Source organism: Thalassotalea montiporae (assembly GCF_053485855.1).
In genome coordinates, this window is record NZ_JBQRUO010000002.1 from 1 (window position 1) to 57,671 (window position 57,671).

The following is a 57,671-nucleotide window of genomic DNA, read 5'->3' on the forward strand; positions in this document are numbered from 1 at the left end:
TTGAAAAAATCTTTAATTCATTTTTCTAAGTTATCTGACCCGTTTACTTAGCAAACTTGCTAACTAAACTTATCAAAACACTTCGTTGGGCTGCCCCGTTGAAGTGGATGCGCATTTTAGAGATTTTTAGCTGGGCGTCAACACCTTTTTGAAAGTTTTTTGATATTTTTATTCATTCGATTAATTTACATACAAACCACGTAATTATTGAACAAAATAGATAGTCAACGCTTAGCTAGAAGACTAATTCATAGTTATATAGAAGAAAAATAGGTATCTGAGTATTTAATATAAAGTCACTAAAATACGTGAAAAAAAGTAAATTTGTCACTCAAAAACACACAAAAAGCTGCTTAGACTATAAGTCTTCGTTTAATTTATGACAAAACAACAGCAAAGCTATACTCAACTTAGCTACAATCAAGGAATTAACCTACATAACCCAAAAGCATTTTCTTACTGTTTAATGGGGAATTGACAGAATTAACGACTAATAAACTCAGCAGCTAGGAACTTATCCTAATATATGAACTCTATTTAATTCATATATTAGGTAATGAAGTATATGCATTGAAACAAGGATGTCTAAAGCCGCTATTGGCTTCAATTACAATACATGCAGTCTTATTTGTGGTGATAGCAAGTTTAGCTCCAAGTCATCTTTCGACGCATCAAGCAAATGAGATTAAAAAGCCACTCAACAGTTACCTTTATATACCTATCAAGCAAGATATAGCTAGCCAAGAGCAGGAAACGGAGCAGAGCAACGCCCCTAATATAGCTCAGAGAGAAAATACGCTTCCTATTACTGAAGAAACTTCACTAGAGGCCCATAAAAAATCGGAAAATCAATCTTCAAATAGAAGCCTCCCCACTGAACAACAATCGAGTACTCAGACTATAAAGCAAGTACAAGAAAAGGTGGAATCACAATTAAAGAAAAGCCCCCGAGTATTAACATCAGCCCAAAGCAACCAGTCGATTTCAATTAACCCTATGAAGCAGCTTGAAAATATGCGCAAGAGCATAGATGCAGCCATTGTCGAAACCACGATGGCTGAACACTTTCAACACCGATCAGTTTCAAGCATGCACCCGAACCCGGCATCAGTTCCTAAATCTGCGGTGCCACTTACTCAAGAGCAAATTCGAGCAATAAACACGCAACAACTTGATAGTTCACTTTCAATTACAAAAACAGACGATGGTGCATGTATCATCACTGAGGATCTCAGCAAAGTCGGCATTGAAGGCGTAACAGCAACCTCATGGGCACGTTGCGGTACCACTAAAATGGAGCGAATGTTTAGCGAGCATATGAAGAAAGTCAGAGAAAAGCACTTCCCTGCGTCACGTTAAGACTTTTAATGTAATCAGTGACTTTGGCGTCAAGCAAAATTTAATCATTTGAAAACATAAGGTTTTACTGCTAGCTTTTATTGCATCATGGATTAGATTAGAAGCTGTTGTGCACGATAACAATAAGGCTGCTCTATTTATTCTGGACGACAATGAGCAGTATGCAGAATTGTTAAAAGAGTTTGCCGAACAAGCCAATTGGCAAGCCGATTTTGAAACTAACGTTGTCAGTTTCCTCACGCAAGAGTTCCCTGCATGTGACGCGCTTGTGCTTGATTTATTTATGCCCGATTTCGATGGCATAGAGGTGATTCGCATGCTCGCCGATCGCGGGCACCACTGTCCGTTGATCTTAGTGAGCGGCTTTGATAAAAAAGTGCTGCACTCTGCCGAGCAATTAGCCAAAGCACATGATATTGAAGTATTAGCAACATTAACTAAACCGATTGAAATGGAAAGCTTTATCGAGCTTCTCAATCGAGTGTCTGTTAGCCTTAACCAACCCAAATATCCTAAAACCGTAAAACAGCAATACTCACCTGAAGAGATAGAAGCAGGGCTTAGAAATCATGAGTTTGTGTTGCATTACCAGCCACAAATATGCCTAACGACAAACAAAATCAACAGCGTTGAAGCGCTAGTAAGGTGGCAACACCCAGAAGATGGACTAGTTTACCCAGATCAGTTTATTAGCGTTGTAGAAAAGCACAATTTAATTGAGCTGATGACGCAAGAAATTCTAAACATTTCGGTTAAAGAAAGTAGCGCCGTTATTCAATCGAGCTTGGAAGTGTCTTTGTCTATCAATGTTTCAGCAGACAACATCATCGCGTTGAGCTTACCAGAGCAATTAAAGGCGCTCACCGACAAAAACCATCTAGCGCCTCACAATTTAACGCTGGAACTCACTGAAAGTGCAGTTATGGGCGAGTTAACGTCGTCGTTGGATGTGCTAAATCGTCTGCGAATGAAGGGCTTTCACCTATCGATTGATGATTTTGGTACAGGGTATTCATCACTTCAGCAACTTTATCAAGCGCCATTTACTGAGCTGAAAATTGATCGTCAATTCGTTTCTAGCATGCTGTTTGACGAAGAGGCGATGATCATTGTTAAGATTTGCATCATGCTAGGTAAAATGTTGAATATGAATATTGTTGCTGAAGGTGTCGAAAACCTAGAAACACTTCATGAACTTCAACATTTAGGCTGTAACTTTGCACAAGGCTATGCCATCGCAAAACCGATGGCTGTTGACGATCTTATCCGCTGGGCAGAGCAGTGGTAGAACTAACGTTTCTATTCAAGTAGCCGTTACTTCCATTGAAACCCATGAAACACATTAATATACATTTCTTCAACCTTGGCTCGCGCCCAAGGCGTTTTGCGTAAAAACTTCAAGCTAGATTTAACAGACGGATCATTAGTAAAACAGCGAATATCTACATTTTGCCCCATTGCTTCCCAACCAATTTCATCGACTAGCTCGTTGATGATGCTTTCCAGTTTTTTACCATGCAATGGGTTGTTAGGTTGATGATTCATACGTTACTGCCAAAGTTTTGTGCTGCTAAAAGTAGCAACCGAAAGTAGAGTGTCGAAAGTAAAGCGATATCATACCATGTTAGCCTTCGGTTGCTGGCCTGAATTTATCGATCGTATTCAAGCTCTTGACTGCGCACATTTGGCGTTACTCGCCCTTTTTCCATCGCAGCTAGCATGTGCCTTAAGGCAGGGCTGGTTTTACCATTAACGGCAAGAAAATAAGAATGCCCTTTGGGTTTATCAAAGGTGTTATTAAAGTCGTCGCAATCTACCTCGAAAACGTTTTTCGGCAATACCTCCATATTTTCCGGACCTGTCATGCCAAGCCGCCGTGATACCGTTTTATTTTTCAAATTGGCCAGCTTGCTCGCCGGCATTGCTAAATCGTCGTTGGCGTAATAAACCACTAGGTTTCGGCAGGCATAGGGCACCAATTCAGCCGCCTCACCCGGCTCCAAGCAATGATTTATAACATCAGCCGCCACCATAAAAATATTGCGAAAGGTCTGCGGTACTTGCCCCGTATGATCATGCTTCCCCCAAGTTGCGATAGCGTTACGCAGCACTCTATTCCCCATTGAATGCGCCAAGATGTTGATTCGTCGAGTACAAGGATTAGGCTTGGTAGCTTCGGCTTTACGCCAGTTATCGAATTTAGTCAGCATGCGAGCAAATGCTATACCACTGGCATCAGCGGCCTTTTGATCATCCCAGTAATCATCAATAAACGCTGCAGGAGAATCGTCGTCACACGGCCACATTAGTGGTACCACATGCGCAAAATTAGAACCTCTTTCCTGATCAATAAGCCGTTGCAACTCCTCGGCATTAGGAAAGATGTCTGGCTCAGCAGTATTATTAAAGCCGTGGATATAAAGCAACACTTGTGTATTACTTGGCAAGTTTTTCAGGCGTTCGAAAAATGCAGGACTGCCAATTTCTGTATAATCATCAACGCAATTTCGCTCGCAGAAATACATATCAAGACTGGCTCTAGTTTTCTGCACTGGAAACGATATTTTTCGGTTGCGCTTGCTACGTTGTGATTCTTTCGGTGTGCGGTTTGTTGCAAATAGCATATTAGTCACCTTGTGCTCAATTTACAGTGAAGTCGCAGAATGTGAAAATAAGCTAATTACTGCTAGATACGTCAGGAAGAATCAACTTCCCTTTCTAAATTAGACTATCCCTAATTTTCTTATTCTTGATGTACTACACTTCAAAGCCTAGAAAGTGCTGCTGATTTGTCAAACCAAGCCCTAATGCTGCCCAAAAGCCCACAGACCAAGCTCGCAACTTATCTATAGTGACCAAATCCAATTTACCCCAACTCAGCCCTAAACATTGGAATCAGTGAAGCAACCAGCAGACTAGCCATTACGCGATTAAACCAAGCAACAAGCGTTGGCTTTTGTAGCGCATGTTTCAAGCCCGCACCAGCGGCCATCCAAGTAAAAGAATAAGGTAATCCGAACAAAAAGTAAATTAAGGCAATAACCGTGAGGTTATCAATGGTAGAGCTTTCCACCGACGAGAAAGTCACTATCGCTGATACCGCCATTATCCAAGCTTTAGGATTCACCCATTGAAAAGCCGCAGCTTGTATAAAAGATAAGGGCTTGGCTTGTAGGTGGCTTTGCGACTGTGCTTCGGCAGTCACTGGCGTCGTTGCAATTTTATAAGCCAAATAAATAAGGTAACTTGCCCCTAGCAACTTCATCGCCAAAAATAGTGAAGGCAAGGCCTGAAATAGTGAAAGCAAGCCAATACCGACGCCGACAATCATTAGTGGAAAGCCTAAATTGATGCCTAGCATATGCGGCACCGTTTTTTTGATGCCAAAATTCAGCCCAGAACTTAGCAGCATGATATTGTTTGGACCGGGTGTTCCTGACGTAGATAAAACAAAGAGTATCAGTGCAAAAATTTCCATATGATTAGCCCTGTTCGCTGAATATACCGAATAGAGCTATCTTTACTTAAAACAGTGAAACCTTACATACACAAATAAAATAAAATCCAACCTACACAGTTGTTATTAGAATTAATCAGAAACTAGCATCAACCCAGCTATCTATGCCGTTACTTGCAAAATAACCGACTGTGCTTTTTCCGTGTAGCGCTCCATCTGATGAAAGTTTAAGTAACGGTAGGTGTCTGCTGCCGTGGCGTCTATTTGCCTAGCATATTCAAAGTACTCAGCAGCCGTTGGCAATTTACCCAAAATCGCACCAACCGCAGCAAGCTCTGCAGAAGTAAGGTAAACATTGGCGCCGGTGCCTAAACGGTTGGGAAAGTTACGGGTAGAAGTTGATAATACAGTAGCGTTATCAGCAACACGTGCTTGGTTTCCCATGCATAATGAGCAACCCGGCGTTTCAATGCGAACACCTGCTTTACCATAAATAGAATAGTAACCTTCTTCGCTCAGTTGATCGCGATCCATCTTTGTCGGCGGTGCGACCCACATTCTGGTACTTAAAACGCCCCCCGCAGAATTCATATAGCTGTCAAGCAGCTTACCTGCTGCACGAAAATGGCCAATATTGGTCATACAAGAGCCAATAAATACTTCATCAACACTATCGCCTGCGACTTCTGATAAAAGCTTGGCATCGTCAGGATCATTCGGGCAACAAACAATCGGCTCGATGATTTCAGCTAAATCTATCTCTAATATATGGGCGTATTCAGCATCAGCGTCAGCCGACATGAGTGATGGATTGGCTAACCAGTTTTCCATCGCCTGAATACGGCGTTCAATGGTGCGAACATCACCATAGCCCTCGCTAATCATCCATTTGAGCATCACGATATTAGAGCTTAGATACTCTTTTACCGCTGCTTCTTCCAGCTTAATAGTGCAGCCTGCCGCCGAGCGCTCAGCAGAGGCGTCGGAAAGCTCAAAGGCCTGCTCGACAGTTAATCCAGTTAAGCCCTCAATCTCCAAAATACGGCCTGAAAATTCGTTGATTTTGCCGGCTTTGTCTACCGTTAGCAGACCCGCTTTAATACCGAAATAAGGAATAGCATGTACTAAGTCGCGCAGGGTAATACCCGGTTGCATTTTACCTTTAAAACGCACTAATACTGACTCTGGCATATCCAGTGGCATTACCCCTGTAGCTGCGGCAAAAGCCACTAAACCAGAGCCTGCAGGAAAGGAAATGCCAAGCGGAAAACGCGTATGAGAGTCACCACCTGTGCCAACGGTATCGGGCAACAGCATACGATTTAGCCAAGAATGGATCACGCCATCACCTGGACGTAGCGACACACCACCGCGATTCATCATAAAATCTGGCAGCGTATGATGCGTATGCACATCAACAGGTTTAGGATAAGCAGACGTATGGCAAAACGACTGCATGGTGAGATCTGCCGAAAAGCCCAAACAGGCGAGATCCTTTAACTCGTCGCGCGTCATTGGCCCTGTAGTATCTTGCGAGCCAACGGTTGTCATTCTTGGCTCGCAATATTGGCCAGCTCTTACCCCATTTACACCACAGGCTTTGCCCACCATTTTCTGTGCTAATGTAAAACCTTTGCTTGATGTTGCAGCGTCTATCGGTTTTGCGAACAAGTCAATGTCACCCAAAGCCAGTGCTTCGCGAGCGCGATTGGTTAACCCTCGTCCAATAATCAGCGGAATGCGGCCGCCTGCCCGCACTTCATCAAGCAATACGGGACTGAGTTCAAACTCCGCGATAATCTCGCCTGTGCTATTTTTGACAACGCCTTCGTAGGGGTAAATATCAATCACATTACCCATATGCATTTTCTGAACATCTAACTCGATTGGCAATGCGCCAGAATCTTCCATGGTGTTGTAAAAAATTGGCGCAATTTTACCGCCTAAACACACGCCACCCGTGCGCTTGTTCGGCACATAAGGAATATCTTCTCCCATAAACCAAAGCACAGAGTTTGTGGCAGATTTGCGCGATGAACCCGTACCGACGACATCACCGACATAGGCTAACGGTATGCCATCTTTTTGCATGGCTTCAATTTGTGAAATTGGGCCAATAACGCCCGGCTCGTCGGGGGTAATACCATCACGAGCCATTTTCAGCATGGCCTTGGCATGAACAGGAATATCAGGGCGTGACCAAGCATCTGGTGCAGGGGAAAGATCGTCGGTATTGGTTTCACCCGTCACTTTAAACACTTTTACTGTGATTTTTTCTGCAACCGCAGGCTTTGAGGTAAACCACTCGCCTGCGGCCCATGATTGCATCACCGCTTGTGCGGCTTGATTGCCAGCTTCCGCTTTATCTTTCACGTCAAAAAAAGCATCAAACATTAGTAGGGTTTTCTTCAACCCAGCAGCGGCTATCTCTGACAGTTTATGATCGTCAAGCAAGTCAATCATCGGCTGAATGTTGTAACCACCTAGCATAGTGCCCAATAATTCAGTGGCATGCTCTGCGGAAATGATTGGTGAGTGTGTTTCGCCTTTCGCTACCGCTGCCAGAAAGCTCGCTTTCACATAAGCGGCTTCATCAACACCTGGAGGTATACGATTAGACAAGAGGTCGACTAAAAAAGCTTCTTCGCCCTCAGGAGGTGCTTTAGCTAACTCAATTAATGCTGCCGTTTGTTCTGCATCTAATGGTTTCGGAGTAACCCCTTGTGCAGAGCGTTCTGCCACGTGATTGCGATATTCTTCAAGCACAATATTCCCCCTTTCGCTTGGCGCAACCTAGTTATAATAAATACGCCAATTGACGAGGCGTTTGAGTACTAGGTATCTTTTACGATTTATCTCTGCTGAGTTTAGTTGATAGCTACTTAAACGCTAAAATCAGAAGACAAATTATCAACACCCTATAAACCTAAAATATAACCAAGCTCCAATGAATTAGACTTTGGTATAAGTAATTGTAAGTAAGCGAATGAACTCTGCGACAATTGACTAATTGACGTCATTTACTACTTGACCTTGTCTACTTGGCAAACACTTAAAGCCATATTTAGCAGCCCTCATAACTACTATAATTAAAATTTCTAACTCTCATAAATCATATAAATGCCACTTATTTCAGCAAATGATTACTCGTCGCCAAAAAATCAGGTAAAATACCGCCCGAAATAATCATACTAATACCCGTCAATTAGCATTTTTTAATCAAAGTGAGTATCACATGAGCTTGTATTCAGAATATTTAGCGGAAATCAAAAGCCGTAAAGAAGAGCTTGGTCTTGCACCTAAGCCAATTGATAGCGCTGAGCTATTAGCGGAAATTATCGAACAGATTAAAGATCAAGATAATGCACACCGTGAAGAATCATTAAACTTCTTCATCTACAACACGCTACCGGGCACAACCAGTGCTGCTGGTACCAAAGCGAAATTCCTAAAAGAAATCATCCTAGGTCAAGTAACCGTTGCCGAGATCGCACCTGAGTTCGCATTCGAACTACTTTCACACATGAAAGGTGGTCCTTCAATTGAAGTACTTCTTGACCTTGCATTGGGTGACGATGCTTCAGTTTCTGCGCCTGCGGCAGACGTATTAAAAACACAAGTATTCTTATACGACGCTGACACTGCGCGCCTTGAAGCAGCATACAAAGCAGGTAACGCAGTAGCTAAAGAGATTTTAGAAAGCTACGCAAAAGCTGAATTCTTCACAAAATTACCTGAAGTTGCTGAGAAAATTGACGTAGTAACTTACGTTGCTGGTGTTGGTGATATCTCAACTGACTTACTATCGCCAGGTCACCAATCTCACTCACGCGCTGACCGTGAATTACACGGTCAATGTATGATTACGCCTGAAGCACAACAAGAAATCGTTGCACTTCAAAAAGAGCACCCTGGTAAAAAAGTCATGCTAGTTGCTGAAAAAGGCACTATGGGTGTTGGCTCATCACGTATGTCTGGTGTGAACAACGTAGCACTTTGGGCTGGTGAGCAAGCTTCTCCATACGTACCGTTTATCAACATTGCACCAGTAGTTGCAGGTACTAACGGTATTGCACCAATTTTCTTAACAACAGTTGATGTAACTGGTGGTATTGGTCTTGACCTTAAGAACTGGGTGAAGAAAGTAGACGCTGACGGTAACACGGTTACTGACGCGAATGGCGACCCAGTTTTAGAAGAAGCCTACTCTGTAGCTACAGGTACAGTGCTGACTATCGATACTAAAGCGAAGAAATTATTCAGCGGTAGCGAAGAAGTTGCTGACGTTGCTTCTGCATTCACACCACAAAAGCAAGAGTTCATGAAAGCGGGTGGTTCTTACGCGGTGACTTTTGGTAAGAAGTTACAAACGTTCGCTGCCCAAGCGTTAGGTGTAGATGCACCTGTTGTATACGCAGCGGCAAAAGAAATCTCTCACGAAGGTCAAGGCTTAACGGCTGTAGAGAAAATCTTCAACCGTAACGCGGTAGGTGTTGCATCTGATGCGCCATTACACGCAGGTTCTAACGTACGTGTTAAAGTAAACATCGTTGGTTCACAAGATACAACAGGTCCTATGACATGTCAGGAATTAGAAGCGATGGCTGCTTCTACAATTTCTCCACTTGTTGACGGTGCATTCCAATCAGGTTGTCACACGGCATCAGTATGGGACAGCAAAGCAAAAGCTAATACGCCTAAGCTAATGGCATTTATGAATGCATTCGGTGTAATCACAGCACGTGACCCGAAAGGCGTTTACCACTCAATGACTGACGTAATTCACAAAGTATTGAACGACATTACTGTTGACGATCGTGCAATCATCATCGGTGGTGACTCACATACTCGTATGTCTAAAGGTGTAGCGTTCGGTGCTGACTCTGGTACGGTAGCAATTGCACTTGCAACTGGTGAGTCTGCAATGCCAATTCCAGAATCAGTAAAAGTTACCTTCAAAGGTAAAATGGCTGATCACATGGACTTCCGTGACATCGTTCACGCAACGCAAGCACAAATGCTTAAGCAGTTCGAAGGTGAAAACGTATTCCAAGGTCGCGTAATCGAAGTACACATTGGCACTTTACTAGCTGACCAAGCGTTCACGTTCACTGACTGGACAGCGGAAATGAAGGCGAAAGCATCGGTTTGTATCTCAAATGATGAAACATTAATTGAGTCTATCGAGCTTGCTAAATCTCGTATCCAAATCATGATCGATAAGGGTATGGATAACGAAGCACAAACACTAGCTGGTCTTATCAAGTTAGCTGATGAGCGTATCGCTGGTATTAAGTCGGGCGAAACACCTGCGCTAGCACCAGATGAAAACGCTAAGTACTACGCAGAAGTTGAAGTTGATTTGGACACAATCGTTGAACCAATGATTGCTGACCCAGACGTTAACAACGAAGACGTTTCTAAGCGTTACACGCACGATGTAATTCGCCCTGTTTCATACTACAACGACCGCCCTGTTGATTTAGGCTTCGTTGGTTCTTGTATGGTTCACAAAGGTGATATGCAAATTATCGCGCAAATGTTCCGTAACTTAGAGAAGCAAAACGGTTCAATCGAATTCAATGCTCCATTAGTTGTTGCTCCGCCAACGTACAACATTGTTGATGAGTTAAAAGCGGAAGGTGATTGGGAAATTCTAGAGAAATACTCTGGTTTCGTATTTGACGATGAAAACCCGAAAGGTGAAGCACGTAAGAGCTACGAAAACATCTTATACCTAGAGCGCCCGGGCTGTAACTTATGTATGGGTAACCAAGAAAAAGCAGAACCAGGTGACACGGTAATCGCTACTTCTACTCGTCTATTCCAAGGTCGTGTAGTAGCTGACAGCGCAGAGAAGAAAGGTGAATCGTTACTAGGTTCAACACCACTAGTAGTACTTTCAACTATCTTAGGTCGTTTCCCGACGATGGATGAGTACACAGCGGCTGTTGAAGGTATCGACCTAACACGTTTCGCGCCACCTACTGAAGCGATGACAACACCAGCTTCTGGTGCAGTTGCGGTGAAGATTGCTGATCCTAGCTAATCAGCTATCCTGGCTTTTAAACTAGATATTAAAAGGGCTGCTTAATAGCAGCCCTTTTTTATTGCCCGTAACTTGGACTCAGAGAGGTTTAAATCACTAGCCAATGCTCCCTCTTTTTACGGACAGTTAATCTCCACCGTCAATGAAGGGAAAATATAGTTGGGTTTAGCATTGCGATCATCAAAACTCTCGACTCCTTCCAAGTACTTAATGCTATAGCCCATATCGCCACAAATACGCTTTGCCTTTCGAGTGGTAAATAAATTCATGCGCTCAAATGAAACACCACCTAAGCGCGCTACTTCAAGGTGATATTGCTTATCGGTTTGTTTGACGAGCTTAAACTGCACACGGTGATCGAAGTCAGTTTCAAATTGGCCTTTTTGATGCTGTGCATTAGCTTGGCCAGGAACTGTAGCCAGAATTAAAAATAAGAAAACTGAGATCAGACAAAAATAAAGTGCTTTCAAAATAATGTCCTTATATGTAAGTAATTTAGTTAGTGTAAAAGCTAGCCACAAAAAAGCCAGCGATAAACGCTGGCTTTAATCATCTTGGTAAAAAGTAAGCTTAGCTAGTTACTTTTTCTTTTTAACTGCTTTGGCATTTGGTAAGTCAGTAATTGAACCTTCAAATACTTCTGCCGCTAAACCGATAGACTCGTTTAGTGTTGGGTGAGCGTGAATCGTTAATGCAACATCTTCGGCATCAGCGCCCATTTCAACCGCTAAACAGATTTCACCTAACATTTCACCAGCATTGATACCAACAATCGCACCACCTAATACACGGCCTGATTCTTTTTCAAAAATCAGCTTAGTTTTACCTTCAGTGCGTGCTGATGCAATAGCACGGCCTGATGCTGCCCACGGGAAGTTAGCAACTTCAATGTTTAAGCCTTGCTCTTTCGCTTCACCTTCAGTCACACCTACCCATGCAATTTCTGGATCTGTGTAAGCAATTGAAGGAATACAACGTGGTTCAAATACGTGCTTCTTACCAGCAATAACTTCTGCAGCAACGTGTGCTTCGTGAACCGCTTTGTGGGCAAGCATAGGCTGACCAACAACATCACCAATCGCAAAAATGTTGCTTACGTTAGTGCGAAGCTCGTTTGATACATTGATAAAACCACGCTCATCAACATTAACACCAGCTTTATCAGCTGCAACTAAGTGACCGTTTGGCTTACGACCAACAGCAACTAAGATCTTGTCGTAACGAACTTGCCCTTCAGGCGCGTTTTTACCTTCAAACGTTACGTATAAACCGTCGTCTTTTGCTTCAACCGCAGTCACCTTGGTTGAAAGCATGATGTCTTTGAAACGCTTCTTGTTGTGCTTGGTGTAGATTTTCACCATGTCAGTATCAGCTGCTGGAACTAGCTGATCAGCAAATTCAACAACCGATACGTTAGCGCCTAATGAGCTGTAAACAGTACCCATTTCTAGGCCGATAATACCGCCACCTAGTACTAACATTTCTTCTGGGATATCTTTAAGCTCTAACGCACCTGTAGAGTCGATAACACGTGGGTCATCATTGGGGATGAATGGTAGGTCAACCACTGAAGAGCCACAGGCAATAATCGCGTTGTCGAACGAAATCGTTTTCGTACCTTCTTCTGTTTCAACTGCGATAGTTTTATCAGAAGTGAATTTACCGTAACCGTAAACAGTTGTTACTTTACGTTGCTTAGCCATACCGCCTAAGCCGCCAGTTAACTGTGCAACTACACTGTCTTTCCAGCTACGGATTTTGTCTAAATCAATTTCCGGCTTACCAAAGCTCACACCGTGAGAAGCCATATCAGCCGCATCGTCAATAACTTTAGCAACGTGAAGTAGTGCTTTAGATGGAATACAACCAACGTTTAAACAAACGCCACCTAATGTTTTTCGGCTTTCGACTAATACTACGTCTAAACCTAAGTCCGCTGCACGGAACGCGGCTGAGTAGCCACCAGGTCCGGCACCTAAAACTACTACCTGAGTTTTAATTTCGTTGCTCATGCTAACCTCAAAGTTATGTTTGGTTGACTAACGACATTTCTAGCTTGTTTATCTGCCTGTCGTTAATGAAATTCTTGTAATTTATGACGCGAAGTTTACTGAAAATATAGGCACTTCGCTATCAATTAATCAATATCTTAGCAAAATAATAAGAGCCTCTAATGAGGCTCTTAAATCAATGTGCTTACAGCACTAATTTACGAATGTCTGACATTACCGACGACAGCTGTACGGCAAAGCGTGCAGCCACCGCGCCATCAATCACACGATGGTCGTATGATAGCGATAATGGCAACATTAAGCGTGGGATAAACTCTTTGCCATTCCACTTCGGTTTCATCTCAGATTTCGAAACACCTAGAATAGCAACATCTGGCGCGTTAACAATTGGTGTAAACGCTGTACCGCCGATTCCACCTAAGCTCGAAATAGTGAAACAGCTGCCTTGCATATCGGCCGCTTTAAGCTTGCCTTCACGCGCTTTAACACTAATTTCTAGTAGCTCTTTTGATAGCTCGTAAATGCCCTTTTTATCAACATCACGTACTACCGGTACCACTAAGCCATTAGGCGTATCAACCGCGACACCGATGTGGAAGTATTTCTTCATGATCAGGTGCTCACCGTCTTCACTCAAGCTTGAGTTGAATACCGGATATGCAGCTAAGGCATTAGCAACAGCTTTCATGATGAACACAAGCGGCGTGATCTTAAAGCCCATTTTCTGCTTTTCACAAATCACGTTTTGCTCTTTACGGAAAGCTTCAACGTCTGTGATATCAGCTTCTTCAAACTGAGTCACGTGTGGAATAGTCACCCAGTTACGGTGTAAGTTTGGACCAGAAATTTTCTGAATACGCGTTAGCGCTACTTCTTCCACTTCACCAAACTTACTGAAATCAACTTTAGGTTGCGCAATTACTTGCAAGCCACCTTCGCCTTTACCCACTGAACTGCCAGCGTTAGCTTTCGGGCGAGATAACTCATATTTCACGTAAGACTGGACGTCTACTTTTAAAATACGACCTTTGCGACCAGTCCCTTTAACAAGCGTTAAATCAATACCAAATTCACGTGCTAAACGGCGAATTGACGGTGAAGTATAAACTTTACCTGTTGATTTAAAATCGCCTGCATGCGGATGATGCGGCACAGGTGCAGCTTTTGGTGCGGCTGCTGGCTTTTCAGCAACTGGCGCTGGCTCGGCTTTTGGCTCTGCGGCAGGCTGAGAAATAGCAGCAGGAGCGCCGCTATTGGTTTCTAGCTTAATCACTAGTGAACCTTGGCCTACTTTGTCGCCGGTGCTGACCAACACTTCTTTAACAATACCCGCTTCTGGAGACGGCACATCCATCGTGGCTTTATCAGTTTCAAGTGTGATCAAACCATCTTCTGCTGCAACTTCGTCACCCACAGAGATAAGTACGTCAATCACATCGACTTCACCGTCTTGGCCAATATCTGGCACAGCAACATCAATCACTTCGCTGCCGCCAGTTGTTGGTGCAGCCGCTTCTGCTTGAGGCGCGGCTGCTTCAGTTTGCGCAGGAGTCGCAGGAGCTTCTACCGCAGCAGGCTCAGTAGCTGGCGCTTCACTTGAAGCTTCGCCAGCAACTTTGATTTCGCCAATCACATCACCTTCTTTGATCTTGTCGCCTACATTTACTGTTAGTGCCACCAGCTCACCTGCCATTGGCGCTGGAATATCCATTGATGCTTTGTCAGTTTCAACCGTGACAATACCGTCTTCAGCTTCCAGCATATCGCCAACAGCAAAGCCAATTTCAATCACTTCAACTTCATCGCCACCAACATCAGGGACAAGAATTTTTTGAACGTCAGACATAGTTGTTCTCCTCTATCCCCAATTACGCGTAAAGTGGGTTGATCTTGTTAGTGTCAATGTTGAAGCGCTTGATTGCTTCAGTCACTACACTGTGTTCAACTTCACCACGTTTTGCTAATTCGTGTAATGATGCAACCACGATGTAAGACGCATTCACTTCGAAGTGACGACGTAAGTTTGCACGGCTGTCTGAACGACCAAAGCCGTCAGTACCTAAACAGCGGTAGTCAGTGTCGATAAAGGCACGTACTTGATCTGAGTAGTTCTTCACATAGTCAGTTGCTGCAATTGCAGGACCTGCATCTTTAGTGATCACTTGACCAATGTATGGCACTTGCTGCTCGGCTTCTGGGTTAAGCATGTTTTGGCGAACAACTTCTTGGCCTTCACGCGCTAGCTCATTGAATGAAGTTACCGAGTAAACATCACTTGAAACGTCGTAATCGTTGGCAAGAATTTGTGCCGCTTCACGCACTTGCAACAAGATAGTACCTGAGCCCATTAACTGAACATTAGCTTTCGCCGCAGCTGATTCAACACGCTCTAGTTGGTAAATACCTTTGATAATCTGCTCTTCAACATCTTTATCTTCAGGCATTGCTGGGTGTTGATAGTTTTCGTTCATTAACGTGATGTAGTAGAAAATGTTTTCATTTTCTTCGTACATGCGACGTAAACCTTCACGCACAATCACCGCAACTTCGTAACCATAAGTTGGATCGTAAGTTAAACAGTTTGGAATAAGGTTCGCTTGTACATGTGAATGACCATCTTGGTGTTGCAAGCCTTCACCGTTTAGGGTGGTACGACCCGCGGTTGCACCTAATAAGAAACCACGTGCTTGGCTATCACCCGCCGCCCATGCTAAGTCACCTACACGTTGGAAACCGAACATTGAGTAGTAAATGTAGAATGGAATCGTCGTTGCATTACACGTTGAGTAAGACGTACCTGACGCCACCCAAGAAGCCATTGCGCCTAGCTCATTAATACCTTCTTGCAGTACCTGACCTTTCTTGTCTTCACGGTAATAAGCCACTTGATCGGCATCTTGTGGTACGTATTTTTGCCCTTCGTTAGCGTAAATACCTACTTGACGGAACAGACCTTCCATGCCGAATGTACGTGCTTCGTCAGGGATAATAGGTACGATGCGCTTACCAATCTTCTTATCTTTTAATAACGCATTTAGCACGCGTACAAAGGTCATGGTTGATGACACTTCACGATCACCCGAGCCTTTAGTAATAGCATCAAATGCTTTTAACGATGGAATTTCTAGCTCTTCTTCGGCTTGTTCACGACGTGCCGGCAGTGAACCACCAAGCGCTTCACGACGGGCGCGCATGTACTTCATTTCTGGGCTGTCTTCGTCGAAGCGGAAGAATGGTAAGTCTTCTAATTGGTCGTCAGCGATTGGCATATTGAAACGATCGCGGTATTGCTTGATCGACTCGATATCCATCTTCTTCACGTTGTGGGCAACGTTTTGCGCTTCACCTGATTGACCTAAACCGAAACCTTTAACCGTTTTTGCAAGAATTACGGTTGGGCGACCTTTAGTGTTCATCGCGCGATCGTACGCAGCGTAAACTTTAACTGGGTCATGACCACCACGGTTTAAGCGCCATACGTCATCGTCAGACATATTCGCTACCATAGCAGCAGTTTCTGGGTACTTACCGAACCAGTTTTCACGGGTGTACTTACCACCTTTAGCTTTACAGTTTTGGTATTCACCATCAACCGTTTCGTTCATCAGCTGTAATAGCTTGCCTGATGTATCTCTTGCAATAAGTGGATCCCAGTATGAACCCCAAATCACTTTAATTACTTCCCAACCAGCGCCGCGGAACGTACCTTCAAGTTCTTGGATAATTTTACCATTACCACGAACTGGGCCGTCTAAGCGCTGTAAGTTACAGTTAACAATGAAACATAGGTTATCTAAGCTTTCGCGTGCAGCTAGACCAATAGCACCTAATGATTCTGGCTCATCACACTCACCGTCACCAAGGAAACAGTAAACACGCTGACCAGAGCAGTCTTTAATGCCGCGATCCGTTAAGTACTTAAGGAAACGTGCGGTGTAAATCGCTTGCAGTGGACCTAAGCCCATAGATACGGTTGGGAACTGCCAGAAGTCCTGCATTAAGTGTGGGTGCGGGTATGATGATAAACCGTTACCATCCACTTCCTGACGGAAGTTATTCATTTGCTCTTCGGTTAAACGACCTTCAAGGAAGGCGCGACCATAGATACCCGGTGAAATATGACCTTGGGCAAAAATAAAGTCGCCACCGTTTTCAGGGCCAGCGGCTTTAAAGAAGTGGTTGAAACCGACATCGTAAAGCATCGCGCTTGAAGCGAATGAACCGATATGGCCACCAAGCTCTAAGTCTTTTTTCGAGGCACGCAATACCAGTGCCATAGCGTTCCAGCGAATTGCCGCACGAATACGAGATTCAAGCGTTAAGTCAGCTGGCATATTTGGCTCTTGGCCTGGCGCGATGGTGTTAACGTATGCCGTTGTTGCATCAAAAGGAAGATGCGTACCACCACGACGGGCACGGTCAATCAATTTTTCTAAGATGAAATGAGCACGCTCTGGACCTTCATTATCCAAAACGGCTTCTAACGACTCTAACCATTCTTGTGTTTCGGCTGAATCAACATCAAAGTGATTTGGGAGCTCAGACATAATTTTACTTAGTCTCCATATTGTTATGGTATTAAACCTTTATAAAGATAGTTAAAAATTCACTATCCGCTTAACTTATTCTTAGGGTTGGTAAGTAACATTTACTCACCAGATAAAATTCTTTAAAGCCTTTATAGACTTAACTTTTAATGGCTTAACTTTCGTTTGCCTTGCTAATAGCGCTGCATTCTGCGCATTGAACGCTCCATGCGACTGCGCTCTTGTGTTAACTCTAAAAGCACCTCTTCTATCAGCGCTAAGTGACGATGACTTGCTCCCCATGCTTTTTGTGGCTGACCGCTTAAAATGGCGTTCATCAGCTGGGTACGGTAGTCACTGATTTTCGAAAAAATATCAGGACGCTGGGCAAGTATTGTTAAGTTCTGTTCAATGTTATCGATCAGTAACGTCGACATGCTGCGGGCAAGATGCAACATAATAGCGTTATGTGACGCTGCACAAATGGCAATGTAAAAGTCAAAAACCGCTTCCGCTTCGGCGCGATAATTGTTTTCAATTTGCACATTACCAATGTTCTCGTGCTTCAGCTTAATTTGCTCAAAGTCGGCTTCGGTACCCCGCATCGCCGCATAGTAGGCAGACATACCTTCAATGCCGTAACGAAATTCCAACAAGTCGAATTGCGACTCATGGCTTTTCGACATTAGGTCAAATAAAGGATCTGACAGGCCGCTTAACAGGTTGTCAGTCACAAAAGTGCCACCACCTTGTTTACGTGTGACTAGCCCTTTGACCTCTAGCTTTTGAATAGCTTCACGCAATGACGGTCTAGAGACTTCGAATTGCGCAGCTAGCTCTCGCTCTGGTGGCAGTTTCTGTCCTGATTTCAAGCTGCCTTCAACAATCATTTGCTCCAGCTGTGCCAAAATGACATCAGATAATTTAGGTTGCTTTGTCTTAACGCCTTTAATTGACACCATACGTGAGTGTTAACTCCACCATTGCTTTTACTACGTTGCCATTTCACTAATAGCTATAATTGGCAGCCGACAATTGGTAAATTGGTCTTACCATTGAAAATCTACTCTAATAAAGTAGCAAAAATCGTGAACCCTGTAAAACAATTTAGCTGACAGCGATCATTTTTCCAGCAAAAGAAAATGCTCATTGTGTCAACCAAAATGGGCGCTATAACGGATTTCTAAGAAGTGGTCTGAACAGCAAACAGAATGCAAACATCAGTGCTTATTAGGTAAAGCTTGTTTTTCCAACCAAATAATTGATGACTACCAACTTAAGACAAAAGAAGCTAAAACAAAGCCTTAGCGTTTAGAGCTGAGAATAAACTGTCCGCCGAGCTTAGCCCTTAACTAGCATAACTAGTATTGCTAAACGCAATAGATCATGAAAGGAATAGGAAAAAGTAAACTCGCAGTTATTACTTCACGACAGGAAGAAAGTATCGACGAATCAGGTCAAAGCATTTAACTTTAGCGAATACTAGCTAAGAAGAAATAAGCAGAACTAACTGATCACGCCAGAGAGAGTCAGAATTGCGATAACGGCAAACCAAAGTAAAACATTGCGTTTAGCCAACTTAACCAGCAAGCATGGTTCTGCAGTACAATCTTTATCATCAACCATGATATCTTCTGCTTGCTGAGCAACATCAATTAGCACGCATTGTGGCGCCTTACTAAATTGAAAAAAGTTATCAATCCACACAGGAAATGCTTTGGAAAAGTGACCAACAATCATTAAGCCAAATGACGCTAAACGCACTGGCAACCAATCCGCAATAAATAATACTTTGCTGTACACATCGGTTATTGCGGCACTTTCCGGCTCTTGCTCAGTTAAGCGATGCTGCTGCTCATCTAAGCTACAAAGCAAACGATAGAAAACGGCACCTGCTGCGCCAAACACCACAAAATACATCATCACTGAAATATAGTAGCGATAGTTTAACCACACGAGTGTTTGGCCAAAACCATGATCTGGCAGGCTCTTGTCGCTGATCAACTGCTGATAATGCAAATCGCAAGTGGTTAATTCGCCTTTAAAAGCAGATTGTAGAAAACACTTATAAGTGTCTCGCGTTTTTACGCAGCCGAAACAGATAATAAGTATGACAGTTGAAACAACTAAATGGAGCAAGCCATCTTCAACAAATGATAACGCTAAGTAGGTGAGCGCAACTGGTACCGCCAGTAAAATAATAGGGAGTAAGATGCCGGTCAGTTTATTGTGAAAATCTTGCTTTTTCACCACAGACATATAGTGGCCAAAGGCATAGTTAAACTGCCAAAACGGCGAAGATAAGCTTTTTTCTGCTGCTAATGAGATAAGTAAACTAATCAGTCCCATAACCTTCTCGCTACCTTAACTACCTTAAAGTTGTTTAACTATTTGAGTGCTATATAACTGCTAAATATGATTTGTGCTAGGTTGCTTGCAATTATTCAGCATGGAATTAAAGCGCTGCCAATCAAATGATTCACCCGGATCCGTTTTTCTCCCCGGCGCTATATCACAATGGCCAACAACATTATTATGACCAATAAGTGGATAAGATTCTTGTAATTTTTGCACTAAGCTGACCAGTTTTTGGTACTGAGAATCTGTGTAAGCTAGGCTATCTGTGCCTTCGAGTTCGATGCCAATAGAAAAGTCATTGCATCGCTCTCTGCCTTCAAAATTAGAAACACCAGCATGCCAAGCTTTATCGTTAAATGATACATATTGAATCACATGACCGTCGCGACGAATTAAACAATGGGCAGAAACCTGAAGTTGATAAATCTCTTCAAAGAATGGATCAGCATTTTTATCTAATCTCCCCATAAACAGGTCAGTAATATATCCGCCACCAAACTTACCCGGTGGCAGCGAAATATTATGAACAACTAGCAAGCTAATATCTTGTGTTGCCTCTCTCTGAGTAAAATGGGGTGACACTTGTTGCTCAGCTTCAACTAGCCAACCGTTTTCAATCGTAAACATGATTTCTTACAACTACTTGGTGCGAAAAAAAGTCAAATACAGCCAAATGGCAAATATTTACGTATGATAATATCAATTAGTACTCATTTACTATCGATACGAATTAGCTTATTTAAAACTGTGGGTAAGGCTAGCCCTAATAGAATTGCTAGCGTTCTATTGGCAACAGAGAAGCTGGCAGCAGAAAATTTGGCAACAGAGAAATTGGTAACTAAGAAATTGTGAAAGATAATCAAGAAACATCAATTGGCCGAGGCTTTATCTGGATTGCTTGGATTTTGGCAATAGGTATATTGATCTATGCCTTTCAAGGGGTTTTAGATAATCAATGGAACCCTAACCAGCGGCCAGACTCAAATCTTTCATCGCAAGGTAAAGCCATTGTCACCCTAAAACAAAACCGAAGCGGCCATTATATTACTAGCGGCACAATTAACGATGAGCCCGTTGTATTCCTACTAGACACAGGTGCGACACAAGTTTCAATACCGGCACGGGTTGCCGAACGTCTTGGTTTACAAGGTTATGGCAGTTACCCTGTACAAACAGCCAATGGTGTGGTGCGAGTGTATCGTATAAAAATACAATCTTTATCTATTGGTAACCTTTATTTATACGATGTTGATGCCCATATTAATCCAGGTATGCAAAGTGATGAAATTCTGTTAGGCATGAGCGCCTTAAAAAAGGTAGAATTTCGCCAAACTGGAAATCAGCTTGTATTAGAACAACGTTAGTTTCATCAACTTCCCCTGTTATTCACGAATTTATAGAGATAAAGAGAAAAGCCCCAATGCTATCAGCTGCGTTACAACAAGACATTCGCCATTCTGTTTCACTTGCCTTAAGAGAAGATTTAGGCATTGCTCCGCTCGCTGAATTAGATGCTAGCTTTGACGTAACAGCGATGTTAATTCCCGCTGAAAATAACGCTTCAGCAACCGTTGTCACTCGTGATGAATGCATTGTTTGTGGTGTTGCTTGGGTTAATGAAGTATTCGAACAACTAGATAAAGTTCAAGATACAGATACCCAAATTACTTGGTTTGTGAACGACGGTGAACGTGTTAAAGCCAATAGCGTGCTATTTGAGATAAGCGGCAATGCCCGCATTTTATTAACGGGTGAGCGCACCGCGTTAAACTTTCTGCAATCACTTTCGGGCACTGCGACACTAACAGCCAGCTACGTCGCTGAATTAGCCGATGGTAAAACTAAGCTGCTAGATACTCGCAAAACTATTCCGGGACTGCGCAGTGCACAAAAGTATGCGGTAAGCTGTGGTGGTGGTAACAACCATCGTATCGGCTTATTTGACGCTTACTTAATTAAAGAAAACCACATTGCAGCTTGCGGTGGAATTGATAAAGCCGTGGCAACAGCACGTCACAATAAGCCAGAGATTAAAGTGGAAGTTGAAGTGGAATCAATGGATGAACTCAACCAAGCCTTAACAGCTGGTTGCGACATTATTATGTTGGATAACTTCACCACAGCCATGATAGAGCAAGCTGTACATATTACAGAAACCTATAATCAACAGCACAACCAAGCAACTAAATTAGAAGTTTCTGGCAATATGACCATTGAAACTCTAAAGGAATACACACAAGCCGGTGTTGACTACATTTCTTCAGGTGCCTTAACCAAGCATGTGAAAGCGATCGATTTATCAATGCGTTTTTCATAATTACTGATAACTAGAGTCATAACTAACTGTGTTGAGTTTAAGCTGCCTGCTCGCCTTTTTTGTGGGCGGCTTCTAACTAAATAAATATTTAATAGCACAAGTGAATTAATGTAAGCCTTTGGCATTAATCTATGTTTAAAGTTCAAGAGGCTTAAACACACCATTGCTATTAAGTGTTTTTAAAAGAGTTGGTTAACAAGAGCTAGCTAAGCTGAATAGATATATAAATACACCAGCATTGATGGCGCAATATTAAAAGTTCAAATCTCTATTCTCGATAGCTACAAAAATCTCAGTCAAGTTCCCCCTAGTTTTACACCAAATGCTTCTCGGGCAAATTAAGAGTAACTCCTTTCATCAAATACAAGCCTGATAACTTAGACCTTATCTATAGTTTTACCTAATTAACTAATTTCAATTCGCTGACTTCAAAACTCAGACTTTTATTTCAAAGCTCGCTACCAAATAACACCATACCCAACAGACAAATGTAAACAGCACGTTAATTAAGAGCTGAGTTACAGTAATTATCAAAAAAACACAAAAAAATAAGTTACATTGTTTTACATCTCTGGCTTTTTATTGCACTATGTCATCAGCCCCCGTAATAAAGATGGAATTATTATTATGAATAAAATCCAAAACATTCAAAAGAAAACCCAAAAGGGTTTTACGTTAATCGAACTAATGATCGTTGTTGCGATCATCGGTATTCTAGCTGCAGTAGCATTGCCTGCTTATCAGACTTACGCAGATCGTGCTAAGTTCTCAGAAGTGGTTATGGCAGCAAGCATCTACAAAAATGCAGCTGAGATTGCACATCAAACTAAAGGTATTGCTGTTGGCAACTTAAATGCTGGCTCTAACGGTATCCCTGCGGCTGATGCACCTGGTGCAGTTAATGCTTCTAACGTTACTGACGCTGATATGGCTGCTGGATTGATTACTATTGTTTCTAATCTTAGCGCAAACGGTGTAACAAACGCAGATTATCGTTTACAAGCAACAGCCGTCTCTGGTGCTGGTTTAAACTGGGATATCGCAACTAGTTCTACGTGTTTAGCAGCGGGTCTTTGTTAATAACAAACCTATATATCTGAAGGCTCCTTATGGGGCCTTTTTATTTGCTTAAAATTATAGTTTTATGAGTTTCGCAAAGCCAGTCGTAGCTGCGATACTTGGCGCATTGTCAATAATATCATTCACTTACCTATTGGGGACATCAGGAGCCTTCTACTACGATGATTTCCGTCCATTAAGTGCTCTTGCCAAGGTTCATGACTTTCATTCAGCCCTAACTTATATCTTGACTGAAACCTCTGGCCCGCTTGGCCGCTCGGTTTCTATGTTGTCATTTTTACCTCACGTTGACGACTGGCCTGAAAACCCGCAAGCGTTTTTTATCGGCAATATCATTGTTCACCTACTCTGCGGCGCACTTGTTTTTTCCATTAGTTATTTACTATTAAAACTAATAAATTCCGATAGCAATATCAGTTCAACTCGACTCTACATTATTGCATTAGCTTGTGCGTTTTTTTGGTTAGTATTACCCATCCATGCCGCTACTGTATTAATTGCCATTCAACGGATGGCGCAACTATCCACGCTCTTTGTCTTACTAGGGGTGGCCATTTACTTGTGGGGGCTGCGTAAACAGCAGCTCAACTATGAGCAGGAACCGGTAAATACAAATAAGTTTGCAGGCCTTGGCTTACAAGCTACCGGTGTATTGTTCGGCACTTTACTTGCCATGTTCAGTAAAGAAAATGGCTTGCTATTACCTGTATTTATTTTAGTAGCTGAAGTTTCACTATTACATAATCTTCAGTCAATCAAGCGCTATCAAAATTATCGGGTATACGCTGGCCTTGCTGCACTTATAGCCATTCTCGGCGCTTTATTGGTATCAGCCATCAATACTGGAAATAACCCCGTTGGAAGAGACTTTACCCTAGTTGAGCGATTAATGACGCAGCCGCAAATTTTAATTGAGTATGCGCGCCTAGCTTTTCTGCCCAATGTCGAAGCGATTAACCCATTCTATGACGGTTATATTGCGGTCACTAGCGTTAATGATTTCACTTTTATCATCAGCTCTATTAGCTTGGGCTTGATGCTTATTGGCGCTATTGTTTACCGTAAAAAATACCCATTATTTAGCTTTGCTGTTTTATGGTTTATTACCGCTCATTTAATCGAATCTACCGTTATTCCACTAGAGTTATTTTTCCTTCACCGTAATTACCTTGCTCTCGTCGGCCCTTGTGTTGCGGTTGTAATAGCTATCGCTGGTACAAAACATAAGCTGATTCAATACAGTAGCCTAGCGTACCTTGCAATATTAACTCTAATGCTTGGGCTAACCACTAGCCTGTGGGGGAATCAGCAACAAGCCGCTGAGCAATGGTTTGTTATGCAAAAAAATTCTGAACGGGCTTCTGGAAGTTTGATCCGCATTTTAGCTGAACTGGGGAAGTATGCCGAAGCCAAAAGTGCGATTGATTATCGGCTAAACACGTGTACTGATTGCACGGCCGACGCATTTAAAGCATCAGCATTAAGCTGCATCTTGGGTCAAAATAATGAGTCACTAGACCACTTTAATAAAGCTGAAAGCTCTTTAGCAAAAGTTCCAAACTATACCGTGATCCCAGCGGGCCTAACAAACCTTGTCACCTTAAAATCCAAAGGCTTATGTCCAACTATCGGCCTGAATCAACTTATTGAAGTGAATCAATCTTTATCTGATTATAACAACTTAAAATTCGGCCAACTCAGAATTACCTATGAAAATTTAGTCACTCTTTTTAGACTAAGTAACAACATACTACTAGAAGAAAAATACGCCTATTTCGCGTGGCAAGAAGGTCATAGTCATCAGGCGGCTAATATCTATATTGCTATTTTGATCAGGCAAGAAAAAAATCAGGAGGCACAGCAGTTTATACGTGACAAAATGTGCCAAAAGCTCCCTAACAATCCTTTTTTAAAGGCTGATGCAAAACAAAGATGTGCTTTAAAATTAAAGGAATTAGAACAAATGCCGTTGGATACAACTTCAACAAAATGATAAAAAACAGCATATTCATAACTTTATGTTTAGTATTACTAGGCGTAGGCGCAGTTTATTTCTCTGGTATATCAGGAAGCTTCTACTACGATGACTTTCGCCCATTAAGTGCCCTTGCCAAGGTTCATGACTTTCATTCAGCCCTAACTTATATCTTGACTGAAACCTCTGGCCCGCTTGGCCGCTCGGTTTCTATGTTGTCATTTTTACCTCACGTTGACGACTGGCCTGAAAACCCGCAAGCGTTTTTTATCGGCAATATCATTGTTCACCTACTCTGCGGCGCACTTGTTTTTTCCATTAGTTATTTACTATTAAAACTAATAAATTCCGATAGCAATATCAGTTCAACTCGACTCTACATTATTGCATTAGCTTGTGCGTTTTTTTGGTTAGTATTACCCATCCATGCCGCTACTGTATTAATTGCCATTCAACGGATGGCGCAACTATCCACGCTCTTTGTCTTACTAGGGGTGGCCATTTACTTGTGGGGGCTGCGTAAACAGCAGCTCAACTATGAGCAGGAACCGGTAAATACAAATAAGTTTGCAGGCCTTGGCTTACAAGCTACCGGTGTATTGTTCGGCACTTTACTTGCCATGTTCAGTAAAGAAAATGGCTTGCTATTACCTGTATTTATTTTAGTAGCTGAAGTTTCACTATTACATAATCTTCAGTCAATCAAGCGCTATCAAAATTATCGGGTATACGCTGGCCTTGCTGCACTTATAGCCATTCTCGGCGCTTTATTGGTATCAGCCATCAATACTGGAAATAACCCCGTTGGAAGAGACTTTACCCTAGTTGAGCGATTAATGACGCAGCCGCAAATTTTAATTGAGTATGCGCGCCTAGCTTTTCTGCCCAATGTCGAAGCGATTAACCCATTCTATGACGGTTATATTGCGGTCACTAGCGTTAATGATTTCACTTTTATCATCAGCTCTATTAGCTTGGGCTTGATGCTTATTGGCGCTATTGTTTACCGTAAAAAATACCCATTATTTAGCTTTGCTGTTTTATGGTTTATTACCGCTCATTTAATCGAATCTACCGTTATTCCACTAGAGTTATTTTTCCTTCACCGTAATTACCTTGCTCTCGTCGGCCCTTGTGTTGCGGTTGTAATAGCTATCGCTGGTACAAAACATAAGCTGATTCAATACAGTAGCCTAGCGTACCTTGCAATATTAACTCTAATGCTTGGGCTAACCACTAGCCTGTGGGGGAATCAGCAACAAGCCGCTGAGCAATGGTTTGTTATGCAAAAAAATTCTGAACGGGCGACTGAGCATTTGTCGATTCTTTACTTCAATCAACAACAATATGAAATAAGCTATCAAGTGCCCAGGCAAGTCATACAAGATTGCCCTAAATGTCTGAGTTCGCAATTACAGCTAGCAATCACTAGCTGTTTTACAGACAGAGCAAATGACGTAAATAAAATACTAGCAATCGTCGATAAGCAGCTACCAACAAGAAACAGAGTTAACGGTTTACCCGCTAAGTTGTCCACTTTATTCAAGCTAAAAACTGATGAGGTATGCCCACAAATTGATGTCCAAAGTTTATATCAACTTAACAAGCTAATTTATGAGGTAAAATTTGAAGCGCTAGCCAACAAACTCATTGTTATTCAAAACATGTACAATATTTCGATATATACCGAAAACTTCGAGCTAGCATTATCACACATAAAAACGGCATGGCTGTTAGAAAAGCACGCGGAAATAGCAATAGAGCTGATTTCTAGTTTCCGAAGACTAAACAACATTGCAGATGCCCAATCATTGGTAGAGTATATCTGTCAGACACCGAATATATTTGAATACAATAAACTGTCTCAACAGGACACATGTATGAAATTTAAAGAAATATTAGAAGAGCGCCTAAATGGTAACAAATAGCGTTTCAGTAGTAATACCTGCAAAGAATGAAGAGCCCTCAATTAAGACATTAATAACAAGTATTTATTCTCAGCTTGGAGACTTAATAAAAGAGGTTATTGTTGTTAATGATGGCTCAACTGATGGTACTGAGCATGCTGCTACAGAGGCAGGTGCAAAAGTCATTAGCCACCCATACAGTAAAGGCAATGGAGCTGCAATTAAAACTGGTGCTAAAGCCGCGAGTAGTGAAATCGTTGTTTTTATGGATGCAGATGGCCAACACTCACCTGCAGATATCCCTAGGCTAATCGACAAACTCAATTTAGGCTATGACTTGGTCGTTGGTGCACGACAAAAAGGTTCACAAGCAAGCATCGGCAGAAGCTTTGCGAATAAACTCTACAATAAACTAGCGTCATACATGACTGGTCATAAAGTAGAAGATTTAACATCTGGGTATAGAGCAGTAAATCGAGAAAAGTTTTTGGAGTTTATTTATCTATATCCAAATGGTTTTTCTTATCCAACAACATCAACCATGGCATTTTTTAGAGCGGGATACTCTGTAACATATTTACCTATTCATGCAGCTCAAAGAACTGGCAAAAGCCACATTTCTCCGCTGAAAGATGGCATGAGGTTCTTACTAATTATCTTTAAAATTGGAACACTTTATTCTCCGTTAAAACTATTTTTACCAATCTCGTTGGCTACATTTTTAACAGGACTTGGTTACTACTCATATACATTTATTACTGCTGGGCGCTTTACTAATATGAGCGCTCTAATGTTTACTACAGCACTAATCATATTTATGGTCGGCCTAGTGTCGGAGCAAATTACAAACTTGATGTACAAGGGCGATTAATTGTATGCCTAAGACAATCCTTGTATTGAGTTCAACTTACCCTAGGTGGGTTGGTGACAACGAACCCAATTTTGTACATCATCTATCTAAAGGTTTGAACAAGTCATACAAAGTTATTGCATTGACTCCTCACTTTCCCGGCGCGAAAGCACGGGAATCAATAGATGGTATTGATGTTATACGATTTAAATATGCTCCTGAGCAACTTCAGACTTTAACAAATAACGGTGGTATTTTAGAAAACCTAAAGAGGAATAAGTTAAACCTCTTACTTGTTCCATCCTTCATAATTTGTCAAATTTTAGCCATCAATAAAGTGTTACGTGAACACTCAATTTCACTAGTTCATTCACATTGGATAATACCGCAATCTTTTTCACTCATCACACTAGGGTACTTCCGAAAATTACCCAAAATATTAGTAACTAGCCATGGGGGCGATTTGTTTGCTCTAAATGGCAAGGTCTTAACTTATGTAAAAAGCCAAATTTTAAAGGCTTGTGACTATCTAACAGTTGTTAGTCAAGTAATGAAGGATAAGGTCGATGAGATGAAAGTCGAAAGCTTACCAGTAGAAGTTGCTCCCATGGGCACAGACTTAAGCAACCTTTTCTCAAAAAAGTTGGGAGTTGAACGTGAAAAATTTACACTACTATTTGTCGGTCGCCTAGTTGAAAAGAAAGGGCTCATTTATCTTATTAAAGCGATGCCAAAATTAATTAAACGTTACCCTGAAATACAACTAAAAGTCATTGGAGATGGTCCTGAAAAACAAAGACTGATTTCTGAAGTCAATCACCTAGGGATAGAAAAAGCGGTTCATTTTATGGGCTCCTTGCCACATAAACAGCTTCCTCAACATTACAGGAAAGCAGGTTTGTTTGTTGCACCTTTTCAAGTAGGGAAAAATGGCGATCAAGAAGGCTTGGGGCTAGTAACGATTGAAGCATTGGGGTGCGGCTGTAAAGTTGTTATATCTGACTTAAAAGCATGTGATGATATTGAAGGCTTTGCAGAAAATGTCTATCGATTTCGCCAGAAAGACGTTGAGCACTTAGAAAATACAATAGTAGAAGCAATTGAAAGTGACTATCGCAACTTTGAGAAAAAGAAGCTTATTGAACATTTTAGTTGGGAGAGCTCAGTTAGAAAATATCAAAAAATAGTTGAGCAACTTACTCATTCGATATAGACCGTTTAAAAGCTTCCTAGGCTAGACAAATGCATTTGAATCACCCCGGCAGTAGAAACAATATTACTTGATTAGAGTGGAAATTTACGAATATTTAAATGTGAATCAACAACATGTATTTCACTATTGTTAAAGGCATTAGCGCAGTAATTATCTTTAGTTAAGTCTGTAGACTCAATTTGAGCCCATTTCGCAAAAATACATTCGAAGTAATATAAAGAAACTGGTGATTGGCTCTCTTTGCTAGAAAATAATTCAAATTTCGGAAACATGAAGAATGGGACTTGCAGTGAGTCTAATTCTGGGTTTTCTCTCACATCATGTTTTAACGGTATATCGCCATCAAAAGCTCCCAAACCGTGATCAGAGAAATACAAATACTTACCCTCGTTTTCTGATATCAAATCTATCAATTGAGATTGCACATAATCAGTATAGAGGACAGAGTTGTCATATTGATTCAATAATCTATCTCGGTCTCTAAAAACATCAAAAGCCTTTGGGTATCTAGCATTAAAGGACATATGAGAGCCATAAAAGTGTAAAATAACAAGTGTCTTACCACTTCGTTCTAGCATTATGCCTTTTAACTTATCGACTAGTGCATAATCATATACACTGCCTCCTACATTAGGTGAAAAAAAGAACCTGTAATCTGCCTGCTCAGCCAATGCTGATACGGAAAAGTCCCAATGACTTGTTTTTGCGTGATTCGATATCCAATAAGTTGTATAACCAGCATCTTTTGCTAGGTTGACAATTGATTTTGATAACTCAGGCTTGTTTACTGATTTAGTTAAAGCTGTTGGAACAGCATTCCAAGTATTTGTTCCTGCCGCGTATGCATTTGTAAAGAGAGTTATGTCATCTATTTTGCCAGATAAAAGTGGGGTGGTTTCTCTGTCGTAACCATAAATACCTAAATTTCCAGCTCGTAAGGACTCCCCTATACCTAAAACCAATAGACTATTATTTGCGTCTCTTTGAGAAACATTTTCCCATGTACTCGCAGTTTTCAGCTGCTGACTCAGAAAGTTAACGCTGTCTGTCACGCCTTTTATAGACTTTAAAGCAGGTAATCGATGAGCTAGATCCTCTTGGGTAATATACTCCATCGTAGTAAAAGTCTTTGAATAGCCTCTTGCCAGACCTGTTTGAACATAATAATCATACTTGGAAGAATTGATTAACATATTTACAGAAAAAAGCGCAGGAAACATTAGATATCCAACCCCAACGATCGCCATTAACTTAATTGTGAGCGTTCTTTCTGGTATTGGTGAGAATGTTAGCGCTAATAGAAAAATTAAAAATATAAATGTGGTTATTGTGTTGAATTTAACAAAGGCGAATGATTCACTCACTGATGTGCCCAGCAAGCTCATTACAAGACTTAACGAGAGTGAAGAACCATAAGATAATTGCGTGAATAACTCTATCCCTAAAAAAAAAGCTATTAAAAAACGAATAGATTTTAGTTTAGATAGTGAAACTACACTGATAAGCAAGATAACTTGTAACAATATATGAGCTATCCCTTGCAATAAAGGTTGCTCTAATTTATCTAAGTTCAGTACTAAACAATATATTGTAATAGTCACTGGAACTATCAAAAATTTGTTATTTACTTTTAATTCCATAGGGTTAATTATCCTTTTACTAGCTTCCTGTTAGTGCATAGTGTAGTGTCTTTGCAGCTCCCTATTTTTCACATTCTGGTTGGGTATAATAACTTTTATCAGAGAGGATTATTTTTACATTTTGATTTTTAATTTTACTATTTAAAACTTTCTTATCATTTATGGTAAACAAAAGCACAGGCAAACCTCCGAGAGAATTTTCAAGTGCATGGCTATAATTCCTAAAATTCATCGACACTGCGGAAAAATAATTCATTATGTATTTTATTTTTAACGCATATATATTAATCCAAAAGCGCCTCTGTCCCTGCAGTTCATTGAATGAAACCCAGTAGCTGGTTTGAAAGCCCTCACGCGAGAAAGGTTGGAGATTTGAAGGTTTTTTGGATTCGATAATTATTTTATCTTGTAATCGATATTGCTCCATAAGTTGCTTAAGCTTATTCCGAGCTAGGATGACTTCATCTTTCTTTAATTGTTTTAAATTTTTAAAATCAAGCCAGTAATAAATAGATTGATCTAAGTTATGGAATAATTTGCTTAGGGTTAATAGCTCACCATTTTTTAGATTATATGGATAGTCATGTGAAACAATGTACTCAGCTAAATCTAAATCAAAGAAAATATCTACTTCGACGCCTTTTGCCCCTAACTCTATTGCTTTATTGAATGCTTCTATGGAGTTTTGTTCAAAATCTTTAAAATACCCTCGATGAGCCCAAACCTTATTACATTGATTATAAAAAAATTGGTTATTTCTTATTTTATGTTCAAATAGTAAATCAATTATTATTTTAAAAAAAACAGGAACAGTAATTAGCAAAACTAATACAATTAACAACGCCTTTTCGTTCTTTTTTAATAATCCCATTTACAGCATAAAACATTGTCGATACATCGAAGGAGTTATACTAGGCCCAAAGCATATTTAGATGCAATATGATAATGAGTCTAGGTGAATTAATGGGGTTTAACTCGGCATGTTTTTGTGGCCAACGAGCTATAGTTTTATATAGCTACAAGTATCAATATAGTTGTAATCTATTTTTTAGTTCAGATCCTCTTCGAAAACCAAGTAAGTTGACAGTATTTCGATACTTCAAGAAAGTTATCTTATGTATACAAATTCATTTTATATACGATTAGTTTTCTTTTGATGTAAATACCCTCCTCCTCCTAGTACCAATATTGAAAAAGTGTATACGCACCTTTCAAGTATAAGCGCAGCTACAGCATCTGAACTGTCAATAAAAACAAAATCAGCGAACAAAAATCCTGCTCCTTCTTTTACGCCAATATTTCCGGGAGTTAAGTTGACTAGAGTGCTAAAAGATAAGATACAGCTAAAAGCAGCAATTTGGAAAAAGCTGTAGCTAAGTTGATTATTTAAAGCATAAAAACACAAATACAAAAGCGTAAACCAAGCCACATGAAAAAACACTGAGCTAACAAACGCATATAAGAATCTCGATAACTCCAATTGGTTTATAAAATAACCAAAATATGAAAGGCTGGCAGCTATTAACACGACTGCTAAAACTGAAATACAAAACACAGTGCTAGAGAATGAATAGCCTGTTAAATAAATTATCGGAACAACTGACAATAGCAATTGCGCTACCAATATCAATTTAAAATAAGTCCTCCAACGTAGTTGATAATATTTTTTCAAATAATAACCTCTAAACGCTAGCCCTGATTTGAAGGGTAAAATTAGGTTTAAGAAAGAATTAATGTTATTGATTGAGTATTGGACTATGAAAGTTGGAGCACTATTGACCAACGATAGAATGAAATAAAATTGAACAGTTGCAAACACAGTTGTAGCGAGGTAGCAGCTAAATATTATTACTACTAATAACCACTCAATATTCAATAAAGGTTCAAATAACACCTTTTGATCTGTAACGAATGTAATTAACCAAACAAATAGGTAAATTAAGAATACCAATTTAAACGCTGAGGTGAGCTTTGCTCTAACAGCTTTGTGGTTGAGTATTTTTATGTTCAAATCTAGTGTAAACTTTTTAATATTTATTAAAAGCATATAAAATCTATGAAGGGAATTCACCAACAATCAAGCTTGTTGAATGCATTGGCCAAAAATAACCTATTGTCTCCTGAAATAGCTGAAACTATAAATTCAGAATTTTCAGGCCAAGACAAGCCCTTTATACGATTTTTGGTCGAAGAAAAAAAACTAAACAGTAAAACCGTTGCTGCCATACTCTCTCGATCTTTTGGCTACCCACTTATTGACCTTTCTAAGTTTGATGCCTCACTTGTTCCTGAAGGCGTACGAAACGAAAAACTTATAAGAAAGCACAATGCTCTGCCCCTATATTTGCGAGGCAAAGTACTTTTTGTAGCCATGTCGGATCCTACCGATATTGATGCCCTAGAAGACATTCAATTTAATACTGGATTCTCCACCGAACTAGTGCTGGTTGATGAAAGTAGTTTACAAAAATCCATTGACGATGTTTTGGAGTCTGACGTTGAAGCCCTAGATATCAGTGATATCGATTCGAACGAACTGGCAGGTATAGAGGTTCAAGAAGAGCAAAGTGATAATGAAACTGTTGGACAGGAGCAAGATGACGCACCAATTGTTGTTTATATTAATAAGATTCTATTAGACGCTATAAAAAAAGGGGCTTCAGATTTACATTTTGAGCCTTACGAACATTCCTATCGGATACGCTTTCGTATCGATGGAATTTTAAATGAAATAGCTAAACCTCCAGTTGCATTAGCTTCTAGAATGGCTGCCCGCTTAAAGGTCATGTCTAAGCTCGATATTGCAGAGCGACGCGTACCACAAGATGGTCGTATAAAACTTGCATTATCGAAGAAGAAATCTATCGACTTCCGTGTTTCTACCCTGCCTACCATGTGGGGCGAAAAGATTGTAATGCGGATATTGGACTCTTCTAGTGCAATGCTTGGCATTGATATGCTTGGCTATGAAGCAGACCAAAAAGGCATTTATATGGAAGCCCTAGACCAACCGCAGGGTATGATTTTGGTAACTGGGCCAACAGGCTCTGGTAAAACTGTTTCTCTTTATACTGGCTTAAATATTTTGAATACCGCTGAGCGCAACATATCAACGGCAGAAGATCCTGTTGAGATTAACTTAGAGGGTATTAACCAAGTTCAAATTAATACGAAGGCTGGCCTTACCTTCCCTAGTGCACTCCGTTCTTTCCTGCGACAAGATCCCGATATTGTAATGGTTGGTGAGATCCGTGACTTGGAAACGGCGGAAATTGCTATTAAAGCAGCACAAACTGGTCACTTGGTGCTATCAACACTACACACCAATTCCGCCGCAGAAACCCTAACTCGTCTGCTTAACATGGGGGTGCCAGCATTTAATGTTGCGAGCTCTGTCAGCATTATTATTGCACAGCGACTTGCACGTCGGCTTTGTACTCAATGTAAAGCGCCAGATGACATACCTCACGATCACCTCAGGCAACTGGGCTTCCCTGAAGATAAGTTAGGGACCTTTACAATTTATAAGCCGGTTGGCTGTGATGATTGCACTGGCGGTTATAAGGGGCGAGTAGGTATTTACGAAGTTGTAAAAATTACCTCTGAAGTAGCCACTATAATAATGGAGGGAGGAAACTCACTCGACATTGCCAGCCAGTTCCAAAAAGAGGGCTACAATAACCTGAGGCAATCTGGCATAGTAAAAGCAATGAGCGGTATTACGAGCCTTGAAGAGGTCAATCGTGTTACTGCCAATTAAATTGTCTCGGCTGTTAATAAAACTAATATAAGGCGCGAAGGAAGTTCACATGGCAGTAAGTTCCGCATCAAAGAGTCCCACTAGAAAAGCTAAAAGTAAGGATAAAAATATCAAAGCGAAAGTGAATGATGTTTTTATTTGGCAAGGAGTTAATCGAAAAGGAAAAAAAATCTCTGGTGAATTATCTGCTGCAAGCATTCTAGAACTTAAAGCACAACTGCGAAAACAAGGTATAACTCCAGGTAGAATAAAGAAAAAACCTAGACCATTATTCGGGATTGGCGGTGGTGCCAAACCGATAAAACCAGTTGATATTGCTACGACAACTCGTCAACTTGCCACGATGCTAGGTGCAGGGGTTCCTTTGGTTCAAAGCATCGAAATGATTGCTAAAGGCAACGACAACGAGAATATGCAAAAGTTGCTTAATGAAATAGCCGCAAAACTAGGCTCAGGACTACCATTGTCTGAATGCCTTCGGGAGCACCCAAAGTATTTTGATGACCTATACTGTGATTTAGTAGCATCTGGCGAACAATCGGGGGCTTTAGAAACCATATATGATCGTATCGCAACATACAAAGAGAAAGCAGAAGCGCTAAAAGCCAAAATAAAAAAAGCATTAACTTACCCAATATCTGTTTTAGTTGTAGCCTTCGTCGTAACAGCAATCTTACTTATCTTTGTAGTTCCTGTTTTCCAAGAAATCTTTGCTAATTTTGGCGCTGAGCTCCCTGCATTTACCCTACTAGTAATTGCAATATCTGAATTTATGCAGTCATATTGGTATATAGGCTTAGCTGCTTTATTTATTGCTGGTTTCTTGTTTAAGAGAGCTCATCGTAATAGCCAAGGATTTAGGGATAAAGTTGATAAAAGCATACTTAAAATACCCGTCGTAGGGGACATTCTAGATAAAGCAGCTGTTGCACGTTACGCGCGTACACTATCAACCACCTTTGCAGCTGGTGTACCGTTAATTGATGCGCTTGAGTCAGCGGCTGGTGCGTCAGGTAACGCCGTCTATCGCGATGCTATTTTAGACATAAGGTCAGAAGTATCATCAGGTATGCAAATGAACTTAGCGATGAGAAATTCGCAAATATTCCCTGATATGGTGATACAAATGGTATCCATTGGTGAAGAGTCCGGTGCAGTAGACGATATGCTAGCTAAAGTCGCAAACGTTTACGAAGCTGAAGTAGATAATGCGGTAGATAATTTAACTGCTTTGCTTGAGCCCATGATTATGTCAGTTTTAGGTGTTGTGATTGGTGGCTTAATCATCGCGATGTACTTACCTATATTCCAGATTGGACAGGTTGTATAGTTCCTCTTTTATTGATAACGTCCCGCTTAAAGCCATTGGTAGACAATGGCTTTTTTTATTTTACTAAGTATATAAATTTTGAGTTTGAAACATGTTAGAAAACACTATTTCCGCTTTTGAGCAATTCCCATGGTTTTATCTAGGTACTGTGTTTGTGTTTTCGCTAATGGTCGGTAGCTTTCTAAATGTTGTTATCTATCGCTTACCCAAAATGATGGAGCTTGCTTGGTACCTTGAATGTCGCGAATTTTTAAAAGATGAAGTACCAGAAAAACCGACGCGAGATGTTACCCCTATATCACTTTCTAAGCCAAACTCCACATGCCCCAAATGTGGCCATGCAATTAAGGCTTATGAAAACGTCCCAGTAATCAGTTGGCTTTTTCTAAAAGGTAAATGCAGTAGCTGTAGTACTAAAATATCCAAACGTTACCCGCTTGTTGAGCTTGCAACTGCACTGCTCGGGTTAGCGGTTGCGAATCATTTCGGCGTTACTTGGGTCGCCGCTTGGGTACTACTCCTAACCTTTGCACTTGTTGCCTTAACCATGATCGATTTAGATCATATGTTACTGCCAGACCAAATCACTCTCCCATTTCTATGGCTAGGTTTACTCATCAACCTTAATGGCATTATTGTGCCTATTGAAGATGCTGTTATTGGTGCTATTGCAGGCTATATGAGTTTGTTTTCTGTTTTTTGGTTATTCAAACTTATTACCGGTAAAGAAGGCATGGGTCATGGTGATTTCAAGCTAGTCGCATTATTCGGTGCTTGGATGGGCTGGCAACTTTTACCGCTACTAATTTTAATGGCATCTTTTGTTGGCGCTATCGTTGGTATTTCATTGATGCTATTTAAAAATCATCAGCGAGATCAGGCTATTCCATTTGGCCCATATTTAGCTGTTGCTGGCTGGATATGTCTGCTTTGGGGCGAGTCTATTTGGCAATGGTACTTATCTACCCTAGCTCTTTAATTTTAAAATATGAAAAGTTCAGTTAAGACATTTTAGGAAATCACAAAGCACATGATTATTGGGTTAACTGGTGGCATTGGTAGCGGTAAAAGTACCGTCGCCAATTATTTTACAAATTTGAACATTGATATTGTCGATGCCGATATTGTTGCTAGAGAAGTTGTTGAACCTGGCACTATAGGGCTAACGAAAATTACCAACCATTTCGGCAAACAGGTACTAAAAACCGATGGTAGCCTCGATCGAGAAAAATTGAGACAAATCGTTTTTACTGACAGCAATGCAAAACAATGGCTCAATCAGTTACTTCATCCGCTGATCCGAACAGAGATATTTACTCAATTATCCAAAGCCAAATCACCCTACAAGCTACTGGTTGCACCTTTACTGATTGAAAATGGTTTAGACACGCAAGTGGATTACGTTTTAGTCGTCGATATCACCAAAGAGCAGCAGCTTGAGCGAACGTTGAAACGAGATAATTCCACGCCAGAAGTTATAAACAACATAATTTCAGCTCAGATCTCACGCGAAGAACGATTAGCAAAAGCAGATGACGTTATTGACAATAGCAGCGCTAACTTAGCTGATGTTGAACAACAAGTTCATAAACTTCACAAAAAATATCTTTCGTTAGCAGCAAGTTAGCATGCTTCTTGTGATCACAATTAAATGACAATTTAATGAAAAAATTCGCCATTTAGATCATCAATCGTTAGTATAACCTGATAGATCCACCGAGCTACTGTTACGATGTCAGTTTTATACGAGCACCCGCTTAATGAGCGCATACGCAACTACTTAAAACTTGAGCAACTTTTTGTTCAAGCACACAATTGTGATGCCCAATATATTACTGATAATTATCAAGTATTTTTCAACGCATTATTTGCTACATTCGACACCTTAGATCGCAATGATATTCGCGGCGAATTGATAAAAGATCTTGAACGGCTCGAACAGCATTTAGTCATGTGGTCAAAATCACCTGATATCGACAGCAAAGCATTAGAAAAAAACCTTCAACAAATCGTAGGTTATGTTTGTCAGCTCAGAGTAAACAAACAAGCATGGCACGAACTTCGACAAGACAAATTACTGGGCTCAATTAAACAACGCTTCGCTATTCAGGGCGGTAGCTCTCTATTTGACCTACCACAACTGCAGTATTGGCTCGCAAGAGCGCAAAATTACACCCTCTCAGATATGGAAAACTGGCTAGCTAAGTTCGCACTATTACGTGATGCAATTTCTCTAGTGTTAAAATTTATTCGTCAACGAGGAAATTTCGAAGCAATTGAATGTGATTCTGGCTTTTATCAAGACAATGGTGAAGGCTTGCTGTTGTTACGCATAAAAGTGCCAGAGGGTGCGGAATACTACCCAACCATAAGCGGGAATCGTTTTCGCTATTCCATTCGATTTATGCTGCCCTGTCAGCAAACAGGTCGCAAGTATTCCAAGCAAACGACACAGTTTGAACTTGCTCGTTGCTAACGCTATACTCGCCGCCATTAACTCTCCAAAAAATTCTATATTTATGGCAACCACAGTCAAATGCCCTACGTGTGATAAACCTGTTGTTTGGCAAGCATGCAGCGAACATCGCCCTTTTTGTTCAGAGCGCTGCAAATTAATTGATTTAGGTGACTGGGCTGAGGAAAACCATAAAATTTCGCAGCCTGTGCAAAGTGCCGAGCCTATGTCAGAAGAGATGATTGACGCCTTGGAAGAGCAGTTCTTACAGCATCATAAGTTTTTTGTAGAACCTGAATAATATCGCTAGCTATGTGTCTAGAAGCCACTTATACCGAGTGGCTTTTTAATTTATGCTCAAAGCTACTTTTAAGCGTACAGCGCTGTCAGCCTTTCGACTATCGCAAGGTTTGCTTCCGGAAACTCGATAGCCCCTAATTTACTAATACTTGCCCACTGCTGCTCATTGCCTTCTTGTGAGTTAGGCTCACCGCTAAACTGATCGACAATAAAAATATCTAACTTAACTTGTTTGTCGCCATAATCATGGCTGATTTCCATCAATGGCTGGCATGCAAGTATATCGACACCAACCTCTTCCTTGAGCTCTCTAGCTAGCGCTTGGGCAACCGTTTCTTCAGATTCAACCTTACCCCCAGGAAACTCCCATTTACCGCCCTGATGCACATCTGAGTGCCTTCTGGTAAGGAATACACTCTCATCTTGAATAATCACACCTACTGCTACATGTACTAGTTTCATCTAACGTCTCTTTTATTAATTTTCTTATTGATTAGAGCGTGTTGATCTTTCGAGGTTGAATTTTGTTCAAGCTAAACGCTTTCTGACCACGGCGCTCGGTTTGTGGCATAGTTGTTCTGCGTAAAAAGCGAGCAACAAAGAGCAGGAAGCGTTTAGGTGAACCTTTGAGGCAGCGCCTGTTTGGCTTCTCTACTGCTTTGTCGCACCTTTATGTAGAGTAACTACACGACATGTGCTCCGCCTTGTATAAAACCCAAACAGACTGCTGCCCCCCCCTGAAAGGTCAACACGCTCTAAATTGCGGTTTTTAAACGGCATTAAAAAAGGGGATACCAATCCCCTTTTTTGAACATCAGTGACCTACTAATTAGATTAGCTTAGCTTACCACAACACTGCTTGTACTTTTTACCTGAGCCACAAGGACATGGGTCATTGCGACCAACACGAGGTTGGCGTTGTTGCGGGGCTACTTCGTTTTCAGCGCTTTGGTGCTCAAAGTTTTTAGGAACTTCTTCTGCTTTACGGTGTTGTTCTTCTACCGCTTCAACATCTGATTCCGCCTGAATTTTAACTTTACTCAAAATACCAACAACGTCATATTTCAAGTTATCCAGCATCTCTGAGAATAACTCGAATGACTCACGCTTATATTCTTGCTTAGGGTTTTTCTGAGCATAACCGCGTAAGTGAATACCTTGGCGTAAGTGATCCATCGCTGATAAATGCTCTTTCCAGTGTGAATCAAGACTTTGAAGCATTACCGCTTTCTCGAACTGGCGAAGTACATCAGCTCCAACCATTTCTTCTTTTTCGCTGTAAGTGTTTTCAAATTCACCGACAATTTTTTCACGTAATGTTTCTTCGTGTAGGCTCTTATCTTCTGCTAACCAATTAGCAATTGGCAATTCAGTATTGAACTCGCCTTTTAATCGCTCTTCTAAACCTGCTACATCCCACATTTCTTCTAACGACTGTGGTGGAATATGCTGGTCAATCACACCGTTGATAACATCAGAGCGAACAACCGAAATTACTTCACCAATTTCGCTTTCATCTAAAAGCTCATTACGCTGCTCATAGATAACTTTACGTTGATCGTTGGCTACGTCATCGAATTCAAGAAGCTGTTTACGAATGTCAAAGTTACGACCTTCAACTTTGCGCTGTGCGTTTTCAATGCTCTTGGTTACCCATGGGTGCTCAATAGCTTCGCCACGCTCCATACCTAACTTGCGCATCATATTAGCAATACGCTCAGATGCGAAAATACGCATCAAGCCATCTTCCATCGATAAGTAGAAACGAGAAGAACCCGCATCACCTTGACGACCGGCACGACCACGTAATTGGTTATCAATTCGACGTGACTCATGACGCTCTGTCGCGATAATGTGTAAACCGCCAAGTTCAAGCACTTTGTCATGCTCTTCTTGCCATGCCGCTTTGGCTTTTTCAACTTGTTCTTCGGTTGGGTTATTTAGCTTGGCAAGGGCAGCTTCTAAATTACCACCTAAGACGATATCGGTACCACGACCCGCCATATTCGTAGCAATGGTTACTGCGCCTGTTTTACCGGCTTCCGCAACAATTTCAGCTTCTTGCGCGTGGAACTTAGCATTGAGTACTTTATGCTTAATCTTCGCTTTTTTAAGGAATGCAGATAAAAACTCAGAAGTTTCAATGCTAATCGTACCAACCAATACTGGCTGACCACGTTCAACACAATCTTTGATGTCTTCAAGAATGGCTTCGTATTTTTCTTCAGCAGTCAAATAGATTAAGTCAGCCATGTCTTTACGGATCATCTCGCGGTTAGTTGGGATGATGACCGTTTCTAAACCATAAATATGGTTAAATTCGAACGCTTCAGTATCAGCAGTACCTGTCATACCGGAAAGCTTTTCGTAAATACGGAAGTAGTTTTGGAATGTGATAGAAGCAAGCGTTTGGTTTTCGTTTTGGATACGTACGCCTTCTTTGGCTTCAACTGCTTGGTGTAAGCCTTCAGACCAGCGACGGCCTTCCATCGTACGGCCGGTATGCTCATCTACTATAACAATCTCATCGTCTTTGACAATGTAGTCAACGTCCTTTTGGAATAAGTTATGAGCACGTAAAGCAGCCATAACGTGGTGAAGTAAAGAGATATTTGCCGCTGCAAACAGTGACTCACCTTCTTTAATCAAGCCTTTTTGCTGAAGGATCTCTTCAATATTAACTTGGCCACGCTCAGTTAGGTAAACCTGCTTGGCTTTCTCATCAATGGTGTAATCGCCAGCAACGAAATCTTCAGATTGACCTGTATCTTCGTCTTTATCTTCTTCACTTTGACGTTCTAAGCCCGGCACTATGGTATTTATGGCACGGTAAAGCTCTGAACTATCTTCAGCCTGACCTGAGATAATTAGTGGTGTACGGGCTTCGTCAATTAAAATTGAGTCAACCTCATCCACTACTGCAAAGTTAAGTGGGCGCTGGACACGATCGCCGGCAGAAAATGCCATGTTGTCGCGCAAGTAATCAAAACCAAACTCGTTGTTAGTACCGTAAGTAATATCGCTTTGATACGCTTCATGCTTTTCAGGCTGCGACAGACCTGGAATATTACAGCCAACGGTTAGGCCAAGGAATGCAAATAATGGGCGCGACCAATCAGCATCACGTTTCGCTAAGTAGTCGTTCACCGTAACAACATGAACACCTTTGCCAGAAAGTGCGTTTAAGTATGTTGGCAAAGTAGCCGTTAAGGTTTTACCTTCACCGGTGCGCATCTCAGCGATTTTGCCTTGGTTAAGCACCATACCACCAATCATTTGCACATCGAAGTGACGCATGCCAAACACACGCTTACTCGCTTCACGCACAACGGCAAAAGCTTCTGGAAGAATGGCTTCTAATGACTCACCTTGTTCAATACGCGCTTTAAATTCAGCCGTTTTAGCTTTTAGCTCTTCATCACTAAGTGCTTCAATTGTTGGCTCTAAGGCATTAATTGTTGCGACTTCTTTGCGCATTTTCTTCAGAAGACGGTCGTTGCGACTTCCGAAAACTTTTGTCATTAACTTTACAAACATTTTGATAAACCAAATTTAGAAGACAATTCTTCAACTAATAAAAATTCATGCTGTGGCTCGCACCACAACTAAAAAAGCGATTCAATCTTAGGGTTATTTTGCTTTGCGATAAACGTATTTTATCGGATTTATTTGGGTGTTATTACGCAAGATCTCGTAATGAACATGCGGCCCAGTTGAGCGCCCTGTGCTTCCCATACGCGCAATAATTTGCCCTTTCTCTACCACATCACCCAACTCAACAAGCAGTTGCTTGTTATGACCATAGCGCGTTTTATAACCGTCACCATGATCAATCTCAATTAAGTTACCATAGCCGTATCGCTCACCTGACCAACTTACAATGCCAGATGCTGTCGCGATAATCGGTGCATTTTCCTTACCCGCAAAATCAACGCCTTTATGCATCGCTGGGCGACCGTGGAATGGGTCTTTTCTCACCCCATAGTAAGATGACAACCAGCCTTTAACAATAGGTCGGCCAGACAAATAACTATTGCTTTGTATATGGTGACCAAGCGTCACTGATTCAAGTAGCATCAGTTGATTTTGTTCCTGAACAACTTGCTGCTCTAGCGTTTCTATTTCAAGTAGCAGCTCAGCAAGCGTTTTGCTTTTCACTTGCTCGGGCGATTGAACAGGCCCACCTGTCGGCGGTTGCTGATCAAAATTAAATTCTTTTTCAGAAATATTGTTTTCTTCTGCAAGGCGATCACCAAGTGCATTAAGACGCAGTACTTGCGATTGCAGTTCAGCTAACTTTAATGTCAATGCAATGACTTGTTGTTTGTCTGATGAAGGCAATTCGGCTATTTGCGTTGTCGGCTCTATTGACGCTGAAGAGTTAGCTGGAATTGCATTTGCTGAAATGACTAAATGGATCACTAAACCTGAAATTAGGGCAAAAACCGATAACGCAGACAACCAATGAAACTTCGATAGTCTCATTGAGAACCTAACATTATTGCCGCGATATAAAAGGGTTAAACTCATAACTACTTGGTTTTAAACACACCATTTAACATTGAACAATAAAACGGTGTCGTATTTGCCTTAATCTTATGCATAAATCGCTTATGCAGTTTTGTGATAATCTGCGGAACTTTGGCATAAATCCACGAAAAACTCAATGGCTTGGTCTATTTGCATACAGTCAGGTTGAAAAGTTTATGCCAGATTGATAAACGAAAACAAAAAAGGCCGGCATTGCCGACCTTTTCAATGAAGCATAAATTAGCTTGCTACACTTAGCTCTTGGAACATGGCTGGTGCACTGGCTTCATCTTCATATGTTACCCATTCCCAAGCATCTGTCTGCTTAAACACTTCGCGAAGCAAAATGTTGTTTACAGCATGACCAGATTTGAACGCGCGCAATTCACCAAGAATGCTAACGCCGCCCATGTATAAATCACCAATAGCATCAAGAATTTTGTGTTTCACAAATTCATCATCGTAACGAAGCTCGTCGCTATTAAGCATACGGTACTCATCTAGCACGATAGCATTTTCTAAACTGCCACCTAATGCTAGGTTATGAGAACGCAAAAACTCGATGTCTTTCATAAAGCCAAACGTACGAGCGCGGCTAATTTCTTTGATAAATGATGACGAGGTTAGGTCCATCGTCATGCTTTGACCTGTTTTTGAGATAACTGGATGCTCGAAGTCGATCGCAAAATCAACTTTAAAACCATTGTATGGTAAAAGCTCTGCCCACTTATCATCTTCCTCAACACGAATTGGCTTTTTAATACGCAAAAAGCGCTTAGCAGCATTTAACTCTTCTACGCCTACTGATTGAATCAGGTAGACGAAAGGTAATGCGCTGCCATCCATAATTGGGATTTCAGGCGAATCAACATCGATCACTAGGTTATCAATACCTAACCCAGCAATTGCTGAAAGAAGGTGTTCGACGGTGGAAATCTTAACACCATCTTCATTCACTAAACACGTACATAAGGTCGTTTCACCAACAGCTTCTGGCGTTGCTTTAATATCAACCACTGGCTCCAAGTCTACACGACGGAACACAATGCCAGTATTAGCAGGTGCAGGACGGAGAGTAACCTTAACCTTCTCACCTTTGTGTAAACCAACACCGACTGCTGAAACGCTATCTTTTAATGTACGTTGTTTAATCATAGATCGCCTGTTCTTAAGTCAATAAAATTCGGATAACATCCGACCACCTTACTAAGCGGTTGCGTAATGTATCAAAATTTGTTTATCAAATCAAAAATACGGCCAAAGCCTGTACGATTTGTAACATTTAGCTGCTAGCCTAAACTGTTTAGCTGGCTAGCATCGCTATTAACAATTAGTCAGCTTGCTTGCGTAAGAAAGCTGGAATATCTAAATAGCTATCCAATTCTTTCGCTGACGTAGTCACGGGTGCTGACTCTGGCACTGCGGCTGTCATTGGTTCAGCTTGTGGTGCTGCAACATAGTCACCACCAACCACTTGCTGCTCAACCGCAGGTGCTGGATTAACTAACGTGATATCTGGCTTGCGCTCTGCGCCGATACCCGTTGCTACTACAGTTACACGTAGTTCATCTGTCATTTCAGGGTCGATAACCGCACCAACAACAACCGTCGCATTTTCAGATGCGAAAGCTTTTACTTGGTTACCAACAGTTTCAAACTCATCAATGCTGATATCCATACCTGCGGTAATATTCACCAAAATACCGCGTGCACCTGCTAGGTCAACGTCTTCTAATAATGGGCTAGCAATTGCCGCTTCTGCAGCTTCTTGTGCACGGTCTTCACCAGATGCAATACCAGACCCCATCATTGCCGTTCCCATTTCAGACATTACGGTACGAACGTCGGCAAAGTCCACGTTGATTAGACCAGGGCGAGTAATCAGCTCAGCAATACCTTGAACTGCGCCAAGCAAAACATTGTTCGCGGCTTTAAATGCGTCAAGTAGTGATGTACCTGGGCCAAGCACTTTTAATAGCTTTTCGTTAGGAATAGTAATTAACGAGTCAACATGGTTTGCCAAGAACTCAATACCTTGGTCGGCGTAGTTCATACGCTTCTTACCTTCGAATGGGAAAGGCTTAGTCACCACAGCAACCGTTAACACACCCATTTCTTTAGCCACTTCCGCAACTACTGGCGCTGCACCCGTACCTGTACCACCGCCCATACCAGCAGCGATAAAGACCATGTCTGCACCTTCAAGCGTTTGCTTGATAGTTTCACGATCTTCTTCTGCTGCACGGCGGCCAATTTCTGGGTTCGCACCAGCACCTAAACCTTTAGTAACATCGCTACCTAACTGCAAAGTCACATTAGCTGATGAATTACGCAATGCCTGTGAATCAGTATTTGCGGTAATAAACTCAACACCTTCAATGGTTTGGCTTACCATATGCTCAACAGCGTTACCGCCGCCACCGCCAACACCAATGACCTTGATAACTGCTTCTTCGTTATGATCTTCCATCAGTTCAAACATTTTTCTCTCTCCGTTTTTAACGTTTTTGTTCCACCAAAAATTTAAACAACAACCGCTATCCGCATGATTGCGAACAGCGACAATTAAAACTCGCCTTTAAACCAGGCATGAACACGTGACCATAAGTCCGTCACACCTTCTACATTCTTTTTCGCTTTCTCTTCGTTGCCGCTTTCCTGCATGCCGTAATGCAACAAACCAACCACCGTTGAATAGCTTGGATCGCTCACATATTCATATAAACCTTCAACAGGCAATGGCTGGGCGATACGCACTGGCATTTGGAAGACTTCTTCAGCAAATTCCACTACACCTTCCATTTTCGAGGTACCACCTGTAAGTACAAAGCCCGCCGCGATTTGATCGGCTAAGCCCGCCTCGCGCAACTCTTCTTGAATTAATTCAAATAGTTCGTGATATCTCGGTTCAACCACTTCTGACAAGGTATGACGCGACATACTACGTGCAGGTCTACCGCCAACACTTGGCACTTCAATGCTTTCTTCCATGCTAACCATTTGACGTAATGCACAGGCATACTGCACTTTGATCTCTTCTGCATGGCTAAGTGGTGTTCTGAAGATTTTCGAAATATCACTAGTAACCTGATTACCCGCGACAGGGATTACCGCGGTATGACGCAGTGCGCCACCGGTAAATACCGCTAAATCCATAGTGCCAGCACCAATATCAACAACACAGATGCCTAGCTCTTTTTCATCTTCTGTCACCACCGCATAACTTGACGCTAATGCCGAGAAAATCAGTTGATCGGCTTTGAGTTCACAGCGCTCAACACATTTAACTAAGTTTTTTGCCATATCATTAGCGCAGGTAACAATATGCACCTTGGCTTCCATACGAACACCAGACATACCGATTGGGCTTTTGATACCGTCTTGGCAATCAATACTAAATTCTTGTGGTAGCACGTGGAGCATGCGACGCTCAGCAGAAATAGGAACAGAGCGTGCCGTGTGAATCACGTTGTCGACATCTTCCTGTACTACTTCGTTGTCACTGACTGGCACCATACCGTTTTCGTTTTGACAGCTAATGTGCTTGCCAGAGATACCTAAGTAAATTGAACTAATGCGACAGTCTGCCATGAGTTCGGCTTCGTTAATGGCACGTTGAATGGATTGAATCACTAAATTCAAATCATTCACGCCGCCTTTATCCATACCACGTGATGGCTGATTACCGACCCCAACTATGCTGAGTTTGTTTTCTGGCGTTACTTCGCCAACGGCAACCGAGATTTTCGACGTACCGATATCTAGGCCAACAACTAATTTTCTTTCTGCTACTTTCGCCATCAATTTACACTCTTTGCTCTTCAGGGGCTGGCTTCCAGCCAACCGCAACACCGGTATCGTAGCGAAGGTCAATGTAATCAATCACTTCGTCTTGTTTTTGATACTGTTTAATCTGTGGATAAATATCCATAAAGCGTTGTACACGTTGCACACGCTCTTCACGGCCTAAATTTATCTGTACGCCATCACTTAACGTTAACTGCCAAGAAAAACGCTCTGACAGCACCAATTCGTTAATCGCCAAACTGCTGTAGGCCAACAACTTGTTCAAGCTATGGTAATTTTCTAACGCCACCTGCTCACTGCCTTCAGGGCCAAAAAACGCTGGCAGCGGGTGATTTACACGCTCATGTGACGCTTGAAACGCCTTTCCGTATTGGTTAATAAAAAAGTCACCATTCCAACGCGCAATAGGCGCTTGATCAACCACATAAATCTTCAATTCGTTTGGCCATTGCTTGCGCACTGACACTGAATACACCCAAGGCAATTGCGCTACACGTGCCTGCACTTGGTTAACATCCACTTTAAAAAAGTTGCCGATATTCAGGGGCGCTAATACCGCTAACACATCGCTTTCGCGGGTGTATGGCATTTCGCCTGATATCGCAACATGCGTTACTGGCGAGGTTTCGGCTGAATTAAACTTCTGACCAATAAACCAAGCCACCGACAACAAGCCAACCACTACCATCAGAAAAAACGTCAAGCCCAACCAAAACGTCCAATGCACGTTTGCTTTGGTTTCGTTTTTAGTAGCCAATGTTTTAGCTGATGCTCTTGCCATTAACTTTTTAAACCCTTACTAACTGCTATTTGTTTAAGCCAGCACTCTCAGCAATTCGCGAGACTAATTCGCTAAAGCCAATTCCTGCTGCTTGCGCCGCTTTGGGTACCAGTGACGTTTCTGTCATCCCAGGTACTGTATTAACTTCCAATACTTGCCAATCACCTTGTTCATTGCGCATCACATCAACGCGTCCCCAGCCTTGGGCGTCAACTGCATCAAAGGCCTGCTTCGCTAATGCTTGTAAGGCGTGCTCATCTTGCTCAGGTAAACCGCTTGGGCAATGGTATAAAGTCGAATTACTTTGGTATTTCGCCTCGTAATCATAAAACTCTCGCGGCGTCTCCATATGAATCGCTGGCAATGCGGCATCACCTAAAATCGAGACGGTATACTCTGGGCCATGAATCCAAGCTTCAACTAAAACACGCTCGTCAAAGCCAAAGGCTTCAATCAATGCATTTTCCAGTGCCTTAGCATTAGTAACTTTTGCCATCCCAATGCTTGAGCCTTCTTTAGCCGGCTTAACCATAGCGACACCGCCTAGCTCAGCCAACACAGCTTCACAATCAGCCATGTCAAATTGCGCTTGTTGAATCACTTTAAACGGCGCGGTTGGTAGCCCTTGAGCAAGCAACACTTGCTTGGTACGCACTTTATCCATACAAAGCGCCGAACCTAAAACACCAGAACCTGTGTAATTGAGTCCCATGACCTCTAAAGCACCTTGCAGGCAACCATCTTCACCACCACGACCATGTAAAGCGATAAACACACAATCAATATTTTTCTCAGCTAATGCTGAAAGCGGTACAGATTTGGTATCAACCAATTCAACGTGATAGCCGCTTTGCACTAAGCCATTGGCAATTGCTTTACCTGAGTTCAGTGACACTTCGCGTTCTGCTGATGTACCGCCATAAAGCACGGCAATATTCTTAGTGATCGTCATTAGCCATGCTCCTTGTTAGATGTAGTACTTTGCTTAAGATTGAGTAATGGGCTAACCGCTAGTGAACGAGCCACTGCACCAATGTTGCCGGCCCCTTGAGTGATCACCATGTCATTTTCTTGCAGTTGCACGGCTAATAGCGATGGCAGCTTGTCAACATCTGAAACATAAACTGGCTCTAATTGGCCACGTTGACGAATAGCACGCGCCAATGATTTGCTATCTGCGCTCGGAATACTGGCTTCGCCAGCACTGTAAACATCAAGTAGGAATAAGCTGTCGACTTCTGACAACACTTCAACAAAATCTTCAAATAAATCACGGGTGCGCGAGTAGCGATGCGGTTGAAACACCATAACTAAACGTTTATCTGGCCAGCCATTGCGCATGGCTTTAATGGTCGCTTCCACTTCTTTTGGATGGTGGCCGTAATCATCCACTAGCACCATATCGCCAGCTTCAGTGCTAAGATCAGCAAGCTGCTCGAATCGACGCCCTATACCTTCAAATTCACTTAACGACTTAGTAATTGCGGCTTGATTAACGCCTTCATCATGAGCAACGGCAATCGCTGCTAAGGCATTTAACACATTGTGCTCACCTGGCAGATTCAGCGTAACATCGAAATTGGTTTCGTTATTAATAACCACATTGAAGCGACTTTGACCTGCAGATTGTTCAAAATCTGTCGCGCGAATATCGGCGTCTTCACTAAAACCATAAGTGATCACTTGACGCGCAACTTTTGGCAATAATTCGCGCACTACAGGGTTATCAATGCAAAGCACAGCAATGCCGTAAAATGGCAGGTTATGCAAAAACTCTAAGTAAGTGTCTTTAAGTTTTTCGAAATCGCCGTCATAAGTTTCCATATGATCCGCGTCAATATTGGTGACCACGGCTACCATTGGTTGTAAGTGCAAGAAGGAAGCATCTGATTCATCTGCTTCAGCCACTAAGTAGCGACTTGAACCTAGTCTTGCATTAGTACCAGCGCTGTTAAGTAAGCCGCCAATTACAAACGTTGGGTCAAGCTCGCCCTCAGCTAAAATGCTGGCAATAAGGCTCGTTGTGGTGGTTTTGCCATGAGTACCCGCAATAGCAATACCGTGGCGGAAACGCATTAGCTCGGCTAGCATCTCAGCGCGGCGTACCACAGGAATACGCTGTTCAAATGCCGCAGTGATCTCCGGGTTAGTTTTGTCAATGGCGGTAGACACGACAATCACGCTAGCGCCATTAATATTTTCTGCTTGATGGCCAATGTGCACTTGTGCGCCTAAGGCAACCAAACGTTTTACTACAGCATTTTCAGCGATATCAGAGCCACTGATTTGATAACCTTCATTTAATAGCACTTCAGCGATACCGCCCATGCCTGCGCCGCCTATCCCAACAAAGTGGATTTGCTTAACGCGGCGCATTTCAGGCACCTTAATCAGCGTATTTGCTTTATTCATTTCACTCACAGTGCTACTTACTACTTTATTCTTATCCATGTGTGACTAACCCCTTACAAGCATTAGCCACTTTAACTGTTGCATCAGCATGCGCAGCATCAAGCGCAGCTTTTGACATATTGCGCACCACAGTGTCTGAGCTGAACATGCTGTTGAGCATTTGTGCTAGCGTGGTGCCGTTAAAATCTCGTTGTGCAATTAGCTTGGCAGCACCGCGGCCAACTAAATATTCAGCATTCTTGGTTTGGTGATCATCGACGGCATGAGGAAGCGGCACAAAAATCGCAGGCTTACCTGCCATCGCAAGCTCAGAAACGGTTAACGCACCAGCGCGGCACACTACGATATCAGCCCAGTTATAAGCCTCGGCCATATTGTCGATAAATTCAGTCACTTTGGCGCGCTCACCCGTCAGCTCATTTTGCTGATAGGCTTTTTGCACTTGCTCGGCATTACCTTTACCGGTTTGATGCCAAACATGAATATGCTGCTGTTGAATTTGTTTCATGGCCGCTGGAACCGTGTCGTTAAACACTTTTGCTCCTAGACTACCGCCAACAACAAGCACTTTCTTACTGGTGGTTGGCTGCACTGACACCACTTGCTCAAGCTCAACCATTTCCTTGCGCAGTGGGTTGCCGACGACATCCGCTTTGACTTTCGGCGCAAATGCTTTTGGAAAAGCGCATAACACACGTTTAGCGAGCTTTGATAAGTAGCGATTACTCATCCCCGCAACGGCATTTTGCTCGTGGAGCACTAGCGGCTTACCGAGTAACCAAGCGGCAACTCCGCCAGGAGCACTGGCGTAACCGCCCATTCCTAAGACAACATCGGGGTTGATACCGCGAATAACTCGGATAGACTGCCAAAGTGATTGCAATAATTTAAACGGCAGCTTGACCAGCTCTTTCCAGCCCTTGTTTCTCAGACCAGCAATATTAATAAAGGAAATGGGGTAACCGTGCTGAGGAACAATATCGGCTTCCATTCGCTTTGCTGTACCAAGCCAGTGAATGTCCCAGCCTTGTTCTTCAAGCGCTTTTGCAACGGCAATACCAGGGAAGATATGGCCGCCAGTACCGCCGGCCATCACTAATAATTTAGGTTTGTTGTTCGCGACAGAAGTGCTAGACATCAAGCGCTCCTTGTTCTGGTGTGCTCTTGCTAAGGGCTTTGCTCATCGCTTTTGGCTTGCTAGTAGATTTGCTCGCTGATTTGCGATTTGAACTTGTCGCCTGCAATGATTGCAGTCTTAGTTCATGATCGATACGCAGCAACACTACAACCGCAATAGTCATAATAATGGTTGAGCTACCACCATAACTGATCAGTGGCATAGTCAACCCTTTGGTAGGAACGATACCAGCGCTGGCGCCAACGTTTACCGCGGCTTGGAAGCAGAACCAGATACCAATACCATAGGCAAAAAAGCCTTCAAAATACTTTTCTTTGTTGATCGCTTTGCGACCTAGCAGTAATGCCTTAATCACTAAAATACTACTCAATACTAAAATGGCACTAATACCAATAAAACCAAACTCTTCCGCCAGCACTGCCATAACAAAGTCGGTGTGTGCTTCCGGCAAATATTCTAATTTTTGTATGCTATTGCCCAAGCCTTGACCAAACATTTCACCACGACCATAGGCCATTAACGACTGCGTTAATTGGTAACCACTACCAAAGGGATCTGCCCATGGGTCAAGGAAGCTGGTGACACGGCGCCAGCGATAGGGCTCAAAAATGGCGAGCAATGATAGCGCACCGACCCCAACCGTCGCAACTGCGATAAACTGCCATAATTTAGCGCCAGCTAGGAATAATAGGCCAAAGGTGGTGACAAACATCACAATGACGGTACCTAAATCTGGCTGAAGCAATAGCAACATTGCCAAAACACCAAATACAATCAATGGCTTAGCAAAGCCTTTGATGTTTTCCATCACTTCATCACGACGGCGCACTAAATAAGCAGATAAATAACAGAAAAAGAACAACTTAGCAGGCTCTGCCGCTTGAATAGTAATTGGCCCAAGTACAATCCAACGGGTTGAACCGTTTACCGTACGACCCACGGCTAAAACCACTAATAAAAGCGCAATTGCCAAGAGCAATAATTTACCACTGTTTTGGTGCCACCAACTCATGGGTATTTGCAAAGCAAAGCCTGCAATCAACAGACTCAAACCAATGTAAATACCATGGCGAAAAACAAAGTGAAATGGGTCGTTAAACAAACGCTCAGCAACCGGCATTGACGAGCTCGCCGCCATAATTAAACCAATGGTGTACATGGTCACCATCAAAATAATGTAGGAGCGATCAAAGGTGACATTCGCATTTGTTTCTACCTTCATCCAATTAGGCATAGACGACATGGCAGGCATGCTAAGCACTCGTAATGAGAAGTTAATCGCCATTAGCTCAACTCCTCACTTGATTTGCTGGCTACGTCAGCAATGGCCGCAGCGAAGGCGTTACCGCGCTCAGCGAAGTTAGCAAACATATCAATGCTGGCGCATGCTGGTGATAACATCACCACATCTCCTGCTTTTGCTTGCTTTTTGCAGTGAGCGACCGCTTGTTCGATTGAATCGACCGCTGTGCTATTTTCCGATAACGCTAAAATTTGCGGTTGATCTTTGCCAAGTGCGAAAACATGAGCAACATGCTCGGCAATTACAGGTACTAGCGGCGTAAAATCAGCGCCTTTGCCTTCACCGCCAGCAATTAAATACAACTTTTGGTCAGCAGCCAAGCTTGGTGCTAAGCCTTCAATTGCTGCGAGTGTCGCGCCAACATTGGTGGCTTTTGAATCGTTAATCCAACGAATACCGTCTTCACTGGCAACTGGCTGACAGCGGTGCGCTAACCCTTGATAAGATTTAATGGCTTCCAGCATTTTTACGATTTCCCAACCTAGCTGCTCGCCGATGGCAAGTGCAGCTAAACAGTTGGCAGCGTTGTGCAAACCCGCAATTGGTAATTCCGCTAAAGCCATCAGTGGCTGTTCACCTTTGGCCAGATAAGCTTTGCCTTGATGACTGATAACACCAAAGTTATCCCTGTTGATTTGGGAGCAGCTCGGTACAGCTTGGCTAAATGAACAAGCATTAATATCTGTAGTTGGCACAGTTGCGCTATCTTCAGCATTATATACGGCAAACTCAGCACCGTGATAAATACGCTGTTTAAGCTCAGTGTAAATCGCCATCGTTTTGTGGCGATCTAAATGATCATCACTGAGGTTTAAAACGCTTGCTACTAGTGGCTTTAAGCTACTGATGGTTTCCAATTGAAAACTTGAAAGCTCAAGAATTAACAACTCAGGAGATTCATTGATTGTATCAAGCACTGGTACGCCAACATTACCGCCAAGTTGGGTATCAACACCTAGCTTTTGGCCAATGTGATGCAGCAGATTAACCACAGTTGATTTGCCATTGGAGCCAGTAACTGCAACACAAGGTGTATCTTTTAGGCGGGCGTAAAGCTCAACATCACCCCATACCTGCGCCGAGGCACTAATGTTTTCAGCAATTTCCAGTAAGGTGATATCAACGCCTGGGCTGACTAATAAAATATCGGCTTGTGCAATGACTTCGCGATGCCATTGTCCCGTATAGAGCTGACATTCAGGGTAATTAACGGCAAATTCAGCAAAGGCCGGATGTTGCGCACGGCTGTCGTTAACTGCGCAGCTTAGCCCGTTGTTCGTTAAAAAACGAACAAACGACATGCCAGTCAGGCCAAGGCCTAACACGACAATGCGCTTATCTGCTAGCTGTGTTAACGATATAGATGACATCTGGTTACTTTGCTCTTTGCTCTTATTAATTAAAACCTGTTAGCTATCTCAGTTTTAAGGTGGCCAAGCCAACCAAAACCAAAACAATGGAAATAATCCAGAAACGCACAATCACGCGCGGCTCTGGCCAACCTTTTAATTCATAGTGATGATGAATGGGCGCCATTCGGAAAATACGCTGACCACGCAGCTTGTATGACCCCACTTGCAAGATCACCGAAACCGTTTCCATCACAAACACACCGCCCATAATCACCAGCACAAGCTCTTGACGCACAAGTACTGCAATAACGCCTAAAACTGCACCAAGGGCTAATGAGCCAACATCGCCCATAAAGACTTGTGCTGGGTACGTGTTAAACCATAAGAAGCCAAGGCCAGCGCCAACAATGGCAGTACAAACCACCACTAATTCGCTGGTTTGCGGAATGTAAGGGATATTTAGATACTCTGAAAAATTCACGTTACCGGTAACGTAAGCGAATACTGCAAAAGCACCTGCCACCATAATCGTGGGTACTATGGCTAAGCCATCTAAACCATCGGTTAAATTCACAGCATTACTGGTACCGACAATAACGAAGTACGCCATGGCGATATACAGTAGGCCTAATTGCGGCATCACATCTTTAATAAATGGCACGAGTAACGCTGTTTCTTCTGGTGACTGCGCTTGTGCATACAAAAATATTGCGGTACCTAAGCCAACCACGGTTTGCCAGAAGTACTTCCAACGGGCAATCAAACCATTTGAGTCTTTGCGGATCACCTTGCGGTAATCATCAACAAAACCAATCGCACCAAATGAAGCGACAACAAATAACGTAGTCAAAACATAGGTATTCGATAAGTCGCCCCATAGCAGCACGCTGGCAATGATTGACGCCAGAATCAAAATACCGCCCATGGTAGGCGTGCCTGATTTTGACAAATGGCTTTGCGGACCATCATCACGTACGGTTTGGCCAATTTGCATACGCTGCAAGGCGCGAATTAACTTAGGGCCAAAATACAGTGAAATTCCCAAAGCCGTTAGGGTGCTAACAATAGCCCTAAAGGTCAGATAGGAAAAAACATTAAATCCAGAAAAATATTGGGTGAGGTACTCGCCTAACCAATACAACATTACGAGTGCTCCTCAGCGGCGCGAGGTTTGCGCCAATTTATAATCTCATTTACCACGTGCTCCATATGAGCACTGCGCGAGCCTTTCACTAAAATAGAAATCGCGCGCTCTTCGTTAGCTAATTGCTGCTTAAGCGATGCTAACAACTGCTCTTTCGAGCTAAAATGCTGACCATCATCACCAAAGGCATCAGCCGTACTTTGGCTCAACACGCCAAGTGTTAATAATGTGTCTATTCCTTGTGTTTTGGCATGTTCTCCTACTTCTTGATGATAACTTCTGGCATCACTGCCAAGCTCTGCCATATCCCCAAGAATCAATACTCGGTAGCCTGGATAACTGGCTAGCAGCTCTGTTGCAGCTTTGATTGATTCCACGTTAGCGTTATAAGTGTCGTCGATGAGCTTACAGTTATCATCTAACTGATAAAGGTTTAAACGTCCTTTAACCGCCGACATTTCCGCTAGCCCGAGTTTGATGTCATCTAGGCGGGCACCACATTCAATGGCGATGGCAGCAGCAGCAACCGCGTTACAAACATTGTGTTTACCGGGTATTGTCAGCTCAATGTAGGTGCTACCAATATGTGTGTGTAACTTGAAGTTGGCGCAACCATTGTCGTCAAGGGTGACATTAGCGCTATAACAATCTGCAGCTTGCTCAGCTTTGACTATTTCATTTGCGCTTTTCTCATCTGCACTCTCTTTGCAAGAAAAACGTCGTACTTTTTTATCGGTTAAACGCCATTGCCATTTATCTGCCCATTTTGAGTCTTGGTTGTAAACAGCTACGCCACCTTCTGGAATACCTTCGAAGATTTCCCCTTTTGCGCGAGCAACACCACATAAATCGCCAAAGCCTTCTAAATGCGCGGCCGCAATATTATTGATGATGGCTACATCTGGCTTAACCAAGTTAGTGGTATAGGCAATTTCACCAATGTGATTGGCGCCCATTTCAATAACCGCAAAATCATGTTCATGACCTAAACGCAGTAAAGTCAGCGGTACGCCTATGTCATTGTTGAAGTTGCCATTAGTGGCTAGCACATTCCCGAGGCGCGATAAAATTGCGGCAACCATTTCTTTGACTGTGGTTTTACCGCTACTGCCAGTAATACCAACAGTTTTAGGCGCCGTTTGTGCTTTGACGTAAGCACCAATTTTTCCCAGCGCAATACGGGTATCAGCCACCACCACTTGTGGCAATGTTGTTTCAACTTGATGATCAACAATGACCGCCAAACCGCCTAACTCAGCAACTTGGCTCACAAACTTATGACCGTCAAAATTAGGGCCTTTGAGCGCTAAAAAAACTTGCTCTGCTGCTAATGCACGGCTGTCTGTGCTAATCGCAGAAATCGTAATATCAGCACCAATTAGTTTGCCACCTGTGGCACTGGCAATTTCTGATAAGGTTAAAGGGATCATTAGTGCTCTCCTGTCAGATATAGGCTTTCGACCAGAGCACGTTCACTGTATTCAATGATTTGGCCTGCTATTTCAATGGTATTCTCATGCCCTTTACCTGCTAACAGCACAATGTCATTCGATTTGGCGTGAGCGAGTGTAGAGCGAACGGCTTGTTGACGGTCGAGCATAACGGTGATTTTTTCCGCATGCTGACAGCCTGCTAAAATGTCGTTAGCGATCAGTTCAGGAGCTTCACTGCGCGGGTTGTCATTAGTGACCACGACATGATCGGCAAATTGCTCTGCAAATTGTCCCATTTGTGGGCGCTTGCCTTTATCGCGATCGCCACCGCAACCAAACACTACCCAAAGCTCGCCTTGGCAATGGTGACGACAAGCTTGCAAAGCATTGGCTAATGCATCAGGCGTATGAGCATAATCTACCACGGCAACGGGCTTATCTTTTTGATGGAATGCTTCCATACGCCCTTGGCTAGGCAACAACTTGGGAATGTTGGCAACAATGGCTTCAAGTGAAATATTTAGCGCTAATAAGCTGGCAATGGCTGCTAGTAAGTTATCAACATTAAATTCACCCAATAAATTGCTCTCAACCTTAGCGCTTGTTTTTTCTGTGACGGCGATAAAACTAACACCGCTTGGTGAAAGCACTATATCTTTTGCGCGTACAAAGCGCTGATGCTGAGTAACCGTATCACTTTTACCAAATGCTATACTTGGTTGTTTTAACTGCGCAAGCCAAGCTTGACCGTATTCATCATCACCATTAACGACGGCAATTTGCGCACTGGTATCACTAGCAGCGCCAGCAAAGATACTAAACTTGGCTTTGGCATAGTCCGCCATGGTTTGGTGATAATCCAAATGGTCGCGGCTTAAATTGGTAAACACCGCGATACTCAGTTGTTCAGCCGCAATACGACCCTGATCTAATGCGTGCGAAGAAACTTCCATCGCCACATGCGTTACCGACTGTTCGGCAAAGCTCGCTAAAATCTGATTCAGCTCAGTTGCACCTGGCGTTGTATTAGCAATTGGCGTCAGTGCCGGTAAGATACCAGCGCCTGTAGTACCTATCACAGCGGCTTGAACTGCTATGCTCTTGCCATCACTCTGGCCATAGCTTTCAGTACTCTTATCAGTTTGTTGATAAGCATCTTGCTGGCAAAGGTTGAGCAAGCTGG

At 42.3% G+C, this 57,671-nt stretch carries 45 protein-coding genes (1 of these 45 running past the window's edge); 16 read left to right on the plus strand and 29 right to left on the minus strand.

From position 1 onward, the window contains the following. Positions 1–597 precede the first annotated feature (597 nt). Together ACSLUR_RS06705 and ACSLUR_RS06710 are read left to right on the plus strand one after the other, a co-directional pair. Complete coding sequence (locus ACSLUR_RS06705; protein WP_448553001.1) at positions 598–1,359, plus strand: hypothetical protein; 762 nt, start codon at positions 598–600, stop codon at positions 1,357–1,359. Positions 1,360–1,468: 109 nt separating this feature from the next. Beyond that, a complete protein-coding gene (locus ACSLUR_RS06710; RefSeq protein WP_448553003.1) occupies positions 1,469–2,647 on the plus strand; it encodes an EAL domain-containing response regulator in 1,179 nt (392 codons plus the stop codon). Between the two features lie 26 nt (positions 2,648–2,673). Here ACSLUR_RS06710 and ACSLUR_RS06715 read toward each other — a convergent pair whose 3' ends face one another. The 4 genes from ACSLUR_RS06715 to acnB form a co-directional block, all read right to left on the minus strand. Further along, positions 2,674–2,904: a VF530 family protein gene (locus tag ACSLUR_RS06715; RefSeq protein ID WP_448553005.1), complete on the minus strand. Its 231-nt coding sequence runs from the start codon at positions 2,902–2,904 to the stop codon at positions 2,674–2,676. Positions 2,905–3,008: 104 nt separating this feature from the next. Continuing rightward, positions 3,009–3,983, minus strand: coding sequence for an alpha/beta hydrolase (locus ACSLUR_RS06720; protein WP_448553007.1), 975 nt, complete (start codon positions 3,981–3,983; stop codon positions 3,009–3,011). Between the two features lie 242 nt (positions 3,984–4,225). Further along, positions 4,226–4,837 carry a LysE family translocator gene (locus tag ACSLUR_RS06725; RefSeq protein ID WP_448553009.1) on the minus strand — a complete coding sequence of 204 codons (612 nt, stop codon included), beginning with the start codon at positions 4,835–4,837 and terminating at the stop codon, positions 4,226–4,228. 141 nt (positions 4,838–4,978) lie between these two features. Further along, a complete protein-coding gene (gene acnB / locus ACSLUR_RS06730) occupies positions 4,979–7,582 on the minus strand; it encodes a bifunctional aconitate hydratase 2/2-methylisocitrate dehydratase (RefSeq protein ID WP_448553011.1) in 2,604 nt (867 codons plus the stop codon). 469 nt (positions 7,583–8,051) lie between these two features. On the opposite strand from acnB, the gene ACSLUR_RS06735 reads away from it, so the two are divergent. Beyond that, on the plus strand, positions 8,052–10,865 hold the full coding sequence (locus tag ACSLUR_RS06735; protein ID WP_448553013.1) for a bifunctional aconitate hydratase 2/2-methylisocitrate dehydratase: 2,814 nt from the start codon (positions 8,052–8,054) through the stop codon (positions 10,863–10,865). A 116-nt stretch (positions 10,866–10,981) separates the two neighbouring features. Here ACSLUR_RS06735 and ACSLUR_RS06740 read toward each other — a convergent pair whose 3' ends face one another. From ACSLUR_RS06740 to ampD, 7 genes are all read right to left on the minus strand, one after another. Then, positions 10,982–11,335: a hypothetical protein gene (locus ACSLUR_RS06740; RefSeq protein ID WP_448553015.1), complete on the minus strand. Its 354-nt coding sequence runs from the start codon at positions 11,333–11,335 to the stop codon at positions 10,982–10,984. 108 nt (positions 11,336–11,443) lie between these two features. Next, the gene (gene lpdA, locus ACSLUR_RS06745) at positions 11,444–12,877 is read right to left on the minus strand and encodes a dihydrolipoyl dehydrogenase (RefSeq protein WP_448553017.1); all 1,434 of its coding nucleotides are present in this window, start codon (positions 12,875–12,877) and stop codon (positions 11,444–11,446) included. A 184-nt stretch (positions 12,878–13,061) separates the two neighbouring features. After that, on the minus strand, positions 13,062–14,723 hold the full coding sequence (aceF, locus tag ACSLUR_RS06750; RefSeq protein WP_448553019.1) for a dihydrolipoyllysine-residue acetyltransferase: 1,662 nt from the start codon (positions 14,721–14,723) through the stop codon (positions 13,062–13,064). A gap of 22 nt (positions 14,724–14,745) precedes the next feature. Next, positions 14,746–17,424 carry a pyruvate dehydrogenase (acetyl-transferring), homodimeric type gene (aceE, locus tag ACSLUR_RS06755; RefSeq protein WP_448553021.1) on the minus strand — a complete coding sequence of 893 codons (2,679 nt, stop codon included), beginning with the start codon at positions 17,422–17,424 and terminating at the stop codon, positions 14,746–14,748. 173 nt (positions 17,425–17,597) lie between these two features. Continuing rightward, positions 17,598–18,365 (minus strand): pyruvate dehydrogenase complex transcriptional repressor PdhR, encoded by a 768-nt coding sequence (pdhR, locus tag ACSLUR_RS06760; RefSeq protein WP_448553023.1) that lies wholly within the window; start codon positions 18,363–18,365, stop codon positions 17,598–17,600. Between the two features lie 544 nt (positions 18,366–18,909). Beyond that, the gene (gene ampE / locus ACSLUR_RS06765; protein ID WP_448553025.1) at positions 18,910–19,752 is read right to left on the minus strand and encodes a beta-lactamase regulator AmpE; all 843 of its coding nucleotides are present in this window, start codon (positions 19,750–19,752) and stop codon (positions 18,910–18,912) included. Between the two features lie 60 nt (positions 19,753–19,812). Continuing rightward, the gene (ampD, locus tag ACSLUR_RS06770) at positions 19,813–20,388 is read right to left on the minus strand and encodes a 1,6-anhydro-N-acetylmuramyl-L-alanine amidase AmpD (RefSeq protein ID WP_448553027.1); all 576 of its coding nucleotides are present in this window, start codon (positions 20,386–20,388) and stop codon (positions 19,813–19,815) included. A gap of 218 nt (positions 20,389–20,606) precedes the next feature. On the opposite strand from ampD, the gene ACSLUR_RS06775 reads away from it, so the two are divergent. The 7 genes from ACSLUR_RS06775 to ACSLUR_RS06805 all read left to right on the plus strand — a co-directional run bounded on the left by ACSLUR_RS06775 (position 20,607) and on the right by ACSLUR_RS06805 (position 29,103). Next, positions 20,607–21,125 carry a retropepsin-like aspartic protease family protein gene (locus ACSLUR_RS06775; protein WP_448554334.1) on the plus strand — a complete coding sequence of 173 codons (519 nt, stop codon included), beginning with the start codon at positions 20,607–20,609 and terminating at the stop codon, positions 21,123–21,125. Positions 21,126–21,181: 56 nt separating this feature from the next. Next, positions 21,182–22,078, plus strand: coding sequence for a carboxylating nicotinate-nucleotide diphosphorylase (gene nadC, locus ACSLUR_RS06780; protein ID WP_448553029.1), 897 nt, complete (start codon positions 21,182–21,184; stop codon positions 22,076–22,078). A gap of 627 nt (positions 22,079–22,705) precedes the next feature. Continuing rightward, a complete protein-coding gene (locus ACSLUR_RS06785) occupies positions 22,706–23,158 on the plus strand; it encodes a pilin (RefSeq protein WP_448553031.1) in 453 nt (150 codons plus the stop codon). 64 nt (positions 23,159–23,222) lie between these two features. Continuing rightward, a complete protein-coding gene (locus ACSLUR_RS06790) occupies positions 23,223–25,151 on the plus strand; it encodes a hypothetical protein (RefSeq protein WP_448553033.1) in 1,929 nt (642 codons plus the stop codon). Next, on the plus strand, positions 25,148–27,061 hold the full coding sequence (locus tag ACSLUR_RS06795) for a hypothetical protein (RefSeq protein WP_448553035.1): 1,914 nt from the start codon (positions 25,148–25,150) through the stop codon (positions 27,059–27,061). The genes ACSLUR_RS06790 and ACSLUR_RS06795 overlap by 4 nt, the downstream gene beginning before the upstream one ends. Beyond that, the gene (locus tag ACSLUR_RS06800) at positions 27,048–27,911 is read left to right on the plus strand and encodes a glycosyltransferase family 2 protein (RefSeq protein ID WP_448553037.1); all 864 of its coding nucleotides are present in this window, start codon (positions 27,048–27,050) and stop codon (positions 27,909–27,911) included. Before ACSLUR_RS06795 ends, ACSLUR_RS06800 begins: the two co-directional genes overlap by 14 nt. A 4-nt stretch (positions 27,912–27,915) precedes the next feature. After that, complete coding sequence (locus tag ACSLUR_RS06805; RefSeq protein ID WP_448553039.1) at positions 27,916–29,103, plus strand: glycosyltransferase; 1,188 nt, start codon at positions 27,916–27,918, stop codon at positions 29,101–29,103. Positions 29,104–29,174: 71 nt separating this feature from the next. Here the strand turns inward: ACSLUR_RS06805 and ACSLUR_RS06810 are convergent, their stop codons facing one another. From ACSLUR_RS06810 to ACSLUR_RS06820, 3 genes are all read right to left on the minus strand, one after another. Then, positions 29,175–30,743 (minus strand): phosphoethanolamine transferase, encoded by a 1,569-nt coding sequence (locus ACSLUR_RS06810; protein WP_448553041.1) that lies wholly within the window; start codon positions 30,741–30,743, stop codon positions 29,175–29,177. Between the two features lie 61 nt (positions 30,744–30,804). Next, entirely contained in the window at positions 30,805–31,614 is an 810-nt protein-coding gene (locus ACSLUR_RS06815; RefSeq protein ID WP_448553043.1) for a glycerophosphodiester phosphodiesterase, read from the minus strand. A gap of 261 nt (positions 31,615–31,875) precedes the next feature. Beyond that, complete coding sequence (locus tag ACSLUR_RS06820) at positions 31,876–32,790, minus strand: lysylphosphatidylglycerol synthase domain-containing protein (protein WP_448553045.1); 915 nt, start codon at positions 32,788–32,790, stop codon at positions 31,876–31,878. 9 nt (positions 32,791–32,799) lie between these two features. Between ACSLUR_RS06820 and pilB the strand changes: the two genes are divergently transcribed. The 6 genes from pilB (at position 32,800) to yacG (ending at position 38,589) form a co-directional block, all read left to right on the plus strand. Then, positions 32,800–34,503 carry a type IV-A pilus assembly ATPase PilB gene (gene pilB, locus ACSLUR_RS06825; RefSeq protein WP_448553047.1) on the plus strand — a complete coding sequence of 568 codons (1,704 nt, stop codon included), beginning with the start codon at positions 32,800–32,802 and terminating at the stop codon, positions 34,501–34,503. A 49-nt stretch (positions 34,504–34,552) separates the two neighbouring features. Then, complete coding sequence (locus tag ACSLUR_RS06830; protein ID WP_448553049.1) at positions 34,553–35,833, plus strand: type II secretion system F family protein; 1,281 nt, start codon at positions 34,553–34,555, stop codon at positions 35,831–35,833. A 91-nt stretch (positions 35,834–35,924) separates the two neighbouring features. Further along, a complete protein-coding gene (locus ACSLUR_RS06835; protein WP_448553051.1) occupies positions 35,925–36,812 on the plus strand; it encodes a prepilin peptidase in 888 nt (295 codons plus the stop codon). 51 nt (positions 36,813–36,863) lie between these two features. Beyond that, the gene (gene coaE, locus ACSLUR_RS06840; RefSeq protein WP_448553053.1) at positions 36,864–37,460 is read left to right on the plus strand and encodes a dephospho-CoA kinase; all 597 of its coding nucleotides are present in this window, start codon (positions 36,864–36,866) and stop codon (positions 37,458–37,460) included. A 105-nt stretch (positions 37,461–37,565) separates the two neighbouring features. After that, entirely contained in the window at positions 37,566–38,309 is a 744-nt protein-coding gene (gene zapD / locus ACSLUR_RS06845) for a cell division protein ZapD (protein ID WP_448553054.1), read from the plus strand. A gap of 43 nt (positions 38,310–38,352) precedes the next feature. Next, positions 38,353–38,589 carry a DNA gyrase inhibitor YacG gene (gene yacG, locus ACSLUR_RS06850; RefSeq protein ID WP_448553055.1) on the plus strand — a complete coding sequence of 79 codons (237 nt, stop codon included), beginning with the start codon at positions 38,353–38,355 and terminating at the stop codon, positions 38,587–38,589. Between the two features lie 68 nt (positions 38,590–38,657). Here yacG and mutT read toward each other — a convergent pair whose 3' ends face one another. From mutT to ACSLUR_RS06925, 15 genes are all read right to left on the minus strand, one after another. Beyond that, positions 38,658–39,050 carry an 8-oxo-dGTP diphosphatase MutT gene (gene mutT, locus ACSLUR_RS06855; protein WP_448553057.1) on the minus strand — a complete coding sequence of 131 codons (393 nt, stop codon included), beginning with the start codon at positions 39,048–39,050 and terminating at the stop codon, positions 38,658–38,660. A gap of 372 nt (positions 39,051–39,422) precedes the next feature. Beyond that, a complete protein-coding gene (gene secA / locus ACSLUR_RS06860; RefSeq protein ID WP_448553059.1) occupies positions 39,423–42,125 on the minus strand; it encodes a preprotein translocase subunit SecA in 2,703 nt (900 codons plus the stop codon). Positions 42,126–42,218: 93 nt separating this feature from the next. Beyond that, complete coding sequence (locus ACSLUR_RS06865; RefSeq protein WP_448553061.1) at positions 42,219–43,073, minus strand: M23 family metallopeptidase; 855 nt, start codon at positions 43,071–43,073, stop codon at positions 42,219–42,221. Positions 43,074–43,358: 285 nt separating this feature from the next. Continuing rightward, positions 43,359–44,273 carry a UDP-3-O-acyl-N-acetylglucosamine deacetylase gene (lpxC, locus tag ACSLUR_RS06870; RefSeq protein WP_116001284.1) on the minus strand — a complete coding sequence of 305 codons (915 nt, stop codon included), beginning with the start codon at positions 44,271–44,273 and terminating at the stop codon, positions 43,359–43,361. Between the two features lie 175 nt (positions 44,274–44,448). Further along, entirely contained in the window at positions 44,449–45,600 is a 1,152-nt protein-coding gene (ftsZ, locus tag ACSLUR_RS06875; RefSeq protein WP_116001286.1) for a cell division protein FtsZ, read from the minus strand. Positions 45,601–45,683: 83 nt separating this feature from the next. Beyond that, entirely contained in the window at positions 45,684–46,919 is a 1,236-nt protein-coding gene (gene ftsA, locus ACSLUR_RS06880; protein ID WP_116001288.1) for a cell division protein FtsA, read from the minus strand. A gap of 4 nt (positions 46,920–46,923) precedes the next feature. Further along, on the minus strand, positions 46,924–47,706 hold the full coding sequence (locus ACSLUR_RS06885; RefSeq protein WP_448553064.1) for a cell division protein FtsQ/DivIB: 783 nt from the start codon (positions 47,704–47,706) through the stop codon (positions 46,924–46,926). Between the two features lie 25 nt (positions 47,707–47,731). Next, positions 47,732–48,658, minus strand: coding sequence for a D-alanine--D-alanine ligase (locus tag ACSLUR_RS06890; RefSeq protein WP_448553066.1), 927 nt, complete (start codon positions 48,656–48,658; stop codon positions 47,732–47,734). Continuing rightward, on the minus strand, positions 48,658–50,118 hold the full coding sequence (murC, locus tag ACSLUR_RS06895; RefSeq protein WP_448554336.1) for a UDP-N-acetylmuramate--L-alanine ligase: 1,461 nt from the start codon (positions 50,116–50,118) through the stop codon (positions 48,658–48,660). The genes ACSLUR_RS06890 and murC overlap by 1 nt, the downstream gene beginning before the upstream one ends. 31 nt (positions 50,119–50,149) lie before the next feature. Beyond that, a complete protein-coding gene (gene murG, locus ACSLUR_RS06900) occupies positions 50,150–51,256 on the minus strand; it encodes an undecaprenyldiphospho-muramoylpentapeptide beta-N-acetylglucosaminyltransferase (protein ID WP_448553068.1) in 1,107 nt (368 codons plus the stop codon). After that, a complete protein-coding gene (gene ftsW / locus ACSLUR_RS06905; protein ID WP_448554338.1) occupies positions 51,249–52,508 on the minus strand; it encodes a cell division protein FtsW in 1,260 nt (419 codons plus the stop codon). Before ftsW ends, murG begins: the two co-directional genes overlap by 8 nt. A 32-nt stretch (positions 52,509–52,540) precedes the next feature. Beyond that, a complete protein-coding gene (gene murD, locus ACSLUR_RS06910) occupies positions 52,541–53,929 on the minus strand; it encodes a UDP-N-acetylmuramoyl-L-alanine--D-glutamate ligase (protein ID WP_448553070.1) in 1,389 nt (462 codons plus the stop codon). Positions 53,930–53,972: 43 nt separating this feature from the next. Next, a complete protein-coding gene (gene mraY, locus ACSLUR_RS06915; RefSeq protein ID WP_116017090.1) occupies positions 53,973–55,055 on the minus strand; it encodes a phospho-N-acetylmuramoyl-pentapeptide-transferase in 1,083 nt (360 codons plus the stop codon). Further along, complete coding sequence (gene murF, locus ACSLUR_RS06920; protein WP_448553073.1) at positions 55,055–56,485, minus strand: UDP-N-acetylmuramoyl-tripeptide--D-alanyl-D-alanine ligase; 1,431 nt, start codon at positions 56,483–56,485, stop codon at positions 55,055–55,057. Before murF ends, mraY begins: the two co-directional genes overlap by 1 nt. After that, positions 56,485–57,671: the 3' portion of a UDP-N-acetylmuramoyl-L-alanyl-D-glutamate--2,6-diaminopimelate ligase gene (locus tag ACSLUR_RS06925; protein WP_448553075.1), read on the minus strand. It continues 439 nt past the right edge of the window; 1,187 of the gene's 1,626 nt are visible here — the last part of the coding sequence; its start codon lies beyond the right edge, outside the window; it ends in the stop codon at positions 56,485–56,487. The genes murF and ACSLUR_RS06925 overlap by 1 nt, the downstream gene beginning before the upstream one ends.

Excerpts from the sequence above, each read along its gene's own strand:
- ftsZ (WP_116001286.1), bottom strand. The coding sequence starts at position 45,600 with ATGTTTGAACTGATGGAAGATCATAACGAAGAAGCAGTTATCAAGGTC.
- mutT (WP_448553057.1), bottom strand. The coding sequence starts at position 39,050 with ATGAAACTAGTACATGTAGCAGTAGGTGTGATTATTCAAGATGAGAGT.
- ACSLUR_RS06810 (WP_448553041.1), bottom strand. The coding sequence starts at position 30,743 with ATGGAATTAAAAGTAAATAACAAATTTTTGATAGTTCCAGTGACTATT.
- ampD (WP_448553027.1), bottom strand. The coding sequence starts at position 20,388 with ATGTTTACGATTGAAAACGGTTGGCTAGTTGAAGCTGAGCAACAAGTG.
- ACSLUR_RS06790 (WP_448553033.1), top strand. The coding sequence starts at position 23,223 with ATGAGTTTCGCAAAGCCAGTCGTAGCTGCGATACTTGGCGCATTGTCA.
- ACSLUR_RS06800 (WP_448553037.1), top strand. The coding sequence starts at position 27,048 with ATGGTAACAAATAGCGTTTCAGTAGTAATACCTGCAAAGAATGAAGAG.
- pilB (WP_448553047.1), top strand. The coding sequence starts at position 32,800 with ATGAAGGGAATTCACCAACAATCAAGCTTGTTGAATGCATTGGCCAAA.
- lpxC (WP_116001284.1), bottom strand. The coding sequence starts at position 44,273 with ATGATTAAACAACGTACATTAAAAGATAGCGTTTCAGCAGTCGGTGTT.
- secA (WP_448553059.1), bottom strand. The coding sequence starts at position 42,125 with ATGTTTGTAAAGTTAATGACAAAAGTTTTCGGAAGTCGCAACGACCGT.
- ACSLUR_RS06830 (WP_448553049.1), top strand. The coding sequence starts at position 34,553 with ATGGCAGTAAGTTCCGCATCAAAGAGTCCCACTAGAAAAGCTAAAAGT.
- ACSLUR_RS06795 (WP_448553035.1), top strand. The coding sequence starts at position 25,148 with ATGATAAAAAACAGCATATTCATAACTTTATGTTTAGTATTACTAGGC.
- murG (WP_448553068.1), bottom strand. The coding sequence starts at position 51,256 with ATGTCTAGCACTTCTGTCGCGAACAACAAACCTAAATTATTAGTGATG.
- ACSLUR_RS06805 (WP_448553039.1), top strand. The coding sequence starts at position 27,916 with ATGCCTAAGACAATCCTTGTATTGAGTTCAACTTACCCTAGGTGGGTT.
- yacG (WP_448553055.1), top strand. The coding sequence starts at position 38,353 with ATGGCAACCACAGTCAAATGCCCTACGTGTGATAAACCTGTTGTTTGG.
- ACSLUR_RS06735 (WP_448553013.1), top strand. The coding sequence starts at position 8,052 with ATGAGCTTGTATTCAGAATATTTAGCGGAAATCAAAAGCCGTAAAGAA.
- ACSLUR_RS06820 (WP_448553045.1), bottom strand. The coding sequence starts at position 32,790 with ATGCTTTTAATAAATATTAAAAAGTTTACACTAGATTTGAACATAAAA.
- ACSLUR_RS06865 (WP_448553061.1), bottom strand. The coding sequence starts at position 43,073 with ATGAGACTATCGAAGTTTCATTGGTTGTCTGCGTTATCGGTTTTTGCC.
- coaE (WP_448553053.1), top strand. The coding sequence starts at position 36,864 with ATGATTATTGGGTTAACTGGTGGCATTGGTAGCGGTAAAAGTACCGTC.
- ACSLUR_RS06890 (WP_448553066.1), bottom strand. The coding sequence starts at position 48,658 with ATGACGATCACTAAGAATATTGCCGTGCTTTATGGCGGTACATCAGCA.
- aceE (WP_448553021.1), bottom strand. The coding sequence starts at position 17,424 with ATGTCTGAGCTCCCAAATCACTTTGATGTTGATTCAGCCGAAACACAA.
- ACSLUR_RS06725 (WP_448553009.1), bottom strand. The coding sequence starts at position 4,837 with ATGGAAATTTTTGCACTGATACTCTTTGTTTTATCTACGTCAGGAACA.
- ACSLUR_RS06715 (WP_448553005.1), bottom strand. The coding sequence starts at position 2,904 with ATGAATCATCAACCTAACAACCCATTGCATGGTAAAAAACTGGAAAGC.
- murF (WP_448553073.1), bottom strand. The coding sequence starts at position 56,485 with ATGATCCCTTTAACCTTATCAGAAATTGCCAGTGCCACAGGTGGCAAA.
- ACSLUR_RS06885 (WP_448553064.1), bottom strand. The coding sequence starts at position 47,706 with ATGGCAAGAGCATCAGCTAAAACATTGGCTACTAAAAACGAAACCAAA.
- ampE (WP_448553025.1), bottom strand. The coding sequence starts at position 19,752 with ATGGGACTGATTAGTTTACTTATCTCATTAGCAGCAGAAAAAAGCTTA.
- ACSLUR_RS06785 (WP_448553031.1), top strand. The coding sequence starts at position 22,706 with ATGAATAAAATCCAAAACATTCAAAAGAAAACCCAAAAGGGTTTTACG.
- ftsA (WP_116001288.1), bottom strand. The coding sequence starts at position 46,919 with ATGGCGAAAGTAGCAGAAAGAAAATTAGTTGTTGGCCTAGATATCGGT.
- mraY (WP_116017090.1), bottom strand. The coding sequence starts at position 55,055 with ATGTTGTATTGGTTAGGCGAGTACCTCACCCAATATTTTTCTGGATTT.
- ACSLUR_RS06835 (WP_448553051.1), top strand. The coding sequence starts at position 35,925 with ATGTTAGAAAACACTATTTCCGCTTTTGAGCAATTCCCATGGTTTTAT.
- ftsW (WP_448554338.1), bottom strand. The coding sequence starts at position 52,508 with ATGCCTGCCATGTCGTCTATGCCTAATTGGATGAAGGTAGAAACAAAT.
- ACSLUR_RS06815 (WP_448553043.1), bottom strand. The coding sequence starts at position 31,614 with ATGGGATTATTAAAAAAGAACGAAAAGGCGTTGTTAATTGTATTAGTT.
- ACSLUR_RS06720 (WP_448553007.1), bottom strand. The coding sequence starts at position 3,983 with ATGCTATTTGCAACAAACCGCACACCGAAAGAATCACAACGTAGCAAG.
- nadC (WP_448553029.1), top strand. The coding sequence starts at position 21,182 with ATGCTATCAGCTGCGTTACAACAAGACATTCGCCATTCTGTTTCACTT.
- murD (WP_448553070.1), bottom strand. The coding sequence starts at position 53,929 with ATGTCATCTATATCGTTAACACAGCTAGCAGATAAGCGCATTGTCGTG.
- lpdA (WP_448553017.1), bottom strand. The coding sequence starts at position 12,877 with ATGAGCAACGAAATTAAAACTCAGGTAGTAGTTTTAGGTGCCGGACCT.
- zapD (WP_448553054.1), top strand. The coding sequence starts at position 37,566 with ATGTCAGTTTTATACGAGCACCCGCTTAATGAGCGCATACGCAACTAC.
- murC (WP_448554336.1), bottom strand. The coding sequence starts at position 50,118 with ATGAATAAAGCAAATACGCTGATTAAGGTGCCTGAAATGCGCCGCGTT.
- pdhR (WP_448553023.1), bottom strand. The coding sequence starts at position 18,365 with ATGGTGTCAATTAAAGGCGTTAAGACAAAGCAACCTAAATTATCTGAT.
- aceF (WP_448553019.1), bottom strand. The coding sequence starts at position 14,723 with ATGTCTGACGTTCAAAAAATTCTTGTCCCTGATGTTGGTGGCGATGAA.